Source organism: Providencia sp. 6390 (assembly GCF_058148425.1).
Genome location: NZ_JBYVYL010000012.1, coordinates 57672 through 115342 on the forward strand (window position 1 = coordinate 57672; position 57671 = coordinate 115342).

54 protein-coding genes, 4 tRNA genes and 1 other annotated feature (2 of these 59 cut by a window edge) are annotated in these 57671 nt (G+C 40.4%); of the genes, 43 read left to right on the forward strand and 15 right to left on the reverse strand.

Going from position 1 to position 57671, the window contains the following annotated elements:
- Window positions 1–334, reverse strand: the beginning of a protein-coding gene (locus tag AC3Z9T_RS20035; RefSeq protein WP_490127850.1) for an MBL fold metallo-hydrolase. It extends 539 nt beyond the left edge of the window; 334 of the gene's 873 nt are visible here — the first part of the coding sequence; it begins with the start codon at window positions 332–334; its stop codon lies off the left edge, out of view.
- 123 nt (window positions 335–457) lie between these two features.
- Between AC3Z9T_RS20035 and AC3Z9T_RS20040 the strand changes: the two genes are divergently transcribed.
- Window positions 458–1378 carry a LysR family transcriptional regulator gene (locus AC3Z9T_RS20040; protein ID WP_490127851.1) on the forward strand — a complete coding sequence of 307 codons (921 nt, stop codon included), beginning with the start codon at window positions 458–460 and terminating at the stop codon, window positions 1376–1378.
- On the opposite strand, the gene AC3Z9T_RS20045 is transcribed toward AC3Z9T_RS20040, so the two are convergent.
- Window positions 1352–2287, reverse strand: coding sequence for a LysR family transcriptional regulator (locus AC3Z9T_RS20045; protein WP_490127852.1), 936 nt, complete (start codon window positions 2285–2287; stop codon window positions 1352–1354). The two genes, AC3Z9T_RS20040 and AC3Z9T_RS20045, sit on opposite strands and share 27 nt — an antisense overlap.
- A 108-nt stretch (window positions 2288–2395) precedes the next feature.
- Here AC3Z9T_RS20045 and lysA point away from each other — a divergent pair, with 108 nt between their 5' ends.
- Window positions 2396–3655 carry a diaminopimelate decarboxylase gene (lysA, locus tag AC3Z9T_RS20050; RefSeq protein ID WP_490127853.1) on the forward strand — a complete coding sequence of 420 codons (1260 nt, stop codon included), beginning with the start codon at window positions 2396–2398 and terminating at the stop codon, window positions 3653–3655.
- A 271-nt stretch (window positions 3656–3926) separates the two neighbouring features.
- Here lysA and AC3Z9T_RS20055 read toward each other — a convergent pair whose 3' ends face one another.
- Together AC3Z9T_RS20055 and fadE are read right to left on the reverse strand one after the other, a co-directional pair.
- Window positions 3927–4280, reverse strand: coding sequence for a ribonuclease G (locus AC3Z9T_RS20055; protein ID WP_490127854.1), 354 nt, complete (start codon window positions 4278–4280; stop codon window positions 3927–3929).
- Between the two features lie 249 nt (window positions 4281–4529).
- Window positions 4530–6995 (reverse strand): acyl-CoA dehydrogenase FadE, encoded by a 2466-nt coding sequence (fadE, locus tag AC3Z9T_RS20060; RefSeq protein WP_490127855.1) that lies wholly within the window; start codon window positions 6993–6995, stop codon window positions 4530–4532.
- 330 nt (window positions 6996–7325) lie between these two features.
- Here fadE and lpcA point away from each other — a divergent pair, with 330 nt between their 5' ends.
- Window positions 7326–7904 (forward strand): D-sedoheptulose 7-phosphate isomerase, encoded by a 579-nt coding sequence (gene lpcA, locus AC3Z9T_RS20065; protein ID WP_490127856.1) that lies wholly within the window; start codon window positions 7326–7328, stop codon window positions 7902–7904.
- A gap of 26 nt (window positions 7905–7930) precedes the next feature.
- Window positions 7931–8698 carry a class II glutamine amidotransferase gene (locus AC3Z9T_RS20070; protein ID WP_490127857.1) on the forward strand — a complete coding sequence of 256 codons (768 nt, stop codon included), beginning with the start codon at window positions 7931–7933 and terminating at the stop codon, window positions 8696–8698.
- Here AC3Z9T_RS20070 and AC3Z9T_RS20075 read toward each other — a convergent pair.
- Window positions 8669–9406: a L,D-transpeptidase family protein gene (locus AC3Z9T_RS20075; RefSeq protein ID WP_490127858.1), complete on the reverse strand. Its 738-nt coding sequence runs from the start codon at window positions 9404–9406 to the stop codon at window positions 8669–8671. The genes AC3Z9T_RS20070 and AC3Z9T_RS20075 overlap by 30 nt on opposite strands.
- Before the next feature lie 415 nt (window positions 9407–9821).
- Here AC3Z9T_RS20075 and AC3Z9T_RS20080 point away from each other — a divergent pair, with 415 nt between their 5' ends.
- From AC3Z9T_RS20080 to nqrM (AC3Z9T_RS20115), 8 genes are all read left to right on the forward strand, one after another.
- Window positions 9822–11165 (forward strand): Na(+)-translocating NADH-quinone reductase subunit A, encoded by a 1344-nt coding sequence (locus AC3Z9T_RS20080; RefSeq protein WP_490127859.1) that lies wholly within the window; start codon window positions 9822–9824, stop codon window positions 11163–11165.
- Window positions 11166–11169: 4 nt separating this feature from the next.
- The gene (locus tag AC3Z9T_RS20085; RefSeq protein ID WP_490127860.1) at window positions 11170–12408 is read left to right on the forward strand and encodes an NADH:ubiquinone reductase (Na(+)-transporting) subunit B; all 1239 of its coding nucleotides are present in this window, start codon (window positions 11170–11172) and stop codon (window positions 12406–12408) included.
- The gene (locus AC3Z9T_RS20090) at window positions 12401–13195 is read left to right on the forward strand and encodes a Na(+)-translocating NADH-quinone reductase subunit C (RefSeq protein ID WP_490127861.1); all 795 of its coding nucleotides are present in this window, start codon (window positions 12401–12403) and stop codon (window positions 13193–13195) included. The genes AC3Z9T_RS20085 and AC3Z9T_RS20090 overlap by 8 nt, the downstream gene beginning before the upstream one ends.
- On the forward strand, window positions 13188–13817 hold the full coding sequence (locus AC3Z9T_RS20095) for an NADH:ubiquinone reductase (Na(+)-transporting) subunit D (protein WP_490127862.1): 630 nt from the start codon (window positions 13188–13190) through the stop codon (window positions 13815–13817). The genes AC3Z9T_RS20090 and AC3Z9T_RS20095 overlap by 8 nt, the downstream gene beginning before the upstream one ends.
- Window positions 13818–13821: 4 nt before the next feature.
- Entirely contained in the window at window positions 13822–14418 is a 597-nt protein-coding gene (nqrE, locus tag AC3Z9T_RS20100) for an NADH:ubiquinone reductase (Na(+)-transporting) subunit E (RefSeq protein ID WP_154623958.1), read from the forward strand.
- A gap of 15 nt (window positions 14419–14433) precedes the next feature.
- Entirely contained in the window at window positions 14434–15660 is a 1227-nt protein-coding gene (gene nqrF / locus AC3Z9T_RS20105) for an NADH:ubiquinone reductase (Na(+)-transporting) subunit F (RefSeq protein WP_490127863.1), read from the forward strand.
- 221 nt (window positions 15661–15881) lie between these two features.
- Entirely contained in the window at window positions 15882–16913 is a 1032-nt protein-coding gene (locus tag AC3Z9T_RS20110) for an FAD:protein FMN transferase (RefSeq protein ID WP_490127864.1), read from the forward strand.
- A gap of 15 nt (window positions 16914–16928) precedes the next feature.
- Window positions 16929–17156 (forward strand): (Na+)-NQR maturation NqrM, encoded by a 228-nt coding sequence (nqrM, locus tag AC3Z9T_RS20115; RefSeq protein ID WP_490127865.1) that lies wholly within the window; start codon window positions 16929–16931, stop codon window positions 17154–17156.
- 92 nt (window positions 17157–17248) lie between these two features.
- On the opposite strand, the gene AC3Z9T_RS20120 is transcribed toward nqrM (AC3Z9T_RS20115), so the two are convergent.
- A complete protein-coding gene (locus AC3Z9T_RS20120; protein ID WP_490127866.1) occupies window positions 17249–17656 on the reverse strand; it encodes a hypothetical protein in 408 nt (135 codons plus the stop codon).
- 781 nt (window positions 17657–18437) lie between these two features.
- Here AC3Z9T_RS20120 and nqrM (AC3Z9T_RS20125) point away from each other — a divergent pair.
- On the forward strand, window positions 18438–18683 hold the full coding sequence (gene nqrM, locus AC3Z9T_RS20125) for a (Na+)-NQR maturation NqrM (protein ID WP_490127867.1): 246 nt from the start codon (window positions 18438–18440) through the stop codon (window positions 18681–18683).
- A 53-nt stretch (window positions 18684–18736) separates the two neighbouring features.
- Here the strand turns inward: nqrM (AC3Z9T_RS20125) and AC3Z9T_RS20130 are convergent, their stop codons facing one another.
- From AC3Z9T_RS20130 to AC3Z9T_RS20140, 3 genes are all read right to left on the reverse strand, one after another.
- Window positions 18737–19117 carry a hypothetical protein gene (locus AC3Z9T_RS20130; protein WP_490127868.1) on the reverse strand — a complete coding sequence of 127 codons (381 nt, stop codon included), beginning with the start codon at window positions 19115–19117 and terminating at the stop codon, window positions 18737–18739.
- Between the two features lie 30 nt (window positions 19118–19147).
- On the reverse strand, window positions 19148–19510 hold the full coding sequence (locus tag AC3Z9T_RS20135; protein ID WP_490127869.1) for a hypothetical protein: 363 nt from the start codon (window positions 19508–19510) through the stop codon (window positions 19148–19150).
- A 293-nt stretch (window positions 19511–19803) separates the two neighbouring features.
- Window positions 19804–20703, reverse strand: coding sequence for a glycerophosphodiester phosphodiesterase family protein (locus tag AC3Z9T_RS20140; RefSeq protein WP_490127870.1), 900 nt, complete (start codon window positions 20701–20703; stop codon window positions 19804–19806).
- Window positions 20704–20984: 281 nt separating this feature from the next.
- Between AC3Z9T_RS20140 and dinB the strand changes: the two genes are divergently transcribed.
- Complete coding sequence (gene dinB / locus AC3Z9T_RS20145) at window positions 20985–22040, forward strand: DNA polymerase IV (protein WP_490127871.1); 1056 nt, start codon at window positions 20985–20987, stop codon at window positions 22038–22040.
- 45 nt (window positions 22041–22085) lie between these two features.
- On the opposite strand, the gene pepD is transcribed toward dinB, so the two are convergent.
- Window positions 22086–23546 carry a beta-Ala-His dipeptidase gene (gene pepD / locus AC3Z9T_RS20150; protein WP_490127872.1) on the reverse strand — a complete coding sequence of 487 codons (1461 nt, stop codon included), beginning with the start codon at window positions 23544–23546 and terminating at the stop codon, window positions 22086–22088.
- 515 nt (window positions 23547–24061) lie between these two features.
- On the opposite strand from pepD, the gene gpt reads away from it, so the two are divergent.
- The 18 genes from gpt to luxS all read left to right on the forward strand — a co-directional run bounded on the left by gpt (window position 24062) and on the right by luxS (window position 41602).
- Window positions 24062–24526, forward strand: a complete 465-nt coding sequence (gene gpt, locus AC3Z9T_RS20155; protein WP_283126797.1) for a xanthine phosphoribosyltransferase — start codon at window positions 24062–24064, stop codon at window positions 24524–24526.
- Window positions 24527–24693: 167 nt separating this feature from the next.
- Entirely contained in the window at window positions 24694–25944 is a 1251-nt protein-coding gene (frsA, locus tag AC3Z9T_RS20160; RefSeq protein WP_490127873.1) for an esterase FrsA, read from the forward strand.
- 69 nt (window positions 25945–26013) lie between these two features.
- The gene (crl, locus tag AC3Z9T_RS20165; protein WP_490127874.1) at window positions 26014–26415 is read left to right on the forward strand and encodes a sigma factor-binding protein Crl; all 402 of its coding nucleotides are present in this window, start codon (window positions 26014–26016) and stop codon (window positions 26413–26415) included.
- 115 nt (window positions 26416–26530) lie between these two features.
- A complete protein-coding gene (gene proB, locus AC3Z9T_RS20170; protein ID WP_490127896.1) occupies window positions 26531–27634 on the forward strand; it encodes a glutamate 5-kinase in 1104 nt (367 codons plus the stop codon).
- 2 nt (window positions 27635–27636) lie between these two features.
- Entirely contained in the window at window positions 27637–28890 is a 1254-nt protein-coding gene (gene proA, locus AC3Z9T_RS20175) for a glutamate-5-semialdehyde dehydrogenase (RefSeq protein WP_490127875.1), read from the forward strand.
- A gap of 142 nt (window positions 28891–29032) precedes the next feature.
- Window positions 29033–29530 (forward strand): shikimate kinase AroL, encoded by a 498-nt coding sequence (gene aroL / locus AC3Z9T_RS20180; protein WP_490127876.1) that lies wholly within the window; start codon window positions 29033–29035, stop codon window positions 29528–29530.
- A 111-nt stretch (window positions 29531–29641) separates the two neighbouring features.
- A complete protein-coding gene (gene aas / locus AC3Z9T_RS20185; protein ID WP_490127877.1) occupies window positions 29642–31786 on the forward strand; it encodes a bifunctional acyl-ACP--phospholipid O-acyltransferase/long-chain-fatty-acid--ACP ligase in 2145 nt (714 codons plus the stop codon).
- A 4-nt stretch (window positions 31787–31790) separates the two neighbouring features.
- Complete coding sequence (lplT, locus tag AC3Z9T_RS20190) at window positions 31791–32984, forward strand: lysophospholipid transporter LplT (RefSeq protein WP_490127878.1); 1194 nt, start codon at window positions 31791–31793, stop codon at window positions 32982–32984.
- Window positions 32985–33003: 19 nt separating this feature from the next.
- Complete coding sequence (gene pncC, locus AC3Z9T_RS20195; RefSeq protein WP_490127879.1) at window positions 33004–33507, forward strand: nicotinamide-nucleotide amidase; 504 nt, start codon at window positions 33004–33006, stop codon at window positions 33505–33507.
- A 106-nt stretch (window positions 33508–33613) separates the two neighbouring features.
- The gene (recA, locus tag AC3Z9T_RS20200; protein WP_490127880.1) at window positions 33614–34681 is read left to right on the forward strand and encodes a recombinase RecA; all 1068 of its coding nucleotides are present in this window, start codon (window positions 33614–33616) and stop codon (window positions 34679–34681) included.
- Between the two features lie 452 nt (window positions 34682–35133).
- Window positions 35134–37761, forward strand: a complete 2628-nt coding sequence (gene alaS, locus AC3Z9T_RS20205) for an alanine--tRNA ligase (RefSeq protein WP_490127881.1) — start codon at window positions 35134–35136, stop codon at window positions 37759–37761.
- A gap of 230 nt (window positions 37762–37991) precedes the next feature.
- Entirely contained in the window at window positions 37992–38177 is a 186-nt protein-coding gene (csrA, locus tag AC3Z9T_RS20210; protein WP_004264815.1) for a carbon storage regulator CsrA, read from the forward strand.
- Window positions 38178–38678: 501 nt separating this feature from the next.
- A tRNA-Ser gene (locus AC3Z9T_RS20215) sits at window positions 38679–38771 on the forward strand.
- Between the two features lie 12 nt (window positions 38772–38783).
- A tRNA-Arg gene (locus AC3Z9T_RS20220) sits at window positions 38784–38860 on the forward strand.
- Window positions 38861–38956: 96 nt separating this feature from the next.
- Window positions 38957–39033, forward strand: a tRNA-Arg gene (locus AC3Z9T_RS20225).
- Between the two features lie 88 nt (window positions 39034–39121).
- Window positions 39122–39198: transfer RNA gene (locus tag AC3Z9T_RS20230), tRNA-Arg, on the forward strand.
- A gap of 173 nt (window positions 39199–39371) precedes the next feature.
- Window positions 39372–40931: a glutamate--cysteine ligase gene (gene gshA / locus AC3Z9T_RS20235; protein WP_490127882.1), complete on the forward strand. Its 1560-nt coding sequence runs from the start codon at window positions 39372–39374 to the stop codon at window positions 40929–40931.
- 155 nt (window positions 40932–41086) lie between these two features.
- Window positions 41087–41602, forward strand: a complete 516-nt coding sequence (gene luxS / locus AC3Z9T_RS20240) for an S-ribosylhomocysteine lyase (protein WP_490127883.1) — start codon at window positions 41087–41089, stop codon at window positions 41600–41602.
- An 81-nt stretch (window positions 41603–41683) separates the two neighbouring features.
- On the opposite strand, the gene AC3Z9T_RS20245 is transcribed toward luxS, so the two are convergent.
- The gene (locus tag AC3Z9T_RS20245) at window positions 41684–42973 is read right to left on the reverse strand and encodes a CNNM domain-containing protein (RefSeq protein WP_490127884.1); all 1290 of its coding nucleotides are present in this window, start codon (window positions 42971–42973) and stop codon (window positions 41684–41686) included.
- A gap of 50 nt (window positions 42974–43023) precedes the next feature.
- Complete coding sequence (locus AC3Z9T_RS20250) at window positions 43024–43815, reverse strand: cytochrome C assembly family protein (RefSeq protein ID WP_490127885.1); 792 nt, start codon at window positions 43813–43815, stop codon at window positions 43024–43026.
- Window positions 43816–44225: 410 nt separating this feature from the next.
- Here AC3Z9T_RS20250 and ffh point away from each other — a divergent pair, with 410 nt between their 5' ends.
- The 8 genes from ffh (at window position 44226) to AC3Z9T_RS20290 (ending at window position 52517) form a co-directional block, all read left to right on the forward strand.
- Window positions 44226–45587: a signal recognition particle protein gene (gene ffh, locus AC3Z9T_RS20255; RefSeq protein ID WP_490127886.1), complete on the forward strand. Its 1362-nt coding sequence runs from the start codon at window positions 44226–44228 to the stop codon at window positions 45585–45587.
- Window positions 45588–45723: 136 nt separating this feature from the next.
- Window positions 45724–45972, forward strand: coding sequence for a 30S ribosomal protein S16 (gene rpsP / locus AC3Z9T_RS20260; RefSeq protein ID WP_140181997.1), 249 nt, complete (start codon window positions 45724–45726; stop codon window positions 45970–45972).
- 18 nt (window positions 45973–45990) lie between these two features.
- On the forward strand, window positions 45991–46539 hold the full coding sequence (gene rimM, locus AC3Z9T_RS20265; RefSeq protein WP_490127887.1) for a ribosome maturation factor RimM: 549 nt from the start codon (window positions 45991–45993) through the stop codon (window positions 46537–46539).
- A 38-nt stretch (window positions 46540–46577) separates the two neighbouring features.
- Window positions 46578–47324, forward strand: coding sequence for a tRNA (guanosine(37)-N1)-methyltransferase TrmD (trmD, locus tag AC3Z9T_RS20270; RefSeq protein WP_490127888.1), 747 nt, complete (start codon window positions 46578–46580; stop codon window positions 47322–47324).
- A gap of 65 nt (window positions 47325–47389) precedes the next feature.
- Window positions 47390–47743 carry a 50S ribosomal protein L19 gene (gene rplS / locus AC3Z9T_RS20275; protein ID WP_047757186.1) on the forward strand — a complete coding sequence of 118 codons (354 nt, stop codon included), beginning with the start codon at window positions 47390–47392 and terminating at the stop codon, window positions 47741–47743.
- Between the two features lie 574 nt (window positions 47744–48317).
- The gene (locus AC3Z9T_RS20280; RefSeq protein ID WP_490127889.1) at window positions 48318–49412 is read left to right on the forward strand and encodes a 3-deoxy-7-phosphoheptulonate synthase; all 1095 of its coding nucleotides are present in this window, start codon (window positions 48318–48320) and stop codon (window positions 49410–49412) included.
- A 14-nt stretch (window positions 49413–49426) separates the two neighbouring features.
- Window positions 49427–50548, forward strand: coding sequence for a bifunctional chorismate mutase/prephenate dehydrogenase (gene tyrA, locus AC3Z9T_RS20285; RefSeq protein ID WP_490127890.1), 1122 nt, complete (start codon window positions 49427–49429; stop codon window positions 50546–50548).
- Window positions 50549–50966: 418 nt separating this feature from the next.
- The gene (locus AC3Z9T_RS20290) at window positions 50967–52517 is read left to right on the forward strand and encodes a methyl-accepting chemotaxis protein (protein WP_490127891.1); all 1551 of its coding nucleotides are present in this window, start codon (window positions 50967–50969) and stop codon (window positions 52515–52517) included.
- A gap of 61 nt (window positions 52518–52578) precedes the next feature.
- Here the strand turns inward: AC3Z9T_RS20290 and pheA are convergent, their stop codons facing one another.
- From pheA to bamD, 3 genes are all read right to left on the reverse strand, one after another.
- Complete coding sequence (pheA, locus tag AC3Z9T_RS20295; protein WP_490127892.1) at window positions 52579–53751, reverse strand: bifunctional chorismate mutase/prephenate dehydratase; 1173 nt, start codon at window positions 53749–53751, stop codon at window positions 52579–52581.
- A gap of 25 nt (window positions 53752–53776) precedes the next feature.
- Window positions 53777–53898 (reverse strand) — a sequence feature (Phe leader region).
- Between the two features lie 141 nt (window positions 53899–54039).
- Window positions 54040–54369, reverse strand: coding sequence for a ribosome-associated translation inhibitor RaiA (gene raiA, locus AC3Z9T_RS20300; protein ID WP_070926476.1), 330 nt, complete (start codon window positions 54367–54369; stop codon window positions 54040–54042).
- Window positions 54370–54718: 349 nt separating this feature from the next.
- Window positions 54719–55450, reverse strand: a complete 732-nt coding sequence (gene bamD / locus AC3Z9T_RS20305) for an outer membrane protein assembly factor BamD (protein WP_490127897.1) — start codon at window positions 55448–55450, stop codon at window positions 54719–54721.
- Window positions 55451–55588: 138 nt separating this feature from the next.
- Here bamD and rluD point away from each other — a divergent pair, with 138 nt between their 5' ends.
- The 3 genes from rluD to clpB all read left to right on the forward strand — a co-directional run.
- Entirely contained in the window at window positions 55589–56566 is a 978-nt protein-coding gene (rluD, locus tag AC3Z9T_RS20310) for a 23S rRNA pseudouridine(1911/1915/1917) synthase RluD (RefSeq protein WP_490127893.1), read from the forward strand.
- Complete coding sequence (yfiH, locus tag AC3Z9T_RS20315; protein ID WP_490127894.1) at window positions 56566–57300, forward strand: purine nucleoside phosphorylase YfiH; 735 nt, start codon at window positions 56566–56568, stop codon at window positions 57298–57300. The genes rluD and yfiH overlap by 1 nt, the downstream gene beginning before the upstream one ends.
- Before the next feature lie 125 nt (window positions 57301–57425).
- Window positions 57426–57671: the 5' end (the start) of an ATP-dependent chaperone ClpB gene (gene clpB, locus AC3Z9T_RS20320; protein WP_490127895.1), read on the forward strand. It continues 2328 nt past the right edge of the window; 246 of the gene's 2574 nt are visible here — the first part of the coding sequence; its start codon is at window positions 57426–57428; its stop codon lies beyond the right edge, outside the window.

Sequence of the window (57671 nt, forward strand, 5' to 3'; positions counted from 1 at the left end):
CAACCGTTTCTTTTGTTGCGACCACTTTTGCATCCGGAAATGCTTTAGTGATGGTATCTAATCCAAAATAGTAGTCAGGATCTGAATGGCTAATATAAATGGTGGTTAATGTTTTATTCAGTGCCTTGATTTTATTAACCAGCGCCTGAGCATCATTTTTTTGAAATTGTGCATCGATTAAAACAACTTCTTTATCACCGCTGATGATTTCAGAAGAAACAGGGAACACGCTGTTATTTCCTGGATTATAAACATCGAGCTTTAGATCCGCGGCCTGAGCAAATGAGGTACCCATTAGTAAGATTGTAGTGGCGGCTGCTGTGTGTAGTTTCATAATTTATTTCCAATTGTTGGTGAGTCGTTATCATCTTTCTGAAGTAGGTGTATATTAAATTGCAATAATGATGAGAAAAACGCCATAATGAGCAAATATTTGTTGCATAAATCGGTCAGATAGATGGATAGATTAACGGCAGTTCAAGTTTTTATTAGTATTGTTGAACAGGGCAGCATGAGTGCGGCTGCGGATAAACTCGACATGTCACGTGCAATGGTTACGCGTTATCTTTCTGAGATGGAACAGTGGGCTGGTGTGCGTTTGTTAAACCGTACGACAAGGCGGTTGAGTTTAACCTCTGCTGGGGAAAATGTTTATCAACAGGCACTTAAACTGAATGCAATTTCTCTAACGCTACCAGTACAACAAAAACATGATGCAAATGAGCTAACTGGATTGGTGCGTATTAGTTGTGCGCAATCAATTGCTAGCCAAGTGCTTTCAGTTGCGATCACTGATTTCCTTAAACTGTACCCTAATATGGCGATTGATCTCAGTATCACCAATAAAGCAGTCAACTTAGTTGAAGAGCGAATAGATCTAGCGATCCGTATTACTAACCAATTAGAACCTAGCTTAATTGCAAAGCCGCTATCAACTTGCCATTCGGTGATTTGCGCCGCCCCTTCTTTTTTAAAAGATAAAAAAATACCAATCAAACCAGAAGATTTAGCGCCATTGGAATGTTTAACTTATAACTTCTTTGGGCGTAGTTTATGGCGATTTGAGAAGGATGGAGAGCCTTTTTCTGTGCTGGTGGGGGGGCGATTAAGTTCAGATGAATCGGTATTTTTGTCACAAGCAGCGCTAAATGGTGCGGGTATTGCCATGCAGCCTTATTTATCTGTAAAGAAACACCTTGAGTCAGGAGAGCTCATTCAATTACTTCCTGATTACACGCCGCAGCCACTTGGTATTTATGCGGTCTATACTAGCCGACAAAATATGCCAACAACGTTAAGAGCCGTATTGGATTTTCTCGGTAATTGGTTTGCAACCTCAGAGTATTGGCTATCAGTGATGCAGCAGCGCAATACTTAAATCATGCTTAGTTTGTGCAAATGCATTTTGTAGATATTGAGTGAAAATATCAGACAGCTGTGATGAAGGCCGATGAATAGGTTTTATGAGGCTTACCGTAAATGGAATTGAAAAACTTAATGGTCGAATGATCAATTTACCCGATGATTGCTGGTGAAAATCTAACGCAGTAATTGGATTAACAATTGAAATACCAATACCTTTTAATGCCATTGCACAAATCGATGAAGCTGAATGGGTTTCCATCACCATTTTTCGTTCAATCTGCTGTTGCGCAAAGAGGGTATCAATGATTTGTCGATAGCTATCGGTCAGTGAAAGGCTGATAAAATTCTGCTGTTGAAAATCAGAGGGAGTCAGGAGCGCTTTTTTTTCGAGCGGATGACCGCTCGGCAAGACACAAACTTCATTCAGGGAGCCTAATGTGAGCTGTTCAGTACCCGGTGGGGTTTGCAAGTGTTCTGTTAATCCAAAATCATAGCGTTGAGCTGATAGCCACTCTTCTAAAATAGGTGATTCCTGTGGAATAACCGTCAAACTCACTTCAGGGTAATCTGCCATAAATTTTTGGCAAACATGTGGCAACAATGATTGTGCAAAGGCTGGCAAACAAATCACAGAGAGTTGGGCATTATCAAAACGGCGGATTGTTTGTGCTGAATTTTTTATACGCTCTAATCCATAATATGAACGCTCCACCTCTTCGAAAAACCTCAGTCCTTGAGTGGTTGGTTTTAAACGTCCTTTAATACGATCAAACAATTTAAATTGTAATAAATACTCAAGTCTTGCCAGCTCACGACTGATTGTTGGCTGTGAGGTATTCAATAATAGTGCAGCTTCAGTCAAATTGGGGGTAGTCATTACCGCACGAAAAATTTCAATATGTCGCCAAGAAAGTGTGTTCATTGCCAATCCTATATCAAAAGTGAATAGATTCTAGCAAAATGGATATTTTTTTTCCCGACTATTCTCTGAATAATAGAACATATAATAAAAATTGTTAGAGAATCTAAAATGACATCATTTGCAACCACCACAAGCCAATATTTAACCTCTGAAAATCTGCGTACTCTACCAGAGCAGTTTGGAACACCATTATGGGTGTATGACAGCTCAGTGATTATTGAGCGTATACAGCAGCTCAAAGTATTCGATACCGTGCGTTTTGCACAAAAAGCATGCTCTAATATTCATATTTTACGCTTGATGCGTGAACATGGAGTCAAAGTTGACTCTGTTTCACTGGGCGAAATTGAACGTGCATTAGTGGCTGGTTTTCAAGCCGGTCGTGAAAAATCAGAAATTGTGTTTACTGCCGATGTGCTTGATAGAGCAACGTTAGCTCGAGTGACAGAGCTAGATATCCCTGTTAATGCAGGCTCTATCGATATGTTGAGTCAAATTGGCGAACAAAAATCAGGCCACCCGATTTGGTTGCGTATTAACCCAGGCTTTGGTCATGGTCATTCACAAAAAACCAATACTGGTGGTGAAAACAGCAAACACGGTATTTGGTATCAAGACTTACCTGAAGCTCTCGAGCAAATCCGTCGCTATAACTTATCATTAGTTGGATTACATATGCATATTGGTTCGGGTGTTGACTACCAACATCTCGCCAACGTCTGTGATGCTATGGTTGAGCAAGTGGTATCATCAGGTGTTGATATGCAAGCTATTTCGGCTGGTGGCGGGCTATCAACGCCTTATCGTGAGCAAGATGAAGTAATTGATATTCAACATTATTACAGCCTATGGAACAGCGCTCGCCAACGTATTGAGCAACATTTAGGTCATACCGTTGAGTTGGAAATAGAACCGGGGCGTTATTTAGTGGCGGAGTCTGGTGTGCTGTTAGCAGAAGTTAGGGCTGTTAAACATATGGGATACCGCCATTATGTGCTAGTTGATAGTGGCTTTAATGATTTAATGCGTCCAGCTATGTACGGAAGCTATCATCATATTTCTGTGATACCTGCTGATGGGCGCTCACTTGAAAATGCGGTACAAAGAGAAAGTATTATCGCTGGGCCGTTATGTGAATCAGGTGATGTGTTTACTCAACAGGAAGGGGGGATGGTGGAAACCCGCTTATTGCCAGAAGTACAGATTGGCGATTATTTAGTATTCCATGATACAGGCGCATACGGTGCTTCGATGTCATCAAACTACAATAGTCGTCCATTATTACCTGAAGTACTACTGGTTAATGGTGAGCCAAAGTTGATCCGCCGTCGCCAAACTATCGAAGAGTTATTAGCCCTAGAAATTTAATTCTTTTCTATAATGGTAATGGGCACCGCCTTAATTGGCAGTGTCCACTATCTATTTTATTTCGCGTAATGACATTGATAATACAAATAATAAGGGTAAATACTGTTTGGCGCTCTTCGATTAAGTATTTTAAAAAGCATCTTAAGAAGTGCATCAAATATGGTTTAGTATTATCTTAATTCATTAGTAGTTTTAAGACTATTGATTAAGGCTTAGAATCACTATGATAATAGTGTACTAGCTGTTAACTATAATCGTTTCGTTTTAATCATTAATATTGAGCTTGTGTCGCAATGCTTGCTATCATTGCCATCATTGCTGAAGAAAAGAATAAGAAAAATATCACAAAAAACACAATTGAAACAATAAAGTAAATTAAACCAGCTCTATTCCACGTTTCTTGAACTTTCATGAATGTTTCGACTGAATCATAGTTGCCATTTCTCCAAGCCCATTCATTTCCTTTGAATCCACAGACAAACATCCAAATTAGATTGAATATTGGAATGAACATTAATAAAGGTAAGTATGATTTATTACCAAATCCCCAAATAATGTTGAACATGAAAGCTCCCCAGTTCCAACGTTTGATCTCTTGAGGAACTTCTTTACCAATATAAGACATTTTATATCTCCAGTTCTAAATATGATAATAATTGATTTCACTAGTCCGTAGTGAAAATAGCTGAGCATCTTAATATAAGAAATGTTTAAGTTAAATTTATTTATATAATAATAATGTTACTAAAGATGTAATTACTCTTTATTAGGAATATTTCAGGCCGATAAATGATGATTGGAGGGATGTTTGATTAAAAATAAAAAAACTAGCTCAATTTTAAGAGCTAGTTTTTGTTTAATTTAAATCATGTAATCAGGCTGCTTGTTTCTTTTTAGACTGCTTTTCTTGCTCGCTTTCAGTTTGAGGCTTTTTTGTGCTGGCAGTCCCCAATGCTTCAAAATCAAACTCATCAACATTGATGGTGCGTAGACGGCTGGCCTCAGCCTTACACAGAATATCTGCTTCTTCCTGTGTGATGATATTTTCAGGTAACATTTGCTCTGCCAATTTATCTAAGCGAGTGAAGCTGAATTTACGTTCTTTCAAGCGACAAATCCGCTCAAAAATAGGCTCTGCGGCGATGATATCGTACAGTGCCTGATTCACCAAACCATGCGGGTTATGTTCAGTTGGTGTTAAGTACTGACCACGACCGATTCTATCGCGAGTTTCAGATGGCTCCATCATTAACTGTGCTAGTTTATGATCAAGGCGATCTGATGGTGCTGACATTGCACGACCTGTAGGGAACAGCGTGAAACGCATCACCCCCGCGACAAATCTATTTGGGAAGTTCTTCAGCAAATCATCCATCGCTTTTTCAGATTCATATAAGCAATCTTCAACTGCCCATTTAACTAATGGTAGATCTGCTTTTTGACGGCCTTCATCTTCATAGCGTTTCAGTGTTGCTGTCGCTAAATAAAGGTGGCTAAGGATATCACCTAGGCGCGCAGAGATGCGTTCACGACGTTTTAGGCTACCGCCTAGCACAGCCATTGAAACATCAGATAGCAAAGCCAAGTTAGCACTTTGGCGATTCAACATTTGATAATAACGACGAGTTTCATCTTTTGTTGGTGCGTGACTACCACGACCATTGGTTAAGCCCAACCAGAAACTACGGCATTTATTACTAAATACATGACCAATATGACCAAATACGGCTTTATCAAATTTATGCAGGTTGTTTTCTTGTGCAGCCGCCATTTCTTCAAGCACATATGGATGGCAACGAATCGCACCTTGACCAAAGATGATCATACTGCGGGTTAAAATATTTGCCCCTTCAACCGTGATTGCAATTGGTGCACCTTGATAAGAACGACCAACAAAGTTGGATGGACCAAGACAGATACCTTTACCACCAGTGATATCCATTGCATCAATCACTGAGCGCTGTCCGCGATGGGTACAGTGATATTTAACAATTGCAGACAGAACTGCGGGTTTTTCACCTAACATAATACCAGAGGTAATTAAGGTTGAGGCTGCATCCATTAGGTAAGCGTTACCTGCGATACGTGCTAGTGGCTCCTCAATACCCTCCATCTTACCGATGGATAATTTGAATTGGCGACGGATGTAAGCGTAGGCGCCTGTTGCCATCGCAATACTTTTTAGACTACCTGTTGAGTTTGATGGCAAGGTAATACCACGGCCAACAGATAAACACTCGACTAGCATGCGCCAACCTTGTCCCGCCATTTTTGGACCACCAATGATATAATCGATAGGAACGAAAATATCTTGCCCGCGAGTTGGCCCATTCATAAACGGAATGTTGAGTGGGAAGTGGCGATGACCAATTTCAACACCGGGGGTGTTAGTTGGTATTAAAGCACAAGTGATGCCGAGGTGTTTTTCACCACCTAATAAGCGATCAGGATCTGACAATTTAAATGCTAAGCCAAGTACCGTAGCGATAGGGGCCAGTGTGATATAGCGTTTGTTCCAGTTTAAACGCATCCCTAAAACTTGCTCACCTTGCCATTCACCCATACAAACGATACCTGTATCAGGGATAGCGCCCGCATCAGAACCTGCCTCTGGGCTGGTAAGTGCAAAACAAGGGATCTCTTCACCAGTCGCTAGACCGGGTAAGTAACGCTTTTTCTGCTCATCAGTACCATAATGTTGCAACAATTCTCCTGGGCCTAAAGAGTTAGGCACGCCGACGGTGATGGCTAAAATACCCGATACACCAGCAAGTTTTTGCAGTACCTGTGATTGTGCATAAGCAGAGAACTCTAGACCACCGTATTCTTTTTTGATGATCATGGCGAAGAAGCGATGGTCACGTAAGTATTGCCAAACTTCAGGGGTAAGATCTGCCAGCTCATGACTCACTTCAAAGTCATTAACCATTCCGCAAACTGTTTCAACGGGGCCATCAATAAATGCTTGTTCTTCTGCCGTCAATTGAGGTTTTGGGTAATTATGTAATTTGTTCCAATCAGGTGCTCCGCGGAAAAGATCACCTTCCCACCATGTTGTTCCTGCGTCGATAGCTTCTTTTTCTGTGCTAGACATAGGCGGCATGACTTTTTGGAACATTTTGAGCGCGCGGGCAGAGAATAGAGATTGACGTACTGGTGTAAAAACAAAGGGGAATAACACCAATGCGACAGGTAATAACATCCAGTAGCTCCAAATACTTAACAACCCCATTACTGCGGTATAGGCAAGTAATAGAACAGTACTGAGAACCAGAGATGTTTTGTGATAACAAAGAACACCAATTAATGCGAGAAAGAGAATAATGCTGAGTAGGGTCATAGGGAAACTCCTGTCTACTTGTAAGAGGTCTGACCTGTTGTTTCCTTTAATCTATATCCATTAATAAACAATTAGCAACACATTTACATCTTAATTACAACTTGGCTCACAAAATCGTCAAATACCCCCTTGCAACAGTTTCAAAAATAAATTTATGAGGTAGCGACAAAAAATTTAAAGTGGCTAAGGCGATAAAAAACACTGATTAGCTTTAAATGCCTAAATTTGCACTGAATCAAATGTAGAAAGAAAATTAACCCTGTGTAACAATCTGAACAGTTAAAGGGTAATTGTTTTTACTCTAAATTATTCAATCTAAGGGGTTATCTCATGTATCAAGACCTGATCCGTGGCGAACTTTCAGAAGCAGCCGATACGTTGGCGCAATTCCTAAACGACGAAGCAAATATTCAGGCAATTGAGCAAGCGGCAGTATTACTGGCTGACTCTTTCAAAGCTGGCGGGAAAGTACTGTCATGTGGTAATGGGGGTTCTCATTGTGATGCGATGCACTTTGCTGAAGAACTCACTGGGCGCTACCGTGAAAACCGCCCTGGCTACCCTGCAATAGCTATCTCTGATGTGAGCCATCTTTCTTGTGTGAGCAACGATTTTGGCTATGAATTTGTCTTCTCTCGTTTTATTGAAGCAGTCGGCAGAGAAGGTGATGTACTGCTGGGGATTTCTACTTCAGGTAACTCAGGTAACATTATTAAAGCTATCAGTGCTGCTCGAGAGAAAGGCATGAAAGTCATCACATTGACCGGCAAAGATGGCGGTAAAATGGCGGGTACGGCTGATATTGAAATTCGTGTACCACATTTTGGTTACGCTGACCGTATTCAGGAAATTCACATTAAAGTGATTCATATCCTGATCCAGCTAATTGAAAAAGAGATGGTTAAGTAATTCTCTGAATTATAGAGGGTCTTGAGATGTGCGAGTTACTTGGCATGAGCGCTAATGTGCCGACAGATATAAATTTTAGCCTGAGTGGTTTGATTTCTCGTGGTGGTCAAACAGGTCCCCATAAAGATGGTTGGGGGATCACTTTTTATGAAGGTTTAGGTTGTCGCACTTTTAAAGATCCTCAACCCAGCTTTTTATCCCCTGTTGCGCGTTTTGTTCAGGAGTATCCGATCAAATCGGAAACGGTGATTGCGCATATACGGCAAGCTAACAGAGGGGATGTAACTTTAGCCAACACTCACCCATTTATCCGCGAACTGTGGGGGCGTAATTGGACTTATGCACATAATGGGCAACTGAAAGGCTATCGCTCGCTGGAGACTGGTTACTATCGGCCAATTGGTGAAACAGACAGTGAAAAAGCTTTTTGTTGGATCTTAAGCCAACTTGCTGCTAAATATCCGAAAAAGCCTGCGAATTGGCCCGCGGTATTCCGTTTTATCGGCCAACTTGCAGAGCAATTGCGTGCTAAAGGCGTGTTCAATATGTTGTTATCGGATGGGCGCTACGTGATGGCCTTTTGTTCAACTAATCTGTATTGGATCACCCGTAAAGCGCCTTTCGGTAAAGCTAAATTGCTCGATCAAGATGTTGAAATTGATTTTCAGAGCTGTACTACACCAACCGATATTGTTTCTGTTATTGCCACGCAGCCACTCACAGGTAATGAAAGCTGGGAAAAGATAGAACCGGGTAGTTTTGTGCTATTTCACCTCGGCCAACGCATACTGTGATCTGAGTCGCAACAACTTATCGGACGTTTCTGGCAAGCTATTAACCGCATATTTCCCAGATGTAACAGAGATTTGCGCAGGCTTGCCTGTATCTTGAAAGTAATCATACGCAGGTTTTAATTGCTGCCAGAAAGCGTAATGGTTCGAATTGCGGTGAAGTAGCATATTTTCTTTGGTCATCTTAAACGGATAAATACTGACATCAATCGTGTTTTGTCCATTTCTAAAGGCGACTTCTACTGTTTGGTAGATCTCGCTCATATATTTATCTGTCATCGCATAACAACCAACAGAAACACAGTCACCGTGGATCATCAAGTAATTGCCTTGATAACCTTGGGCACGGTCGTACTCATTAGGGAACCCTAGATTAATAGATCGGTAATACCGACTATTAGGGTTCAGTTGGCTAGCGGTTATTTGATAAAATCCTTCTGGACTTTTTAGATCACCTTCAACTTTTTTAGGGCCAAGTCCACCTGAAAACTTACAAATAGGATAAGTTTTTGACAGGTTAAATTTTCCATTTGGCGCTTTTTGATAGAGCTCTAAAATGCCTTCTTGCTTAAAAATCTGAATATAAATTGCCGAGTTTGACGAGTTAATTGTCTTCATATTAAGCAAAAATGAAGGGCTATTCGTTTCAGCAACTGCTGATTGTAGGAATAATAACGAAAATCCAACACTAATAAGGATATTTTTGTTCATACCTAAACCAAATGAAATTGAGGGTTTTGCCTAAAAAAAAGACATTCTAGCGGTATTTTAAATGAGCGGATAGTTATTTGATATAGCCAATGAATAGTTTAGTGGTGTATTGGTATTGAATAAAAAATAGACAGCGTTCGATAAATGTGAGTGGATGACTCGGGTATTTCGAGTTATTGCGCAAAAATTTGAAAATTTATTGTGATTTGCTTGAGCTAAGTCACTTGAATATCCGGACATAAGTCGGGGGAACTGGTAAAATTACGAACGGCAGAATAAGAGAATAGCGTCACAATATTGAGAGAATTATTTGCTTGAGTTATGGAAGTAACTTGAGCTGTTTTTATTTACTGAGTCGCTATGGTCCATGCTGGATTATTAGCTTAGGGTTAACTGAGAAACTTGTGCAGATCTTATGATTAAAATTAAAAAAGGCCTCAACCTTCCTATCGCAGGTGAGCCAGCCCAAGTAATAGATGACGGCCCGAAAATTCAACACGTAGCATTGCTAGGTGAGGAATATGTCGGAATGCGTCCTTCTATGCTGGTTAAAGAAGGTGAGCACGTAAAAAAAGGGCAGGTACTTTTTGAAGACAAAAAGAACCCTGGTGTATTATTCACTAGCCCAGCCTGCGGCAAAATTGTTGCTATTCATCGCGGTGAGCGTCGTGTCCTGCAATCTGTTGTTATCGAAATCGATGGTGATGATCAGGAAACTTTCACGAGTTATAAGAGTGATGAACTTGCGAGTCTATCTCGTGAGCAAGTCGAGAAAAATTTAGTTCAATCGGGTTTGTGGACGTCGTTAAGAACACGACCATTTAGCCGTTCACCAGAGCTTGGATCCTCTCCAGCCGCAATTTTTGTGACAGCAATGGATACCAATCCACTGGCGGCCGATCCTCTGATTGTTATTCAATTACAACAGCAAGCCTTTAATGATGGGTTAACTGTTTTAAGTCGCTTAACTGATGGAAAAGTCTACGTTTGCCATGGTGCAGGGGCTTTGGTTAAATCCGAAATCAATGCACAAATTACTTATAGCGAGTTTGCGGGTCCACATCCAGCAGGTCTAGTAGGAACGCATATTCATTTTCTTGAACCTGTAAGTATTAAGAAAAAAGTATGGCATCTTAATTATCAAGATGTGATTGCGATCGGTAAGCTATTTACGACAGGCTACCTATATACTGACCGCGTGGTTGCATTGGCAGGGCCTCAAGTTGAGAAACCTCGTCTCTTGAAAACACGTCTTGGTGCTGATTTGTATGAATTGACAAAAGATCAGCTTAAAGACGGTGAAAACCGAATTATTTCAGGCTCTGTATTTTGGGGAGTGACTTGTGATGATGTTCATCACTACCTTGGTCGTTTCCATAATCAAGTCTCAGTATTACGTGAAGGGCGCGATAAAGAACTGTTTGGCTGGATCATGCCTGGTGTGAATAAATTCACCATCACGCGTACGACGATAGGTCATTTCCTGAAAAATAAACGTTTTAACTTCACTACCACAATGAATGGTGGTGAGCGTTCAATGGTTCCAATTGGTAACTATGAGCGTGTGATGCCTCTTGACATTATGGTCACTCATTTACTGCGTGATCTGCTTGCTGGGGATACCGATTCATCACAAGAACTGGGTTGTCTAGAGCTGGATGAAGAGGATCTGGGACTGTGCACATACGTCTGCCCGGCTAAGTATGAATATGGCCCAGTACTTCGTGATGTATTGGCCAAGATTGAGTTAGAAGGGTAATTCCATGGGTCTGAAGAATTTATTTGAAAAGAATGAGCACCATTTTGAACCCGGTGGAAAGTTAGAAAAACTCTATCCATTGTATGAAGCTGTTGCGACAGTATTCTATACACCGGGAACGGTGACAAAAGGTCGTTCTCACGTTCGTGATACTATCGATCTAAAACGCATGATGATCCTTGTTTGGCTAGCTGTCTTTCCTGCAATGTTTTGGGGAATGTACAACGTAGGTAACCAAGCGATCCCCGCTCTTTACCATTTATACAGCGGTGCTGAGTTACAGCAAGTACTAGCTGGTGATTGGCATTATCGCCTAGCGCAATTTTTAGGGGCGTCATTAACGCCTGACGCGGGGTGGGGCAGCAAAATGCTGCTAGGAGCCGTGTATTTCTTACCTATCTACTTAGTTGTATTCATTGTCGGCGGTTTTTGGGAAGTACTTTTTGCCATGATCCGTGGTCATGAAATCAACGAAGGCTTCTTTATTTCATCTATTTTATTTGCACTGATCGTACCGCCGACTATCCCATTATGGCAGGCTGCACTAGGGATCACATTCGGGGTTGTGATCGCAAAAGAAATTTTTGGTGGAACAGGCCGTAACTTCCTGAACCCTGCATTAGCAGGTCGTGCTTTCCTCTTCTTCGCTTATCCAGCACAAATTTCGGGTGACTTAGTTTGGACAGCTGCGGATGGTTTCTCAGGGGCAACACCACTTTCTCAGTGGGCAACGGGTGGTGAACACGCACTGATGAACACTGTATCAGGCGAGCCAATCACTTGGATGCAGGCATTTTTAGGTAACATGCCTGGTTCTATCGGTGAAGTATCAACACTGATGATTTTCATTGGTGGTGCATTTATCATCTTCTTCCGCATCGCTTCGTGGCGTATCGTCGCAGGTGTGATGGCCGGTATGATCGCGATGTCCTATCTGTTTAACTTTATTGGTTCAGATACTAATCCATTGTTTGCAATGCCTTGGTATTGGCACATGGTATTAGGTGGTTTTGCGTTTGGGATGATCTTCATGGCAACTGACCCTGTATCTGCATCATTTACTGATAAAGGCAAGTGGGCCTATGGTATCTTAATCGGTGTGATGTGTGTACTGATCCGTGTCGCAAACCCTGCGTACCCAGAAGGCATGATGTTAGCCATTCTGTTCGCCAACCTGTTTGCTCCTCTGTTTGACTATCTGGTCGTTCAAGCAAATATTAAACGGAGAAAAGCCCGTGGCTAGTGAAAAACCAACCAATAAAGATAGCGTCGGCAGGACATTCATAGTCGTATTTATTCTATGTCTAGTGTGTTCTATCGTCGTAGCGGGTTCTGCTGTCGGCTTAAAATCTCAGCAGCAAGAACAAATTATGTTAGATACGCAGCGTAATATCTTAAGCGTCGCAGGTCTATTACAACCTAAAATGACACCTGAAGAAGTTCAGAAAGTGTATGGTGAGCGAATCGAACCTAAACTTTTGAATTTCAAAACTAATGAACTTTCTGACAGTAAAAGTCGTTTTGACCTAAACAGTGAATTACGTAGCGAAGAAACCAGTATTGCGCTGTCTCCAGCGGAAGATATTGCCAAAATTCGCCGCCGAGCTAATAGCGCTGAAATTTATCTGGTCAAAGATGATGCAGGTAAAGTATCGCAAGTCATTTTACCTGTTTACGGTTCAGGTTTATGGTCAGTGATGTATGCTTTTGTTGCTGTTGATATCGATGGCGTAACCTCTCGTGGTATCACTTATTACTCACACGGTGAGACTCCTGGTCTTGGTGGTGAAGTCGATAATCCACAATGGAAAGCGCAATGGCCGGGTAAAAAGCTATTTAATGAGCAAGGCGTCCCAGCTATAAAAATTGTTCGTAGCGGTACAACGGATAGCCCTTACGGTATCGATGGTTTATCAGGTGCAACACTAACCTCAAATGGTATTCAACATATGTTTGATTTTTGGTTAGGTGATAACGGCTTTGGTCCGTTCCTGAAAAAAGTTCGTGAAGGAGCGCTGAATAATGGCTGATTCTAAAGAAGTAAAACGCGTTCTATTTGGACCCTTGTTTGATAACAACCCAATTGCGTTACAAATCCTTGGTGTCTGTTCTGCATTAGCAGTAACCACTAAGTTGGAAACAGCGGTCGTGATGACTATTGCGGTAACCTTAGTTACTGCGTTTTCTAACTTTTTTATCTCATTAATTCGTAACTATATTCCAAGCAGTGTGCGGATTATTGTGCAGATGGCAATCATTGCATCTTTGGTTATCGTTGTTGATCAAATATTACGTGCTTATGCGTATGAGATATCGAAACAGCTTTCGGTGTTTGTTGGCCTCATCATTACAAACTGTATTGTAATGGGACGTGCTGAAGCTTATGCGATGAAGGCACCACCCATTGAAAGCTTTATGGATGGTATCGGTAACGGGCTAGGTTATGGGGTGATCCTGATCTTAGTTGGTTTCTTACGTGAGCTGTTTGGGTCAGGTAAGCTATTTGGTATCACCGTTATGGAATCACTACAAAATGGTGGTTGGTACATGCCGAACGGTCTGTTTCTGTTAGCACCTAGTGCATTCTTTATCATCGGTATGCTGATTTGGGGATTACGTACTCTAAAACCAGCTCAGATAGAGAAGGATTAAGTCAATGGAACATTATATTAGCCTATTTGTAAAAGCGATATTTATTGAAAATATGGCGTTGGCATTCTTCCTTGGTATGTGTACGTTTTTGGCGGTATCAAAGAATGTTAAGACTGCGTTTGGTCTAGGTATTGCAGTTACTGTTGTGTTGGGGATCTCAGTACCTGCTAATAACCTTGTTTATAACCTTGTTTTACGCGATGGGGCATTAGTTGAAGGGGTTGATTTATCATTCCTTAACTTTATTACTTTCATCGGTGTTATCGCTGCTCTAGTACAAATTTTGGAAATGATTTTAGATCGTTATTTCCCGTCACTTTATAATGCATTAGGTATCTTCTTGCCGTTGATTACCGTTAACTGTGCAATCTTTGGTGGCGTCTCTTTCATGGCTCAGCGTGACTATAACTTTAGCGAATCTATCGTATATGGGTTTGGTTCAGGTATCGGCTGGATGTTAGCGATTGTGTTGTTAGCGTCAATCCGTGAAAAGATGAAATATTCCGATGTTCCGGCGGGTCTGAAAGGCTTAGGTATTACCTTTGTCACCACTGGATTGATGGCACTGGGCTTTATGTCCTTCTCCGGTGTTCAGCTATAAGGGCGAGAAGAATTCATGGATATTATTATTCTAGGTGTAGTGATGTTTACCTTGATAGTCTTGGCGCTAACAGGGTTGATCCTGTTTGCGAAATCCAAGCTAGTCAATACAGGGAACATTAAAGTTGAAATTAACGGTGATCCTGAAAAAAGCTTTGATGCTCCAGCAGGTGACAAACTGTTAGGGATGTTATCTAACCAAGGTATCTTTGTTTCATCAGCTTGTGGTGGCGGTGGGTCGTGTGGCCAATGCCGAGTAACGATTAAAGAAGGTGGCGGTGATATCCTGCCAACTGAACTTTCTCACATCAATAAACGTGAAGCAAAAGAAGGTTGTCGTTTAGCTTGTCAGGTGAATGTTAAGCAAGACCTAAAAATTGAGTTACCTGAGGAGATTTTTGGTGTTAAAAAGTGGGAATGTGAAGTTATCTCTAATGATAATAAAGCAACTTTCATTAAAGAACTGAAACTAAAAATTCCTGAAGGCGAAGTCGTTCCCTTCCGTGCTGGTGGTTTTATTCAAATAGAATGCCCAGAGCATATAGTAAAATATGCAGACTTCGATGTGCCAGAAGAATACCGTGAGGATTGGGATAAGTTTAATTTATTCCGTTATGTTTCTGAGGTCAAAGAACCTACAGTTCGTGCGTACTCAATGGCTAACTATCCGGAAGAGCATGGTATCATTTTACTCAACGTGCGTATTGCTACGCCACCACCTCGCAACCCAGATGTTCCACCGGGGATTATGTCTTCCTATATCTGGTCTCTGAAACCAGGGGATAAAGTGACAATTTCAGGCCCATTTGGTGAGTTCTTTGCTAAAGAAACTGATGCTGAGATGATCTTTATTGGTGGTGGAGCAGGTATGGCACCTATGCGTTCACATATTTTCGACCAGCTAAGACGTCTACATTCTAAACGTAAAATCAGTTTTTGGTATGGTGCTCGTTCTAAACGTGAGATGTTCTATACAGAAGATTTTGATCAGCTTGCGGCTGAAAACGAAAATTTCACTTGGAATGTTGCACTTTCCGATGCAATGCCGGAAGATAATTGGGATGGTTATACAGGATTCATTCATAATGTTCTGTATGAAAACTACCTGAAAGATCACCCTGCACCTGAAGATTGTGAGTTTTACATGTGCGGGCCTCCAGTGATGAACGCCGCTGTTATCAAGATGCTTAAAGATCTTGGTGTAGAGGATGAAAACATCCTACTGGATGATTTTGGTGGTTGATTCACTGTATATGCTTGAAGTATAAAGAGTATAGTTTGAATTAGTATCAATAAAAGGGGGGAGCAAAATAAAGTTTCCCCTTTGTATTTTTAGTTAAATGCTAATAAATTGGCTTACTCGTTAATTTTTTACAACCTCGACCGGCTGCTGACAAACAGAACTAGTTTGTCAATAGTCTAAGTTCCATAGCTATGGTACTTATGATTGAAGCAGAGAAAAATATGCTGAACAAAAAAGTCATCACACCAGTACTGTTATTTGCCGCGACACTATTCTTGACCGCGTGCGGTGGGCCTGAACAGGCCAATCTACAAGGTCAGACAATGGGAACCTACTATTCCATTAAGTATGTTACTGATTCTTCATCTCCAAGTAGTGAATCGATCCAAGCAGAGATAGATAAGCGGTTGGAAGAAGTGAACGACCAGATGTCGACTTATCGCCCCGATTCTGAATTAAGCCGCTTCAATCAATCAAAAGAGGTTAATGTTCCTTTCCCTGTTTCGGCTGCAACCGCAAAAGTGGTTAAAGAAGCGATACGTATTAATGAATTAACTAATGGTGCATTAGATGTGACAGTAGGGCCTTTAGTTAATTTATGGGGCTTTGGCCCTGAAGGCCGTGTCACGAAAGCACCTTCAGCTGATGAGTTGGAAAAACGCCGTGCTTGGGTTGGAATCGAAAAATTATCTGTACAAGGTAACAATTTGATTAAAACAATTCCTGAGCTATATGTTGATCTATCATCGATCGCTAAGGGATATGGTGTTGATGTGGTTGCCGAATACCTTGAGTCCGTTAAGATTAATGATTATATGGTTGATATTGGCGGTGAAGTGCGTACAAAAGGGAACAATGGTAAAGGTGCTCCGTGGCGTATTGCGATTGAAAAACCAACCACTGATGGTGTAAATCAAACTGCTCAAGAAGTGATTGAACCGGGTGATATGTCAATTGCCACTTCAGGCGATTATCGTAACTACTTTGAGCAAGATGGCGTACGTTTTTCTCATACTATTGATCCAAAAACAGGTATGCCAATTAAACATAATTTAGTGTCTATTACAGTATTGGCACCAACATGCATGAGTGCTGATGGCTTATCGACAGGGCTAAATGTTCTAGGGCCTGAAGAAGGTTTTGCTGTAGCTGAAAAAATGAATGTTCCAGTATTTATGATAGTGAAGACAGAAAAAGGGTTTGAAGAGCGTTATACTAAGGCATTCGAGCCATTTTTGCAGAAGAAGCAGTAACACTAGGAGGATAGGATGCTAAATGTTTTTATTGCAGCGTTTGTCTTGTTCCTTCTGGCATTTCTCGGTATGTCACTAGGGTACATTATTAAACGTAAAAGTATTCAAGGTAGCTGTGGTGGGTTAAGCAGCATTGGTGTTGAAAAAGTTTGTGATTGCCCTGAGCCCTGCGATGCACGTAAAAAGCGTATGGCTCGTGAACAAGCTCGCCAAAAGATGCTGGGAAAAAACCGCATCATCTAATATGTCCAATTACTTTACTATTACCTTAACTGTGATTTATCGCAGTTAAGGTGTTATAAATAAAAAATAATTTATATTCTAGTTTTTTCTTTCTAAATTGAATTTTCTATATTGTTTTTAAAGTCTTCAAGTTTTAATAATTGCATTGAGCATGATTTGTATTTTGAATTAGGAAAGGTAATATACATACGTTTATCATTGCTATTAATCGTAAGAGTTACTCTATTCTTATCCTCTTTAGTTAATGGACAATTAATCCAATTAGCTGGATACCAAATTTCACCGGATGTAGTAAGAATAATTAAACGCCATAATAAAATATCATCTGGGTAACAATAAGTAGACACAACATCATTAAGGATCTCACTCTGTTTAATATTCTCTATAATAATTCCTTGCGGATATTCATCATAATCTCTAGGAGTTATAAGTATTTGAATGTTTTTTAAATCTGTATTCCAAAGGTTTTCAAATGTTAATAGCATTTTTTCTAAATTCATATTACCTCCCTTTATTTAATGTTTTTTATTGTCTTTCAGATTTAAAAAGAATTGCTTATAATTTTTGTTTTTTAATAATTGTTTTTATTTGATTTTTATGGGTTTTTATCCATGCTAATGATCGGGGTAAATGATGATAATTAATTAATGTATATTTTAAAAGAATAAAAATTATTGGTAATTATGAAATAATATCATTAAGGATTAAGGATTAAGGATTAAGGATTAAGGATTAAGGATTAAGGTATATATACTGACTGATAAATGAAAAATATTAAATTTTAATTAGGTAGTAATAATAACTTCTTTATTTCAAGGTTGTGTGTAGGTAAATAAGTTTAAATAATCATTTGTTTTTCAAATTCTTTTATTTTCCTGTGTAATCCAAATTTGTATCAACGGTTTTAGACATCGCTTCAACAGGAGTTGAACATTGGTGATCCCCTGTGTTGTTTACTAACAGAGTGCGAGTTTCATCACTGTTCTCAAAGGTATTAATTTTACCCGAGAGCTTAGCTAAAGCCTTTATAAATTCATCATTGATTGAATAAAAATAGTATGTTTAAAGATGTTGTTTTTTCTAGAGTATAAATAGTATTTGTTTGAATATCTGAATTAGCATTTGGCGATTTATTTCAGAAACTGAAGACGGTTTTTCGGTAGCTGAAAAAATAAATGTTCCAGTATTTATAATGGTGAAAACAGATAAAAGGTTTGAAGAGCATTATACTAAGGCATTCGAGCCATTTTGCAGAAAAAACAGTAATATTAGGGGAATAGGATGCTAAATGTTTTTATTGCAGCGTTTGTCTTGTTCCTTCCTGCATTTCTCGATATGTCACTAGGATACATTATTAAATGTAAAAGTATTCCAGGCAGTTGTGGTGAGTTAAGTGGCATTGGTGTTGAAAAAGTCTGTGATTGCCCTGGGCCTTGTGATGCACGTAAAAAGTGTATGACACGCGAACAGACTCGCCAAAAGATGTTGGAGAAAACCGCATCATATAGAATGGTAATAATCTTCTAATGACCTTAACTGTTACCTATTATAGTTAAGGTTTTTATCATTTTAGTTAAATACTATTTTATTCTGTACATTCTTTTAGAGCATGATTTTGAAGGTGAAGAAGCAGGTGCAACATACATAGTTTGTTCTCTTCCATTGACGCCTATAGTTACTTTCCAGTTGTCACTTTCATCAATCTCACATAACATCATTTCACCACTATCCCATATTTCACTATACTTAGTTACAATTGTTATTCCCCAATAGAATTTATCTGTTGGACCTATAATAAATGATTCAGCATCGAGTAAAACCTGTTCACTCTCTATATTATAAAATGTTTTGACACCTCTAATATCTTCTGAGCCGTGGCTACCTCGTCTTATTGTTAATTCCTTTAATCTCATGGGCCAAAAGTTCTCTATCGTTATACGACCTAGAGATGATTGAGTCATAATTAATTCTCCTATTTTAGACTGATGAAATTATGTTTTAATTAGTTTTATAGAACACGATTTTGATGATGGAAATGCGACATACATAGTTTGTGCATCCCCATTAATACCGATAGTGACCTGGCCATTGTTATCTTTAAAGTCATCGCATTGTAAATGGTTAGACGTAACCCAATGACTTCCTGATTGTGTAATAAAATCAACTGACCAAGAAGTGGCTACCTTATTGTTAAGAGTAAAAAGGTCGGCATCAATAATAATTTGTTTTTGTTGAACGTTATAAAAAGTTTTATGTGAAACTATGAAGAAATTCGCATAACATACATATGTTATTTGTTTAACATCCTCCGTCCAAAAATTTTCAATCGTTAATGATGCTAATGGTTTTACCATATATGTCTCCTTTATTTAATCCAAGAGTAATATGGTGCATCGGCATCGAAATGTAATGTATTTTTTCTATTATTGTCTCATAGATAATGGATAAGGTTTAATTTAGTTATACTTGTCATCCTGCAAGTTGCAGTGCTTTGTGTTGAGGTATGGTGACTACGCTTACTCGCACCAGTCGCATAGTTATCTATATGACTGGTGATTTATTTATTTATCGCCTAATTGCCCTTCGAATTATTTATATAATAGATATTTAAATAATTAAAACTAACTTAGTTAGGCTAGAAGTTGATTTATTTTTTAAATGCTTTTGGTGAATCAACCATCACTGCATCAGCACCAATTTCTTTAGCAAATTGATAGTCTTTCATATTATTGACTCCAAATAAAACGATATGAGCTTCACCGTTTTTTCTAAAGCAATCAATGGCTTCTTTATCCCACGAAAGGGTTGCTGGTGAGCGTGCTTCACCAAGTGTATATTTTTCAATTACTTCAACTTTTCTATGTAATTCAAAACCATACCAGCGTTTTTTCGATGTTCCTTCCGTTGATGTTGAACATTGGTGACTCATTGTATTATTTGCTAACAGTGTGCGGGTTTCATCACGGCTCTCAAAGACATTAATTTTATCGGAGCGCTTTGATAATGCGCTTATAAACTCATCATTGGTTGAATAAAAACGGGTATGTTTAAAAGCATTATTTTTTTCTAATAAGGCATAAATCGCTTCTGCTTGAATGTCTGGATTGGCATCTGGTGATTTTAAATCAATATAAAATTCAGTATCGGGGTACTTTTTAAGAATAGACTCAAGTGTTGAAATATTCGTTTCTTGTAATGGTAATTGTAGATTATTTTTTTTGTTGAATTGATATGCTGCATTGATTTTACTGAGTTGTTCAGCAGGGTAATTGGATATAGCACCTTTTTCATTGGTTAATGCTTCTAATTCGCTTGGTCTATATAAAACAATCTGCTTATCTTTAGATAACTGAACTGTCAGCCAAATAATATCGGCTTGGTTTGTTTTGGCTAATTCAATTGCATAAAGCGTATTTTCTGGAGCATCGGCAGTGCCAGCCCGATGGGCTACGATTTGAGGTGAGTGGGCAAACACAGTGTGGCTAGTAAGAAGAAACAAGCTCAAAACTATTCCTTTTTTCAATGTTGGCATCAATATTTTGATCATATTAGTTACCTATAACAATAATTATCTCAATAAGTTAAATGACTTTCGGTGAACTCTTTTTGTAATACTTTTCTTACCCTTTGTAAGTAGTATTTGAGCTAATTAGGACTAACTTTTCGAAATAGCTGAGTTTGCCAATGATATGTTTCAATTGAATGAACAAAAGCACTTTGTGTGATTATTGACACTGTATCGATAGATTGAATTTTTGTTGAATAATTGCACATTACAATAAAGTACTGTATATTTATTCAGTTGTTCATTTTTTTCGGTGAATTACTGTGCGGAAAATAATTCATATTGATATGGACTGCTTTTATGCAGCAATAGAAATGCGTGATGACCCTAGTTTGCGTAATATCCCTATTGCGGTTGGCGGTAGTGCTGATCGCCGTGGAGTGATCAGTACCGCTAATTATGAGGCGAGGCGCTATGGGGTGCACAGTGCGATGTCTACGGCAGTTGCATTACGGTTATGCCCCCATCTAAAAGTGGTGCCGGGCAGAATGGCTCTCTATAAAGAAACCTCTTTGCATATTCATAAAATTTTTTCTCGCTATACAGACCTCATCGAACCACTCTCATGGGATGAAGCTTATTTAGATGTTAGCGATAGTGAGTATCACCATGGTTCAGCAACATTAATTGCTAAAGCAATTCGACAGCAAATATTTGATGAATTACAGCTCACAGCTTCAGCGGGGATCGCCCCGATTAAGTTTCTCGCCAAAATAGCTTCTGATCTGAATAAACCGAATGGGCAATATGTCATTACACCGCAGAATATGTCTGAATTCGTTCTTTCATTACCACTGAGGAAGATCCCCGGTGTTGGCAAAGTTACGGCACAAAAATTATTAGATATGGGGTTAGAAACCTGTGCAGATGTACAACAGTATGATGTGGTTAGCTTAATAAAGTCGATGGGTAAATTTGGGCAGATATTGTGGGAACGTTGTCACGGTATTGATGAGCGAGCCGTTAATCCTGAAAGATTGCGTAAATCTGTTGGGGTTGAACGTACATTGGCTGAAGATATTCATCACTGGGAAGACTGTCTGCCATTGATTGATAAATTGTATGAAGAGTTGGAGTTGAGATTAATAAAAGTGAAGCCTGATTGTCGTATTGCAAGCCAAGGGGTAAAAATTAAATTTAATGATTTTCAGCAAACCACTCAAGAACATGTTTATCCTATATTAGATAAGCAAGATTTAGTTTTATTAGCTAAGCAAGTTTGGGAGCATCGTCGTGAAAATCGTGGTGTTAGGCTGGTTGGTTTGCACGTTACTTTGCAAAACCCACAGCTAGAAAGGCAATTGTTATTAGCGCTTTAAGTAAGCAAAACACCCGCCTTGTGACGAGTGTTTTGCTGTCTCAGATTATCCTTTAACTGGGATTGCTTTTAAAACAGCAGTTAATAATTTCCAGTATTCACCAACACTTGCGATATGCACACGCTCATCAGGTGAGTGCGCGCCACGTATAGTTGGGCCGATTGAAACCATATCCATATCTGGATAAGGTTTTTTGAATAAACCACACTCTAACCCTGCGTGGATCACCATTACATTCGGTGTTTTACCAAACAGTTTTTGATAGGTTTCACTGACTAAGTGCATGACTGGTGAGTCTGCATCGGGCTGCCAACCTGGGTAGCTACCTTCTGCTTTATAATGAGCTTGTGCAAGTTTACTAATTGATGTCAGCATATTAACTACATAGTTTTTGCCGCTGTCAATTAATGAACGCACTAAGAAGATTATTTCTGCTTGGTTTTCCGTCATCGTTACAACACCTTCATTCAGTGAAGTTTCAACAACACCTTTTGCGACATCACTCATGCGGATCACGCCATTTGGCGCTGCATTTAAGAAAAATACAAAACGTTTTTGACATTCTTCAGTAAGTGCTTTCAGATTTGTTTGAGTTTCTTCTAATAGCAGAACTAAGTTCGGTTCAACTACGGCTAACTCATTTTTTAATATCCCTTCATAGCGCGCTCTGAGTGCCGTTAATTCAGCCACTTTATCTGCTGGAACAGCAATAATGGCATGACCTTCACGAGGGATCGCATTACGAACAGTACCACCAGTAAATTCTAAAAGTTTTAAACCAAGATCTTCTTGGTGCCCTGCAAGGAAACGCGCCAGTAATTTGTTAGCATTACCTAAGCCTAAATGCACATCGCCACCTGAGTGACCACCTTTTAGACCTTTCAACGTCATGATAAAGGTTTTGTAACCTTGTGGGATGGCTTCACGAGTTAAGTCAAAGGTGACCGTGAAATCGACGCCACCAGCACAACCCATGTAGATTTCACCTTCTTCTTCTGAGTCTGTGTTGATCAGGATATCTGCCTGCAACCAACCTGCTTGTAAGCCAAATGCGCCATCCATACCAGTTTCTTCTGTCATGGTTAACAACACTTCAAGTGGACCGTGCTCTACACTGTCATCAGCCAAAACAGCAAGTGCAGATGCCATACCGACACCATTATCAGCACCAAGCGTAGTGCCTTCAGCTGTTACCCATTCACCATTGATATAAGGACGGATTGGATCTTTAGTAAAATCATGAACAGTGTCATTATTTTTTTGCGGAACCATGTCTAAGTGAGCTTGTAAAACAACGGCTTTACGGTTTTCATAACCTTTGGTTGCTGCTTTACGGATCAAAATATTACCAACTTGGTCGCGTTCTACGTGAAAACCTTTTTGTTTTGACCATTCGATAATATGTGTTGCTAGCGCTTCTTCATGATGTGAAGGATGGGGAATTGAGCAAATTTTGGCAAAAATATCCCATAATGGCTGTGGTGACAGTTTAGCGAGTTCAGACACTTTGGATCTCCTAATACGACTTTGGTCATACTCGTCATACTTCAAGTTGCAGCGTTGTTGACTACATTCATTCGCGCTAGTCACCTACTTATGTAGGCTCCCAGCGACTCATTCACTTGTCGCCTAGCTGCATCTTGAATTCTTTAGAGTATACATGTTACGAAATATTGTAAATTGCTGTACTAATTTGAAAAATAATGATTCTGCTTACTGTAATCACCATCATGTTTTTTACAACTTACAATGATTTGTTTTCTTGCAGCTTAGCTGTATCTCAAACCAGACAGAGTATAGTAATTTATTCTGTGAAATTGGTACGGTACAGTTATTCAAGCTATACGGTTGATTATCTCAGCATACACCTTAATGCGATAAATAGTCAGTGTAAATGATATTAATTGATCTCAATTATCCGTTTTTGCTGGTTTTTAGCGAGCCAAATCACTATAATCTCGCGCAACGTTTTTTCCGCAAGACACATTTCAGTTTTACTCAGCTGTCGGGACCCAAATTTTATGAGCGAAAAATATGTCGTAACGTGGGATATGTTGCAAATACATGCCCGTAAACTCGCACAACGTTTATTACCTGTCGAACAATGGACGGGTATCATCGCTGTTAGCCGTGGTGGCCTTGTTCCTGGTGCACTTCTTGCACGTGAACTGGGTATTCGCCATGTTGATACCGTATGCATTTCTAGCTATGACCATGATAACCAACGTGATCTTAACGTGATTAAGCGTGCACCAGGCGATGGTGAAGGCTTTATTGTTATTGATGACCTCGTGGATACTGGCGGTACAGCGAAAGCCATCCGCGATATGTATCCGAAAGCTCACTTTGTGACTATCTTTGCAAAACCAGCAGGCCGCCCATTAGTTGATGACTATGTAGTCGATATTCCTCAAAATACATGGATCGAGCAACCATGGGATATGGGGGTTGTATTTGTTAAACCTCTATGTGAGCAAGAGAAGTAACCATTATTGTTTTGCGTCAGATCTAAATAAAAGGTAACAATTTGCGTTAGGATAGGAATAATCCCCTCTTAAAACATTATTACCTAATAAATTAAAACACAAAACAGTATGATAGGGGAATGCGATGGCATTCCCTTTTTATTTAGCTCAACCAACAGGTTATCTGAATGACTCAACAAAATCTTTCCGAAAAGCTGTTCAAGCCAAAAGTTAGGCAGACCGAAACATCAACTCTCGTTTCATACTCTGCTTATAGTCCGCCGATTGTCAAAAGTCACTCTGCACTAAGTGGTTCGCAACATGCAGGTTGGTACAGAATGATCAACCGTTTAATGTGGATCTGGCGTGGTATTGATGCTTTAGAAATTGAAGAGGTTTTGAGCCGTATTGCCGTTACTGACGCAGAGCGCAGTGATAATAATTTACTTGATACTGTTATTGGTAACAGACGTGGTAACTGGTGCTTTGAATGGTCACATCAAGCAATGCACTGGCAACAGAATGCATTACAGTTTGAAGGGGGGGAACAAGCAAGTCATGCATGGCTCCGCGCAGCGAATTTATACAGTATTGCCGCGTACCCTTTTATTAAAGGCGATGAATTGGCGGATCAAGCGATTGTGCTTGCTTGTAAGGCTTATGACAGTGCAGCTCAATTTTCACGCTATAAGTTAAAGAAAATATCATTTAAAGTTGATGGTAATAAAGAAGTCTGTGGTTTTTTACATATACCATCAACAGGGCAAGGCCCATATCCGACAGTGATGATTTGTGGCACTCTTGATAGTTTACAGACGGATTATTGCCGTTATTTCCGCGAATATTTAGAGCCTCTTGGTATTGCCATGCTGACGTTGGATATGCCATCTATTGGCTATTCAGTCAAATATAAGCTTTCACAGGAAACTAGCGCATTACATGAGCAAGTTGTTAGACAATTAGACACTATCCCTTGGATTGATCATACAAGATTTGGTCTCATTGGATTGCGCTTCGGAGCCAATATAGCCTTAAGATTAGCTTATATGTGCCCTGATAAAATTAAAGCTGTAGCTGTACTGGGGCCTATAGTTCATAGTTTATTACATGAAGACAAATATCAGCGTGATATTCCACGAATGGAGCTCGATGTTTTTGCTAGCCGCTTAGGAATTTATTATGTAGATGGCGCGGCACTCCGTCATGAACTAAGTTGTTATTCATTAAAAAATCAAGGGCTTTTAGGGCGTCGCAGCCAAGTGCCTATGATGTCAGTGCATTGGAAACATGATATTTATAGTCCAAAAGCAGAGTCAGATTTAATTATTCGCTCATCAATGGATAGTCATTTATTGACCCTTCCAGCGAGTCCTGTTTTCGAAAATTATCAACGAGCCCTCAGCGAAACAACGGCCTGGTTAAAAAGTAAAATAGTTTAATTTTATTTAATGACTTGATTATTTTTTAACTTTTGTTAAAAAGGGATCTCTCAACAAGGAGATCCTTACATGGCTTTACCTACAGATTACTCTAACGGGAAGTATTTAAAAAAGTTTGCTGCTTTAGGACCTTATTTACGAGAAAAGCAATGCTTAGAGGGTTGCTATTTTTTCGATAGCCTTGCTGTTTGTGTCAACCCCAATATTGCTCCAGAGAAAAGAGAATTCTGGGGCTGGTGGATGATGTTATCACCAAGTAAAGAGGGATTTGAATACTCATACCACCTTGGGGTATATAATAGTCATGGTAGTTGGCAAGCTAAGCCACTGAAAGACCATGCAGTTACTGACTCTATAGAGCAAAACCTTTTATCCTTTCATCAATCCCTCTCCAAACAACTTTCTGAGCTTGAGCTAACTTTGTTTCCTTCTGCGCAAATGACAGAATTTAAACTGGAATTAAGCGCATAAATTTGTTTTAGACCAACTTTTGTTGAATTTTGCGTTATGCCTGTTGGCATAACGCTCTTCAACTGATAAAAATGATATCTACTTTGTATTTGTTAATCCTAATGGCAGAAAAATGATGAAAAATAGCCAGACACTGGTTGTTAAATTAGGAACCAGTGTGTTGACCGGGGGCTCACGCCGTTTGAATCAGGCTCATATTGTTGAACTAGTTAGGCAATGTGCACAGCAATATGCAAAAGGGCATCGTATTATTATTGTTACCTCTGGCGCGATTGCGGCTGGTCGTGAACACCTTAATTACCCCGAACTCCCCGCAACTATAGCCTCTAAACAGCTGCTGGCAGCGGTAGGGCAAAGTCGTCTTATTCAGTTGTGGGAACGGTTATTCTCTATTTATGGTATTCATATTGGGCAAATGTTACTCACTCGCGCAGATTTGGAAGATAGAGAGCGCTTTTTAAATGCGCGTGACACATTACAAGCACTGTTAGATAACGGCATTGTACCGGTGATCAATGAAAACGATGCTGTAGCAACGGCTGAAATAAAAGTCGGTGACAATGATAATTTATCAGCACTTGCTGCTATTCTTGGCGATGCGGACAAGCTGTTATTGTTAACGGATATTGAGGGGTTATATGACGCAGATCCTCGTAGCAATCCCAATGCAAAATTGATCCCTGAAGTTTATGGCATCAATGATGAGTTACGTGAAATGGCTGGTGGTAGTGTAACAGGATTGGGCACAGGCGGTATGGCGACTAAGTTGCAAGCTGCGGATGTTGCAGGAAGAGCAGGGATTGATGTGGTGATTGCCGCGGGCAATAAACCCGATGTTATTCGTGCTGTTATCGATGATATTCCTGTGGGAACACGTTTCTATGGCCACAAAAATCCGATGGAGAACCGTAAACGTTGGATCTTTGGAGCGCCCGCTGCTGGTGATATTTATATCGATGATGGCGCACAGCTTGCTATTATGGAAAAAGGTAGTTCACTGCTCCCGAAAGGCATTAAGAAGATTGAAGGTGATTTTTCTCGTGGAGCAGTGGTACGTATACGAAATATGGCAGGTAAAGACCTTGCTCATGGTGTAAGTCACTATAACAGTGATGCATTAAGAATGATTGCGGGCCATCATTCACAAGAAATAGGTCGAATACTGGGGTATGAGCATGGGGCTGTGGCAGTCCATCGCGATGATATGATAGTGAGCTAATTATGTTAGAACAAATGGGAAAAGCGGCTCGAGAAGCCTCATGGCAACTTGCTCAATTAAGCACAAAACAAAAAAATGCAGCCTTGGAGCAAATTGCTGATTTACTGGAACAAGAAAGCACGACTATTCTTGAAGCCAACGCGAAAGATATCGAACAGGCGCGTGAAAATGGTATGACGCCTGCACTGCAAGATAGACTGTTACTGACGCAAGAGCGCCTGAAAGGCATTGCCGATGATGTACGTAAAGTATGCCAGTTGGCCGATCCAGTAGGACAAGTTATTGATGGTAGTCAACTGGATAATGGACTAAATTTACAGCGGCGTCGTGTACCTCTTGGGGTGGTTGGTGTTATTTACGAAGCTCGTCCAAATGTTACCGTCGATGTTGCTGCTCTTTGTTTAAAAACAGGCAACGCGGCAATTCTTCGTGGTGGTAAAGAAACTCATAGCACCAATTTGGCAATAACATCCGTCATTCAAAAGGCACTTAAAAACTGCGGTATTTCAGCAGACGCTATCCAAGCGATTAATAACCCAGATCGTGAACTCGTGGCTCAGTTATTAAAATTAGACCGCTATGTAGATATGTTAATTCCCCGCGGTGGTGCTGGGCTACACAAGCTGTGCCGTGAACAATCAACTATTCCAGTGATCACTGGCGGTATTGGTGTTTGTCATACTTTTGTTGATCAATCTGTGGATTTTGATAAAGCAATTAGTGTGTTAATTAATGCTAAAGTTCAAAGGCCAAGCGCATGCAACTCACTTGAAACCGTTTTAGTGCATGAAAAAATTGCCTCAGAGTTCCTGCCTGTACTAAGCAAAAAAATGGCAGAACAAAAGGTGACTTTGCATGCCAGTGTACAAGCGATGCCATATTTAAAAAATGGCTCAGCTAAAGTGGTTGAAGTCTTACCTGAAAATTTAGTAGATGAATGGTTATCTCTTGATCTGAATGTTGAAGTGGTTTCAGATATCGATGCTGCTATCGACCATATTCGTACTTATGGTACTGCTCATTCAGATGCCATTTTAACTGAGTCTATCAGTCAGGCGGACTACTTTGTTCAACGTGTTGATTCAGCTGCTGTTTATGTCAATGCTAGCACAAGGTTTACTGATGGTGGGCAGTTTGGGCTTGGTGCTGAAGTTGCGGTCAGTACACAGAAATTACATTCACGAGGCCCAATGGGGTTAGACGCACTTACAACTTATAAGTGGATTGGTTATGGTGATTTTCTTAGTCGTACATAATACTTAAAATAATAATGATTGAGCCACACAGCAAGTGTGGCTTTGTTTTTTATAATTCTTTGTCGTTTTTTAACACTGAGCAATAGAATTTATAATAAGTGGCGCAAATACCATAATAATCATGACGATGGGATGAATACTAATGTTTTACATTATCGGTCCAAGAGGTTCAGGGAAAACAACAATCGGCAAACAACTAGCTGAACAAAAATCGTATCAATTTATCGATACTGATAAATTAATTGTTGAACGTGCAGGTACTAGCATTGCACAAATTGTAGAGCAACATGGTTGGGATTATTTCCGTCGCTTAGAAAGCGAAGTACTAAAATCAATTTCTCTGCCTAATGCAATAGTTTCGACTGGCGGAGGGATCATTTTGTCAGAAGAAAACCAACGTGTGATGCGTGATAACGGTACAGTCGTTTATTTGAGCGCTAAACCTGAGATCCTCGCAGCTCGATTAGCCGCAGAGCCACAGGCAGATCAGCGGCCAAGTCTAACGGGTAAATCGATGTTAGAAGAAATTGCAGAGGTAATGTCACAACGAGAACCTCTTTATCGGGCAACGGCACATCATGTTGTTGATGCGGGGTTACCTATTGCGACAATAATTAGTCAATTAACTCATTTGGCGTAAGTATTGCCGTATTTTGGCTATTTTAGGAATAAACTACTTAGCAGGTTTTTGATTTTCACGACATAATTATCGATTGGAATGATAAAAGAAACGACAATATAGGGATCTATTATGCTGGCAAATGTGCTTAAAGCAGTACTTCGGTTTTTATTTCGAGTTCGTTTGGTTGGAGATGAAAAAGAGCTCTATCAAGAAAAATGTTTGATCACACCTAATCATGTTTCATTTATGGATGGGGTATTAATCGCGCTTTTTTTACCAATTAAACCTGTGGTTGCCGTTTATTCTACATTCGCGACACCAAGAATGATTAAACTGCTTAAGCCATATGTTGACATTGTTGCCTTAGATCCTGCTAATCCATTAGGGATCCGCCAGTTGGTCAAAGAGGTTGAGAAAGGCCGTCCAATCGTCATTTTTCCTGAAGGTCGAATTTCTGTACATGGCTCTTTGATGAAGATTTATGATGGTGCTGCATTTGTGGCAGCAAAATCAGGGGCTAAAGTCGTTCCTATCCGCATTGAAGGGGCTGAGCGTAGCCACTTTAGTCGTCTAAAAGGGATCATTCCATTGAAATGGTTCCCAACCATCACACTGCATATTTTACCGGCTGAAACGATCCCTATGCCAGAAGCACCTAAAGCGGTGGAACGTCGTCGTTTAGCAGGTATACATCTATACAATATTATGAAATCTGCGCGTATGGCTTGCCGCCCTCAAGTGACATTGGTTGAAGAATTTCTCAACAGTGTAAAAAGGTTTGGTAGACGCGCACCCTGCATTGAAGATATCAATTTTAAAGAAGATAACTATCAAGGATTACTAAAGAAATCATTGGGTGTTGGGCGGATCATTGAGCGCTATACCCATGAAAATGAGCGCATTGGTTTATTACTCCCTAATACGACCGTAACTGCCGCTGCTATTTTTGGTGCATTAATGCGTGGACGTGTGCCCGCAATGTTAAACTACACTGCTGGTAGTCATGGTATCAGTAATGCATTGAAAGCTTCTCAAGCTAAAGTGGTTTTTACATCCCGTCAATTCCTTGAAAAAGGTAATTTGACACACATTCCAGAGCAGGTCACAGAAGCAAATTGGATTTATCTTGAGGATCTAAAAGACACTGTTACCCTAAAAGATAAGCTCTGGATCGTAAAACATCTTTTCATGCCAACTAAAGCAGTTTTACCACGCAAAGCAGAAGATGAAGCTATCGTCTTATTTACATCTGGCTCTGAAGGAACACCAAAAGGTGTTGTGCACAGTCACGCTAGCTTGATGGCTAACGTGGAACAAATCAAAACAATTGCTGATTTTACACCTCGCGATCGTTTTATGTCATCATTACCGTTATTCCATGCATTTGGGTTAACTGTAGGTTTATTAATCCCTGTATTTTCAGGTAGCCGGGTCTTCTTATACCCAAGTCCACTTCATTACCGAATCATTCCAGAACTGGTTTATGACAAAAACTGTACTGTACTATTTGGTACATCAACCTTTTTAGCTAATTATGCACGCTTTGCTCATCAGTACGATTTTGCAAGGTTACGTTATGTCGTTGCTGGCGCAGAAAAATTATCAGACAGCACTAAAAAGATCTGGTTTGATAAATTCGGGATCCGTATTTTAGAAGGTTATGGTGTAACTGAATGCGCCCCAATTGTTTCAATCAATGTCCCTATGGCATCGAAAGAAGGCACTGTAGGGCAAATACTGCCTCAAATGGAATCACGAATTATCCCTATTTCAGGAATTGATAATGGGGGCAAGCTGCAATTAAAAGGCCCTAATATAATGAAGGGTTATTTACGTGTAGAAGCGCCAGGTATGCTGGAACTACCTTCAGCTGAAAACCTACAGGGTGAAAAAGAAGAAGGTTGGTATGATACTGGTGATATCGTTGCTCTTGATGAACTGAATTATTGTACGATCAAAGGCCGTGTGAAACGGTTTGCTAAACTTGCAGGTGAAATGGTTTCTCTTGAAAGTATCGAGCAAATGGTCTTTAGCTTATCCCCTAGTGCACACCATGCCGTGGTCACTAAGCCTGACAGTAGCAAAGGTGAAGCTCTGGTGTTGTTTACGACTGATAAAGATCTTGATAGAAGCGCACTTTCCGCGGCAGCAAAAGGAAAAGGCTTAACTGAATTGGCAGTGCCAAGAGATATTCGTATTGTTAAAGAATTACCGGTGCTGGGTTCAGGTAAAACAGACTTTGTGACACTAAAACAAATGGCGTTAGAGGGTTAATAATATGCAAAATGCCAACGCGCCATTAATGAGTCGAGGAATGAAGGCAGTATTGGCCTCCCAATTCCTTTCTGCTTTTGCTGATAATGCCTTATTGTTTGCCATTTTAGCTCAGTTAAAAGCAGAGTTTTACCCTGAATGGAGTCATCCAGTACTGCAAATGGTATTCGTGTTTACGTATATCGTATTGGCTCCTTTTGTTGGGCAAGTTGCTGACCGTTTTTCGAAAGGGCGGGTGATGCTATTTTCAAACTTATTTAAGTTTGTAGGGGCACTTGGTATTTGCTTAGGGCTTAATCCATTCTTATGCTATGGGCTTGTTGGTATTGGCGCGGCTGCATATTCACCGGCTAAATATGGTATTCTGGGTGAGCTCACCAGTGGTGATAATCTGGTTAAAGCCAATGGCGTGATGGAAGCTTCAACAATTGCTGCGATCCTAATTGGTTCTGTGGTGGGGGGGATCCTTTCTGATATCCATTTAATGTTAGCGCTTGGCACATGTGCGGTACTCTATGGATTAGCAGTGATCGCTAACATTTATATTCCCCACTTAGTGGCCGCGCGTCCTGGTAAAGGCTGGCATTTTAAAAAGCTATTTGTCGATTTTTGGGATGCTTGCCGTACATTATGGTCAAACCAAGAAAGCCGTTTTTCATTAGTTGGCACCAGTATGTTCTGGGGCGCAGGTGTGACACTGCGTTTTTTACTGGTTGCATGGGTGCCTGTAGCGTTAGGGTTGCAGGATAATGCAACGCCGACTTACTTGAATGCTGCGGTTGCAGTTGGGATTGTGGTAGGTGCTGGGTTAGCCGCGAAATTTATTACATTAAAAACGGTATCTCGCTGTATTCCTGCAGGGATTGTGATAGGCGTTATGGTGGTATTACTTGCACTGCAAACAAACATTTTTCCATCCTATGTGATTTTAGCCATTTTAGGTATTTTCGGTGGTCTGTTTGTTGTCCCCCTAAATGCATTATTGCAAGAAAAAGGCAAAGAAACTGTCGGTGCAGGTAACGCAATAGCAGTACAAAACCTAGGTGAAAATAGCGCTATGCTAATTATGCTAGGGCTTTATTCCTTGGCGATGAAAGTAGGGCTGTCGGTAGTCAGTGTAGGAGTTGGTTTTGGTACTGTTTTTGCTGTGGCGATTGCAGGGTTGTGGATTTGGGATCGCACTCGCAAAAAGTCATAATACAAAGGTAAACAACCCAATGAAAAATGAAAGTGACCTCGAAATTTTAAGCATCCAGCTTGGACAGTTGCTAAAAAAACAAGGTAAAACCATAACCTGTGCTGAATCATGTACGGGTGGATGGATTGCAAAAGTGCTGACCGATATTGCAGGGAGCTCAGACTACTTCCACCGTGGTTTTGTGACTTATAGTAATGAAGCCAAGCAGCAAATGATCGGTGTCACCAATCGTTCATTGCAAAGATTTGGTGCTGTGAGCGAGCAAGTTGTAGCAGAAATGGCTCAAGGGGCACTAAAAGAAGCTAGGGCGGATTATGCTGTTTCTGTGAGTGGTATTGCAGGTCCTGGTGGTGGAAGCGATGAAAAACCTGTCGGCACAGTTTGGTTTGGGTTTGCCAAAAAACAGTCTACAGGAACAGTTGAACTCATCACTAAGCATTGTGTCTTTCTAGGCGATAGATATTCAGTTCGTTTACAATCAACAGGTTATGCATTAGAGACTCTTTTAGAAATCATTAAGTAAAAATTTTCTTGATACTGTATGATTATACAGTATACTTAGCATCAACAAACCGAATTAAATCGTTCTATTTGCAGTGGGGCAGTCCATTGCACCAAAGGGAGTGAACATGGCTATCGATGAAAACAAACAAAAAGCACTAGCTGCGGCGTTAGGTCAAATTGAAAAGCAATTTGGTAAAGGTTCTATTATGCGTCTAGGTGAAGACCGCACAATGGATGTTGAAACTATTTCAACAGGTTCTTTATCTCTTGATGTCGCTTTAGGTGCTGGTGGCTTGCCGTTAGGGCGTATCGTCGAAATTTACGGGCCAGAGTCTTCCGGTAAAACAACATTGACTCTACAAGTGATTGCCGCAGCGCAGCGCAGCGGTAAAACATGTGCATTTATTGATGCTGAGCACGCACTAGACCCAATCTACGCCAAAAAATTGGGTGTTGATATCGATAACTTATTATGTTCCCAGCCAGATACTGGTGAGCAAGCACTTGAGATTTGTGATGCGTTGACTCGTTCTGGTGCTGTTGATGTCATCATTGTTGACTCCGTTGCTGCATTAACACCAAAAGCTGAGATTGAAGGTGAGATTGGTGATTCACATATGGGGCTAGCTGCTCGTATGATGAGCCAAGCAATGCGTAAATTAGCGGGTAACTTAAAAACCTCAAATACGCTGTTGATTTTTATCAACCAAATTCGTATGAAAATTGGTGTGATGTTTGGTAACCCTGAAACGACAACTGGCGGTAACGCGTTAAAATTCTATGCATCAGTGCGTTTAGACATTCGCCGCATCGGTGCAGTGAAAAATGGTGAAGAGATCGTTGGTAGCGAAACGCGTGTTAAAGTTGTTAAAAACAAAGTCGCGGCACCATTCAAACAAGCTGAATTCCAAATCCTTTATGGGGAAGGGATTAACACTTTTGGTGAGTTAATTGACTTAGGTGTTAAACATAAGCTGATCGAAAAAGCAGGTGCTTGGTATAGCTATAACGGTGACAAAATCGGGCAAGGTAAAGCAAATTCGACAACTTATCTGAAAGAGCACCCTGAAGTTGCGAACGAAATTGATAAAAAATTGCGTGAAATGTTATTAACTCATACAGGTGAATTTAATAGCGCTGCTTCTGACTATATCAGTGACGCTGACGAAGAAGAAGCACCTGAAGAATTTTAATGCTTAGTTATTGGCCTGATAAATAAGTAAATTAAAAACGCCACTCAAAAACGAGTGGCGTTTTTTTGTATCTCGTTTGAGCTATAATAAAGTGTGGGATTGATTTTCAGTGGAAAAATAGCCAACTGAAAGGTATAAACATACTTTCAGAAAATATTTAGACGCTTTACAATGAAAGCCACGAATGGATGTAGCTATTACTTTCAATAATTCAAAATGCAGTAAAGTGGTAAGTGAATAGATTATCTGAGTCATTATGTATAGTGTGACCAGTAAGAATATAAAGTAGCCACCAGCACTGTGATTTTGGTGATGACGAGTATAAATTTTACTTCTACGCAAAGAGACTTTATCTTATCAGTCACTTATTAATCGGAGAGTTGATTAGAGGTGATGTTACATTCCATCTCAACAATTCGTAATTCAGTTTCCAGCTTGAAATCGGGATAAATATGAGTAAAAGCACCGCTGAGATCCGTCAAGCGTTTCTCGACTTTTTTCATACGAAAGGTCACCAAGTGGTAAGTAGCAGTTCGCTAGTACCTAATAATGACCCAACATTATTGTTCACAAACGCAGGGATGAACCAGTTCAAAGATGTATTTCTTGGTCTGGATAAAAGAGCATATTCCCGAGCGACAACCGCACAAAGATGTGTGCGAGCAGGTGGCAAACATAACGATTTAGAAAACGTCGGCTATACAGCCCGTCACCACACTTTTTTTGAAATGCTTGGTAACTTCAGCTTCGGCGATTACTTTAAGCATGATGCAATCAATTTTGCATGGGAATTATTAACAGGGAAAGAATGGTTTAACCTACCAAAAGAAAAGTTATGGGTTACCGTTTATGCAACTGATGATGAAGCTTATGAAATCTGGAACAAAGAAGTCGGTATCCCAGTAGAACGCATCATTCGTATCGGTGATAATAAAGGTGCACCATATGCATCTGACAATTTCTGGCAGATGGGTGATACAGGCCCTTGTGGACCATGTACAGAGATTTTCTATGATCATGGAGATCATATTTGGGGTGGCCCTCCAGGGAGTCCTGAAGAAGATGGCGATCGCTATATTGAAATCTGGAACATTGTTTTCATGCAATTCAATCGCCAGTCAGACGGAACAATGGAACCATTACCAAAGCCTTCTGTAGATACAGGTATGGGCCTAGAGCGTATTGCAGCAGTATTGCAGCACGTTAATTCAAACTATGATATTGATATTTTCCGTGATTTAATCGCTGCAGCAGCAAGTGCAACGGGGTCTCAGGATCTATCAAACAAATCACTGCGTGTTATAGCTGACCATATTCGTTCTTGTGCATTCCTCATTAGTGATGGGGTTATTCCATCTAATGAAGGCCGCGGTTATGTGCTGCGTCGTATCATTCGTCGTGCGGTACGCCATGGTTATATGTTGGGAGCAAAAGATACGTTCTTCTACAAACTTGTTGCGCCATTGATTAAAGTGATGGGAGCCGCTGCTGATGAGTTGGCACGTCAACAAGCTATGGTTGAAAAAGTGCTTAAAACTGAAGAAGAACAATTCGCTCGTACACTAGAACGTGGCCTTCAGTTACTGGATGAAGAGCTTGCTGCACTTAAAGGTGATACTTTAGACGGTGAGACGGCATTCCGTTTATATGATACCTATGGCTTCCCAATTGATTTAACTGCGGATGTATGCCGTGAGCGTAACCTTAAGGTCGATGAAGAAGGCTTTGAGCGCGCAATGGAAGATCAACGTCGCCGTGCTAGGGAGTCGAGTGGTTTCGGTACAGATTATAATTCATTAATCAAAGTTGAGAAGCACAGTGAATTCTCCGGTTATGCTTATAATGAACAATTAGCTACCATTACTGCGATTTATAAAGATGGTCAACCAGTTGACTCATTGAATGCAGGTGATGAAGGGTTAGTGATCTTAGATAAAACTGCATTTTATGCTGAATCAGGTGGTCAGGTTGGTGACACTGGTTCATTACATAATGAGAGCGGTAGTTTTATCGTCACTGACACACAAAAGTATGGTCAAGCGATTGGTCATATAGGTAAAGTTGAGTCTGGTACATTAGTTATTAACCATCGTATTGATGCTAAAATTGATGTGAAAAGACGCGATGCTATCCGTCTTAATCACTCTGCAACTCACTTACTGCATGCTGCACTGCGTCAAGTGCTTGGTGATCATGTTTCGCAGAAGGGTTCATTAGTTAATGATAAATATCTTCGTTTCGATTTTTCACATTTCGAAGCTATGACTGCCCAGCAACTACGTCAGGTAGAAGATATCGTTAATGCTCAAATTCGTAAGAATACGCCAATTGATACGGAACTTATGGATTTAGAAAGCGCTAAGGCTAAAGGCGCGATGGCTCTGTTTGGTGAGAAATATGAAGAGCGCGTTCGTGTTTTAAGTATGGGCGATTTCTCTATCGAGCTTTGCGGTGGTACTCATGCTAGTCGTACTGGTGATATTGGTTTATTCCGTATATTAAGTGAATCAGGTACTGCAGCTGGTGTTCGTCGTATTGAGGCAACAACCGGTGAGTGCGCACTTGAAAGTGTTCATAGTCAATCCGAGCAATTGAATGCCATTGCCCATCTTTTGAAAGGCGATATGAGTAGCTTAGTTGAAAAAGTAAAATCTGCATTGGATAAATCACGCCAATTAGAAAAAGAGATTTTGCAATTAAAAGATCAACAAGCATCTCAAGAAAGTGCTTCACTAAGTAGTCAAGCAAAAGATATCAAAGGCGCTAAATTACTTGTAAGCCAACTTAATAGCACAGAACCTAAGCTTTTGAGAACAATGGTTGATGATCTCAAAAACCAGTTGAAATCTGCGATTATCGTGCTTTCAACAACAAGTGGTGATAAAGTCAGTGTAATTGTTGGTGTAACAAATGATTTGACTGCTAAAATAAAAGCTGGTGATTTGATATCGTATGTTGCACAACAAGTTGGTGGTAAAGGTGGTGGCCGCCCAGATATGGCTCAAGCTGGAGGTACTGATGTTAGTGCGTTACCAGCTGCTATGGCAAGTGTAGAAGAGTGGGTGAGTTCACGGCTCTAGGCGCATATTAAAGTTGCCTCATGCACCGTGAGGTAACTTTGTTTGTTGCAACATTGTTAATGTGTTGTGGGTAGTGTTATATTTTGTATGTATATAATTAAAATGATTGCCTTGATGGCATCAATGCTTTAGGTGTATATCATTGCTTTACGTTTTCACGGTGTGTGATGGACAATAGCGGGGGGGAAACCTAGAGACCCGACTCTTTATAATATTTCAAGGAGCAAAGAATGCTTATTCTGACTCGTCGAGTTGGTGAAACACTCATGATAGGCGATGAGGTAACAGTTACTGTACTGGGAGTAAAAGGCAATCAAGTTCGTATTGGTGTCAATGCCCCAAAAGAAGTTTCTGTTCACCGTGAAGAAATTTATCAACGGATCCAGGCCGAAAAGACTCAACCAGATAATCAATAATAATGAATAAGCGTCCAAATTTTGACCCACACAGCGAAAATGGACGCTTGTCTTTCATTTGAGATCTTGTCATGTAGTGAGCTTATAGTGTGATTATGTTTATCCATTGAAGCTCGTATATTTATATTCATATCCATTTTCTTACTCATTATTTGGGTTTTAGCTAATTCTCACATGTCTTTTGTTTTTCTAGAGCAGCTTACGCTGTTCTATTTTTGAACTGGTATAGCGGAAGAAATCGTTTCTTGATATTTTTAATACTGTGTTTAGTTTTCTTTTTTGAGGTAGGTAACTTTTTTAGTTCCCTTAGAAAATAATGAAATTAAGCTGTGATGAATGTCATTTTCGATGCTAAACTAATCATCTTGCTTGTGAAATGTGCAAACAGTCATTAGAAACCAAAAAGTTTGGAAAAATTGTTTGACTTCTAAGGTCAGGAAAGTAATATGTGCGCCACACAGAGACGAGATGTTGAAAAACAAATCGTGTGTGACTAAAAACGGTGAGGTGGCCGAGAGGCTGAAGGCGCTCCCCTGCTAAGGGAGTATGCGGTCAAAAGCTGCATCGAGGGTTCGAATCCCTCCCTCACCGCCATTTTAGATTGCTGCATCCGTAGCTCAGCTGGATAGAGTACTCGGCTACGAACCGAGCGGTCGGAGGTTCGAATCCTCCCGGATGCACCATATTTAACCCTATGAGTAATGCTGATGGGGTTTTGTTTTGGTTTTTAGCAACCAAAACGTAGCAGTAACTGATAAAGTAGAATTTGATATTGTAATGCATCCGTAGCTCAGCTGGATAGAGTACTCGGCTACGAACCGAGCGGTCGGAGGTTCGAATCCTCCCGGATGCACCATCGATTAGTGAATATCTTCACGTATCAATTATTCCATTATTAACAGTGTTGCTGATTGCCGATAAATTAATATCGGCAAAAGAATTATGCATCCGTAGCTCAGCTGGATAGAGTACTCGGCTACGAACCGAGCGGTCGGAGGTTCGAATCCTCCCGGATGCACCAGAATAAGAAGCTCCTCACTGAGGGGCTTTTTTTTCATCCTTCAGATGACTATTCTTTATTATTTCAATACCTACTCAAGACAAACCACACATCTAGACAGCGACAATTTCCTTCATTTAAGCTAAAGTAAGCACCTTACTAAAATAAAATTACATCACAGGCGGGAGGTCGATTTGATCCCGGACGTATCAAAAGCGCTCTCATGGTTAGAGGCGCACCCAGAAGCACTAAATGGCATTCAGCGTGGTATTGAGCGTGAAACATTACGTGTCACTCCGAAAGGTTCTATTGCTGAAACCTTGCATTCGGAAGAATTGGGGAAAGCTTTAACACATAAATGGATCACGACAGACTTTGCTGAGCCTTTACTCGAATTCATTACTCCAGTGGATAAAAGTATCGGGCACAGTTTGGCTTTTCTTAGGGATTTACATCGGTATACGGCACGCCATCTTCATAATGAAAGAATGTGGCCACTAAGTATGCCTTGCTTCATTGAAAATGAAGAGAAGATCACACTTGCTCAATATGGGACATCTAATGTTGGTCGCTTCAAAAATTTATATCGTGAAGGGCTAAAACACCGTTATGGTGCGTTGATGCAGACTATTGCTGGTGTTCATTACAATTTCTCGTTGCCAATTGAATTTTGGCAAGCGTGGGCAGGTGTTAAAGATGCCGAAAGTGGTAAAGTACAAATCTCTGATGGTTATTTACGCCTGATCAGAAACTATTATCGTTTTGGTTGGGTTATTCCTTACTTATTTGGCGCTTCCCCTGCGATTTGTGGTTCATTCCTTAAAGATAGGGATACTAAGCTCACTTTTGATAAAACTGACAGAGGAACCTATTACTTACCGTATGCGACTTCGTTGCGGATGAGTGATTTAGGCTACACAAACAAGTCTCAGAGCGATTTAAACATCACGTTTAATGATTTAGATAGCTACGTAGCAGGTTTAAAGAAAGCGATTTATAAGCCGTCTGAGGAGTTTGCTGCACTAGGCACTAAAAAAGATGGCAAATATATTCAATTGAATACTAATGTGCTGCAAATTGAAAATGAATTGTATGCACCAATCCGTCCAAAACGTGTACCTAAAGGTGATGAATCACCATCAGATGCATTACTGCGTGGTGGTATTGAATACATTGAAGTGCGAGCTTTAGACATCAACCCATTTAGTGCAATTGGTGTTGATGAAACACAAACTCGTTTCCTTGACCTATTTTTGATTTGGTGTGTGTTAGCGGATGCGCCAGAAATGGATGCTCAGGAGTTAGACTGTAGCCGCAAAAACTGGAGCCGAGTGATCCTCGAAGGGCGTAAACCAGGCCAAGTGATTGGTATTGGCTGTGGCAGCGAAATGAAACCACTTGTTGAGGTTGGTCAGCAATTATTTAAGGATTTGATCCGTGTTGCTGAGGTGCTCGATACTTGTTGTGATGCTAAATATCAAGATGTTTGCCACCAATTTGTTTCAATGTTTGAAGATCCGACATTAACCTATTCTGCGTTAGTGATGGATAAGATGCTTGAGCAAGGGATCGGTGGTTATGGTTTGGATCTAGCAGAAAAATACTATCAAGAGCTGATTAGTGAGCCTTATGAAGTGATTACTGAAGAGCAGTTCGAGGCCGCAAGGTTAGCTTCCATTGAAAAACAAGCTATGATTGAAAAAGAAGAGACTGAGAGTTTTGAAGATTACTTGCATAAGCATGCTGGTCGTTAAAAGAAAATGGCCACTCTAGGTGGCCAAATAAAAATCTCTTAGAGAATTAGGGATGATAACAAATTTGCGCGTCTTTCATTAAGTAAGACTCGGCAATTTCAAAATAGTTTCATTTTTTTCGTAAATAAAAAATAATTTTTTCAGGAGGTCAATAAATGCCGTTATTAGACAGTTTTACTGTAGATCACACGCGTATGGCTGCGCCTGCCGTCCGAATTGCAAAAACCATGAAAACCCCAAGTGGGGACACGATCACAGTGTTCGATTTGCGCTTCACAGTACCTAACAAAGAAGCTATGACGGAAAAAGGCACTCACACTCTTGAACATCTATTTGCAGGGTTCATGCGTGATCACCTTAATGGTAATGGTGTAGAAATCATCGATATTTCACCAATGGGTTGCCGTACAGGTTTTTATATGAGCTTGATTGGTCAGCCTGATGAACAGCGCGTTGCGAATGCATGGAAAGGTGCAATGCAAGATGTGCTGAAAGTGCAAGATCAAAACAAGATCCCTGAGCTCAACGTTTATCAGTGCGGAACATTTAAAATGCATTCATTGGAAGAAGCACAGCAAATTGCTCGTAATGTATTAGCATCTGAGATCCTCATTAATAAGAATGATGACCTAGCATTACCAGCTGAAAAGTTGACTGAACTGCATATCTAGTTAAGTGATCCTAAATAAACTGCACCTAATTTTTATTTAGCTGTTTATAAAATAAAGGGGTGCAGTTTTTTATATCTATACTTATTGTAGTGTTACAGCGGAAGGGGCTGTTGCGAGAGGGGTGATCTTAACTTGTTTGATAATGTTGTCGCTGATCAGCAATACTTCAACTAAATAATTGGCAATCACAATTTGTTCCTGTAATTCAGGAATGTCACCAATAACTTCTAACACCATACCATTAATGGTTCTAGGGCCATCAACTGGAAGGTGCCAATCAAACGCCTTATTTAGGTCACGAATATTTGCAGTACCATCAACTAAAACACTACCGTCACTTTGCGGCAAAACTTCCTCCGCTAACGATGGTGACATTGAAGTGGTAAAATCACCGACAATCTCTTCTAATATATCCTCAACTGTGATCAGTCCTTGGATTTCACCGTACTCATCAACAATAATGCCAATTTTTTCTTTATTGTGTTGAAAATTAATCAGCTGGATACTTAATGGCGTACTGTTAGGAATAAAATAAATATTATCAGCTGCTTTAATTAGGTTTTGTTTATTGAATTCACGTTTTTCCATCATCATGCGATAGGCTTCACGTACACGTAAAATACCAATGGCATCGTCAAGAGAATCGCGGTATAGAACAATGCGGCCATGCGGTGAATGAGTTAATTGGCGAATAATTGATTTCCAGTCATCATTGACGTCAATGCCAACTATTTCATTTCTTGGCAACATGATGTCACCGACGGTAACTTTTTCGAGGTCCAATATCGAAATCAACATGTCTTGGTTACGGCGGCTGAGCTTAGTTTTTGATTCATTTACAATAGTTCTAAGCTCATCTTTACTCACCGCATCACTGCGGATGACTGGCGGTTTTATGCCACATATCCACATAAATAACAGGGTGATTTTGTTGAAGGTCCAAACTACTGGCAGCATAATTTTTTGTAGTGGTTTTAAAATATAGCTACTCGGAAACGCGACTTTTTCAGGATATAACGCAGCGATTGTCTTAGGCATCACTTCAGCGAAAACTAGTATTACAAAGGTTAAAATACCCGTGGCAATAGCGACACCGGCATTGCCATATAAGCGCATACCTATAATTGTAGCGAGTGATGAGGCAACAATGTTAATCAAATTATTGCCGATAAGAATCAAACTGATTAGCTTGTCAGGGTGCCTAAGTAACTTTTCAACACGTTTTGCTGAACGGTTACCTTGCTTTGCAAGGTGTTTCAAACGATAGCGGTTTAGCGTCATCATGCCTGTTTCTGAGGCTGAAAAATACGCAGACATCACGATCAAAACCACTAAAATTATGATAAGCGTACCAGTAGATACGTGATCCAAAACTAGTTTCCTTGTGCTGTGTCTATAAGATTATTTTATTAGTTTTTGCGTCAGGGTACCATAACTTGCTGTATCAAACGGTTACCGAAAAAAGCCATCGTAAGGATTAGTGCCCCCACGACATGGAAAGACAGGACGCGTTTACCTCTCCAGCCACCATGGAAATGCCCCCACAGTAAAATAATATAAACGAACCAAGCGATAACAGATAACACAGACTTATGGATATTTTCTTTATCAAAGATATTATCCATATAAATAAAGCCAGTGCATAAGGTTAAGGTTAGCAGAATGACCCCAACTTGGGTGATATGAAACATTTTGCGTTCAACCACCATCATGGGAGGCATATCAGGGCTGAATTTTAGTGTCTTATTTTTTAATTGATAATCAATTAAAGCAACTTGGAAGGCATAAAGTGCAGCGATCAATAGCGTAGCGTAGCTGAGTAAGGCTAAACCAATATGAATAAATAGAGGAACACTGGCTTCTAAATGGGTAATAAATTCACCAGGCATAATTGTCGATAGCATTAAATTAATGATCGCAAAGCTATAGACAATAGGGGTGAGATACCAAGCCCTACCTTTGTATGCCACGACAGTCATAATAATACACATGAGTAAACTGACTGCGGAGCCTAAATTCAATAATGTGAGGTTTTGCCCCCCATCTCCACGAAAAATAAGTAACTTTAGCGTTATTGCATGTGTAATGAGCGCAATAACGGCTAATAAAAGGGCGAGTTGGCGGTACATTGGCTGCTTACGAACCTGACCTGGAACAATCAGCGACAGGCTGAGCAGGTATGTACAAACTGCTATGACTGCAAATACGGGCATAGTATAGTGTCGTTATTCATTTTAAGTGGGTAATGTTAAGTAGTATAACTCGTGCTGCTGTACGCTCCAACCATTGGTCGCGTTAATAAGCTACTTCTTAATTGTTAAGCGCACTGAAAAGTACTTTTCTTTGATTTTATTTATCTTAATTTAGGCAGATAGACAACTTGAAACTCTGTCTGATTAAATCAACCATAAACAGGGTGAAGCGAAACCGCGTCAGGTATGGTAGACTAAGGCGAAAACTCTTGATGTTGGTTTTAGGTGTGAGTACTAGCACTTATTTGCCTCTTAAAAGATAAATAATAAAAACGTTACCTAAATTAGCCACTATGTACTTGCATTTTGCAGTATGAACAACCAAATCTAGCTTTGACAGTAGGCCCTTAAACAGAATTGAGCTAAGACATATGTTTGATAATTTAACTGACAGACTATCGCGCACTTTGCGCAACATCAGCGGGCGTGGTCGTCTGACTGACGATAATATTAAAGATACACTGCGTGAAGTTCGCATGGCTTTGCTGGAAGCAGACGTTGCATTACCTGTTGTCCGTGAGTTTATTCAAAAAGTAAAAGATAGTGCCGTTGGCCAAGATGTTAATAAAAGCTTAACACCAGGCCAAGAGTTCATCAAAATTGTTCAAAATGAGCTCACAAGCGCGATGGGCGAAGAAAACCATCAGTTAAATCTTTCTGCTCAGCCGCCTGCAGTTGTGCTTATGGCCGGTTTGCAAGGTGCAGGTAAAACAACTAGCGTTGCTAAACTGGGTAAGCATTTAAAAGAGAAACAAAAGAAAAAAGTTTTAGTTGTTTCGGCTGACGTCTATCGTCCTGCTGCGATCAAACAGTTAGAGACATTAGCGCAGTCGGTTGGGATTGATTTCTTCCCATCAGATGCGCAAGAAAAGCCTGCTGCTATCGTACAAAAAGCGTTAAAACATGCACAACTGCAGTTTTATGATGTACTGTTAGTGGATACCGCAGGCCGCTTACACGTTGATGAAGCAATGATGGATGAAATTAAAGAGGTCCATCGTATTATTAATCCTGTAGAAACCTTGTTCGTTGTTGACGCAATGACGGGTCAGGATGCGGCAAATACAGCTAAAGCATTTAATGAAGCGTTGCCTCTAACTGGGGTTGTATTGACCAAAGTGGATGGTGATGCTCGTGGTGGTGCCGCTTTATCCATTCGTGCAATTACAGGCAAACCTATCAAGTTCTTAGGGGTAGGGGAAAAAACCGATGCTCTGGAGCCATTCCACCCAGAACGCGTAGCTTCACGTATTTTAGGCATGGGCGACGTATTGTCTCTTATCGAAGAGATTGAACATAAAGTTGACCGTGACGAAGCAGAAAAACTCGCGAAAAAACTCAAAACTGGCGATAGTTTTGATTTAAATGATTTCTTAAATCAGTTAAAGCAGATGCGCAATATGGGCGGCATGGCCAGTATGATGAGCAAGATCCCTGGTATGTCGCAAGTTCCTGATGCAGTTAAGTCTCAGATGGATGATAAAATTACCATCCGTATGGAGGCGATTATCAACTCAATGACGCGTAAAGAGCGAGAAAAGCCTGAGATTATCAAAGGGTCTCGCAAGCGTCGTATCGCAGCAGGTTCAGGGACTAATGTGCAAGAGGTTAACCGTCTTTTGAAGCAATTTGATGACATGCAACGCATGATGAAAAAGATGAAAAAAGGCGGTCTTGCTAAGATGATGCGCGGTATGAAAGGAATGATGCCACCGGGTTTTCCGGGGCGTTAAGCAATGAAGCCAGAAAGAAAATGCACTTTTGATTGATTTTTGCGTCAAAGTGAGTAAAATTTTCGGGCTTTTTATATGACAGCCGGACTCTATCCCTCGATGGAGTCTGGTTGTTTTATTAACTAATGAGGATGTTATGGTAACAATTCGTTTATCTCGTGGCGGCGCAAAAAAGCGTCCGTTCTACCAAATCGTTGTAACCGATAGCCGCAATGCGCGTGACGGTCGTTTCATCGAGCGTATCGGTTTCTTCAACCCAATCGCTTCAGGTCAAGCAGAAGAACTGCGTTTAGACTTAGATCGTATCGAGCATTGGGTTGGCCTGGGTGCAACTGTTTCTGACCGTGTTGCACAATTGGTCAAACAAGCTAAAAAAGCAGCTTAATCTGTCACGGTGGTAACAATGAGCAAGCAAGCAAATCTAGCGACACCTACTAATCCCATTGTTTTGGGGAAGTTAGGCGCAGCATATGGAATTCGTGGTTGGCTCAAAGTTTTTTCGTCCACCGAACATGCTGAAAGTATTTTTGATTATCAGCCTTGGTTTATTCAACGTTCAGGTCAGTGGCAGCACGTCGAGCTGGAAGATTGGAAAAACCACAACAAAGACATCATTGTTAAGCTCAAAGGGGTCGATGACCGCGATGAAGCTGCACTCTTGACTAATTTTGAGATTGTTGTTGATTCAACACAACTCCCTGAATTAGATAACAACGAGTACTACTGGAAAGACCTTATGGGCTGCCATGTAGTTACGTTGCAAGGGTACGACCTTGGTACCATCACTGATATGATGGAAACTGGGTCGAATGATGTAATTGTCATTAAGGCAAATTTAAAAGATGCATTTGGCATCAAGGAGCGGCTGGTTCCGTTTCTTGATGGGCAGGTTATCAAGAAAGTCGATCTCAAATCTAAACTGATTGAAGTTGATTGGGATCCTGGTTTTTAAATCTCCGGTTGAACGGTTTTTATGAGTGGGACTAAATCATGTGGATTGGTGTAATTAGCCTGTTTCCCGAAATGTTCCGCGCAATAACCGAGTACGGGGTAACTAGTCGGGCAGTGAAAAATGGCCTGATGTCTGTTGAGTGCTGGAATCCGCGGGACTTTACTCACGATAGGCACAAAACAGTGGATGATCGCCCATATGGCGGTGGTCCGGGCATGCTGATGATGGTGCAACCTTTAAAGGATGCTATCAACGCAGCAAAAGCTGAGGCGGGTGAAGGCGCAAAAGTGATTTATCTGTCACCTCAGGGGCGCAAACTCAGTCAAGATGGTGTTTGTGAGTTGGCAACCAATGAGAAATTAATTCTTGTTTGTGGCCGATATGAAGGTATTGATGAACGGATCATTCAAACCGAAATTGATGAAGAATGGTCAATCGGTGATTACGTTCTCAGTGGTGGGGAACTCCCTGCTATGGTGTTGATAGACTCAGTGTCTCGGTTTATACCGGGGGTACTAGGTCATCAAGCTTCTGCACAAGAAGACTCTTTTGCAGATGGTTTGTTAGATTGTCCACATTATACTCGCCCTGAAGTATTAGACGGCATGCAAGTACCTGATGTTTTACTGTCAGGCAATCATGCAAAGATAGATAGCTGGCGCATGAAGCAATCACTTGGCCGTACCTGGCTTAGAAGACCTGAGCTTCTGGAAAGCCTAGCTCTGACTGACGAGCAGAGGATGTTGCTGGCTGAGTTCCAACGTGAACATCAGCTTGAGCAATGAGTGAATCCAGACAATTAAATTAATTGTCTAACATATATCAGTTTACCTAGGGTAAGAGAATTATTATGAGCAACATTATTAAACAAATTGAACAAGAGCAGATGAAGCAGGACGTACCTTCATTCCGTCAGGGTGATACTGTGGAAGTTAAGGTATGGGTCGTAGAAGGCTCTAAAAAACGTCTGCAGGCATTTGAGGGCGTGGTTATCGCTATTCGTAACCGCGGTCTGCACTCTGCATTCACTGTTCGTAAAATTTCTAACGGCGAAGGTGTTGAGCGTGTATTCCAAACTCACTCACCAGTCGTAGATAGCATCGCTGTTAAACGTCGTGGTGCCGTTCGCAGAGCTAAACTGTACTACCTGCGTGAGCGTTCTGGTAAGGCAGCTCGTATTAAAGAGCGTCTGAACGCCAAATAATACGCTTTCGCACATCCGAAAGTTATATACAAGGCTCGTGCTTATTAGCACGGGCCTTTATATTTTTCCCATATACTCGTCATATTTCGAGCCGTAGCGTTGTTGGCTGTGTTCACTCACGACTTATCACATACTTACATACTCGTCATATTTCAAGCCGTAGCGTTGTTAGCTAAGTTCACTCGCACTAGTCACATACTTATGTATGCTCCTAGCGTCTCGCTCGCTTGCCGCCTAGCTACAACTTGAACTATTTAGAGTATGTCGCTTGCATTTCTTTGGTAATTCTTTTCTTTTGTTCATTAAAATATTATTAATTTTATCGTTAAAATTGATTTTTACTGTCTTTTTGTAAATAAAAAATTACATCAATTTATTTTTTGTATGTTTTTTGAGCGTCACTGAAAGGTTGTTTTATTTATAATTTTTTAATTATCAGTACATTAAATTGATGTTCATTTTTATTTACGATTCTGTATTTATTTTACATTAATGGATTGTAATCTTTACGTCTCATGGTATGTTAATAGCTAACGCACAAAACAATATATAAACAGTTAAGTAGGTAATAAAAATGATCATGCAAAAAGATGTACTCAATAATGTGAATATTCGTGATGAACAGGTTTTAATTACACCTGAAGCTCTGAAACAGAAGTTTCCTCTGAGTAACAACAACCTGCATGCCATCGCGGCTTCACGTAAAACGATTGCTGATATCATTCATCAACGTGACCCGCGTTTACTTGTGGTATGTGGTCCTTGTTCTATTCATGATGTTGATGCGGCGATTGAATACGGCCAGCGTTTACAAAAACTTGCTGCTGAACTGAACGACAGTTTATATATTGTGATGCGTGTTTATTTTGAAAAGCCTCGTACAACGGTGGGTTGGAAAGGTTTAATCAGTGATCCATCAATGGATGGTTCATTTGATATGGAAACCGGGTTGCATATTGCGCGTGATCTCTTAACCAATTTAGTCGATATGGGATTGCCTCTGGCTACTGAGGCTTTAGATCCAAACAATCCTCAGTACTTAGGCGATCTGTTCAGCTGGTCTGCAATTGGTGCTAGAACTACGGAATCACAAACTCACCGTGAAATGGCTTCGGGTTTATCAATGCCAGTAGGGTTTAAAAATGGTACGGATGGTAGCTTATCGACTGCAATCAATGCGATGAAGGCTGCATCAATGCCACACAGATTTATGGGTATCAATCAGTCTGGTCAGGTCAGTTTATTACATACAAAAGGTAATGATAACGGACATGTTATTTTACGTGGTGGCAAAACGCCAAACTACAGTGCTGAAGATATTGCTGCTTGTGAAGCCGAAATGAAAAAGGCAGGGCTTGAGCCATCATTGATGGTGGATTGCAGCCATGGCAATTCAAATAAAGACTATCGTCGTCAGCCATTAGTTGTTGATTCAATAATTGAACAAATTACTAATGGAAATCAATCAATAACCGGTATTATGTTAGAAAGCCATTTACATGAAGGTAACCAAACATCAGAGCAACCACGTGATGCGATGAAATATGGTGTGTCAGTAACAGATGCCTGCATTGATTGGGAAACAACAGAAGCGGTGCTGCGTAAGCTTCATCAAGCGTTATTACCGGTGCTTGAAGAGCGCGCAGAGAAATTTGAGATTGCGAGTTAATACAAGGTATAGGTATGTCTGCTGAATTATCTCATCTTAGAGAACAAATTGATGAGGTTGATAAATCTTTATTAGATTTGTTGGCTAAACGCTTACAGCTGGTGGCTGAAGTTGGTGAAGTCAAAAGTCAGCATGGTTTACCCATTTACGTGCCTGAGCGGGAGTCAAGTATGTTGGCTGCCCGCCGCCAAGAGGCTGAGCGTATGGGGATCCCCGCTGATTTAATTGAAGATATCCTTCGTCGTATTATGCGTGAATCCTACGCGCGCGAAAATGACAAAGGTTTTAAAACATTGAAGCCTGATGCCGGCCCAATCGTTATTGTAGGCGGTGATGGTAAAATGGGGCGGTTATTTAACCGTCTGCTCAGTTTGTCGGGTTATCAAGTAAAAACCCTTGATGAGCAAGACTGGCCTCAAGCTGAATCTATTGTATTAGGTGCCAGTGCCATTATTGTTAGTGTGCCAATACATTCTACGGTAGATGTTATTCATAAGCTGCCTAAACTGGATAAAGAAACGATCCTCATCGATATTGCATCAGTAAAACGCCAGCCATTAGAGGCGATGCTTACTGTACATGAAGGCCCCGTTCTTGGTTTGCATCCTATGTTTGGCCCTGATGTTGGCAGTGTTGCGAAACAAGTTTTTGCTTTTTGCGACGGAAGAGAAAGTGAGTCTTATCAGTGGTTCCTTGAACAATTGCAAGTTTGGGGTGCTCGTTTGAAAAAAATCTCAGCAGATGACCATGATCGCAATATGAGTTTTATTCAGGCGTTACGTCATTTTACTACTTTTACCTATGGCCAAAATTTAGCAAAAGAGCATGTTGATCTCCAACAGTTGCTTGATCTGTCGTCTCCGATCTATCGTTTAGAGCTTGCGATGGTTGGACGTTTGTTTGCTCAAGATCCTCAGCTGTATGCGGACATTATTATGGCATCAGATGAAAATATTGAATTGATCCGTCGTTACTATCAATTATTTGGCGAATCGATTGAGATGTTGGAACGTAAGGATAAAGCCGAGTTTATACAGCAGTTCAATAAAGTGAGCGATTGGTTCGGTGAAGATGCTCACCACTTTATGAAAGAAAGCCAATCTTTGTTGCAAAGAGCTAACGATAATCGTAAATAGTTCTTCCTTTATAGCCCCAAATTGGGGCTATATTTCCTTTCAAAAGCATGTGACTGTCATACTTCAAGTTGCAGCATTGTTGACTATGTCCACTCGTGTTAGTCATATACTTACTTTATGCGCCCCGCGACTCATTCTCTTATCGGCTAGTTGTACTATGAATTATTTAAAGTATATAAACAAAATTATTAAGTAATAATTCTCTTTTTACTATATACAGATTGTTTTACTTATTATTGCATTTATTGAATCAATATATTGATTGTTATAATGAATTTAGTGATTAATTCTATCTTTGTTTTTTTTAATCTATTAGCAAGTTGAATATTTATAAATTGATCGATTTTGATAATAAAGTTAGTTGATTATTTACCGATATTAATGCTCATAAAATGATTTATTGATCGGTGAGGAATCTATGTCTCTGAAAGATATGAAAATTGGTCTGAAGCTATCCAGTGCATTTGCTTTTTTTATTTTACTTATGTTGTTGAGTTCAGCATTTTCTCTAATTAGTCTAAATAGAGCGAATGAAGGTATCCAGACTATTATTTATAAAGATTATCCAATGACGGTTAAAGCCAATCAGTTAATGGATAATTTTTATTCTTACATTGGTATACAAGAACTGATTTTGCTGGATGATAGAGATAGCGGAAGACGTCGAGGTGAGTTAAGTAAAATTAGTGCTGATGTTGTACAACTACTGCAAGAGCTTGATGACCACGCAACAGATCCCCAGTCAATTGCTGTGTTAGAACAGATCCATGATGTTCGAGATCGCTTTCTTCGATCGCAATCTCGGTTGAATGAATTTTTGGTTAATAGTGATCGCAGTGCCGCTATTGATGAAATGATGAACAAAACATCTGCGATCCAACGTGAATATCGCGAAAAAATACAAAACTTCATTGCGGTACAAAATCAAAAAATGCAGGAAGCGGGTATTGTTGTTGATGATGATTACAATGTTAATAAATTTCTCCTAATGATATTAGCGCTGATTAGCATTGCTATTGGTGGTGTGATGGGATGGTTTATTGCTCAATCAATTACTCGGCCATTGGGTAAAGCTGTCTGTTTTGCTCAATCTATTGCTGCAGGTGATTTAACACAACATGTAGAAATCAAATACCATGATGAAACTGGGGCGTTACTACAAGCCTTGCAGGAAATGAAAAAGCGCTTATTAGAGATTGTACAAGAAGTCCAAAATGGCTCTGAAAGCATTTCAGCGGCCGCTGGGCAAATTGTTGCAGGCAATCAAAATCTAGCGGCAAGAACAGAGGAACAAGCCACTTCTGTCGAAGAGACTGCAAGTTCGATGGAGCAAATTACATCAACAGTACAAAACACGGCTGAACATACTCATCAAGCGACTCAGCTTGCTGCTGATACCGCTGTCGTTGTGGCGAATAATGGCAAAATGATGAATAGAGTGACGGACAAAATGAGAGCAATCAATGCATCATCGAGTCAAATGACAGATATTATTAATTTAATCGATTCTATTGCTTTTCAAACGAATATCCTTGCATTGAATGCATCTGTTGAAGCGGCCAGGGCGGGTGAACATGGTCGTGGTTTCGCTGTTGTTGCAGGGGAAGTGCGGCTCTTAGCTCAAAAGAGTGCTAATTCAGCCAATGATATTCGAGTGTTAATTGAAAACTCACTAACAGAAACGAAAGAGGGGATGGAGTTAGTTGAGAATGTAGAGAAACAAATACATGGTATGGTCAAAAATGTTGAAGAGATGGATAAGCGTTTGCAAGAGATAGGACAAGCAAGCCATGAACAAAGCGCGGGGATCCTACAAATTAATAGCGCTGTTGGTCAATTGGATGCAACAACACAGCAAAATGCTAGCTTGGTTGAGGAATCTGTTGCCGCCGCCGCATCATTGAATGAGCAAGCATTGCATCTTAAACAATTAGCTAATTATTTTCGTGTTGATTTTTCAATGCGCTAATTGAAAATTTGATATCAATAAAAGCCAGTTCGTTGAGTAACTGGCTTTTATATATTAGTCATTAAGGGGTAATCTTCTCAGGTTCAACAGGCACAATATTTTCTGATGGGTAACAACCTAATATTTTAAAAGAGCGAGTGATAGCAGATAGCTCTTTAAGAGCTTGTTGCATATTGTCAGCACGAAGGTTGGAATGTACATCAATATAAAACATCTCTTCCCAAGGTTTACCATTAATTGGGCGCGATTCTAGCTTGCTCATGATGATCTGATTATTTTTTAAGATAACCAATGCATCCACCAGAGCCCCTGCTTGTTGACCCGTAGTGATAAGTAGTGTTGTTTTAGCTGGAACCTGCTCTGTGACTTCAATTGCTTGTGGTGCGACAACAATAAACCGTGTCATATTGATCTGTTGGTTAGCTAGGCTATGCTCTAGCACCTGTAGATTGTATAGCGCTCCACCTGCTTCGCTGCCAAGAGCCGCAACATTAGGTGAATTTTGTTGAGCCACTTTTTGCATTGCTGTTGAGGTACTGTCGCAATACTCAATTTTCCAGTGAGGGTACTGAGATAAATATTGGCTACACTGTTGGAAAGGTTGAGGGTGGCTATAAACGGTATCTATTTTACTGAGATCCGTCGTACAGGATGTGAGTAAGCAATGGTTGATAGGTAGGCGGATCTCACCAACGATCGATAATGTCGTATTTTGTAATAGGTCATAAACATCATTGATAGCCCCTGAACTGGTATTTTCAATCGGTAAAATACCATAGTCAGCTTGACCACTTTCAACAAGAGAAAAAATGTCTTGGAACTTATGGCAACTGCACTCAACGAGTTGGTCAAAATGACGAGCAGAATACTGGCGGGCTGCGATGTGTGAATAGGAGCCTTTTGGACCCAAAAAGGCAAACCGTGCTGAATCACTTGGTGTTAAATTGAGATGCTGTTGTAGGATAGCTTGCTGTGTAAGGACAGAGTCCTCAATGATCATTTGAAATAGTCTAGTGACATAAAAACCATCTAAGCCCAATGGTTTTGCTTTGTCGATCAAAACATCCAGTAGCTGGCGTTCACGTTCTTTATCTCGGATTGGGCGGCTATCTTCAAGTTTTGTTTGTGCAACTTCGACGGCATAGCCGCGCCTCTTAGCCAGTAGGCCAAGAAGTTCACTGTCCAATTGGCTGATTTTTTCACGTACTTTCAGTAAATTAGTGCTGTTATCCATCCTACCTACCCTTAAAACATCAGTGAATAAAAAAGCCCCTATTTAGAGGGGCTTTAAATCTTGTCTTCTTTTATTTCTCGAACGACAAAAGCCCCTTAGTAGGAGTAGCTAAAGAAAGAAAAGAAACCAAAATTCATATTCATAATCAATACCACAATTGCTTAGTGTTCTCTTAAATAGAACTGATAGTAAGCTCGATGTCAACAAAAAAGACGTTGAACCATTAAAAACGCGCCCATGATGGGCGCGTTGGCAAGGTTTCAAGATAAGTTTGTAGATAATATAAAATTATAACGTAACAAGGTTCGCTTCTTTTACACTATTGCTGGCCCTTCTTGATTCTCCTTTGTGTTGTGCTTTATTAAGTTGTCTTTCGAGTTTGTTAATTAATTCATTGATTGCGACATACATATCTTCATGTTTGGCGCTTGCAACCAGTTTACCTGTAGCAGTTTTAATATTGGCATCCACCATAAAGCCTTGTGGTTCTTTTGATAATACAACATGTGTATTAATCAAAGAGACTTGCCATTTGTCGAGTTTGGTCAGACGGCTCTCAATGTGATCTCGGATAGCGGGGGTAATATCCATTTGTTTGCTAGTTATGTTCACTATCATATAGTTACCTCTCATTGTTTCCGTCTTTGATGTATTCAGAATACCGACTATTCGGTTAAAAAAATTGACCCAGATCACACTTGATGAATGCAGTGCTTCCACACAATCTGAACTGTGATTTGGAATAAAAAAGAGGGGGAAAGAGATTGCCAAGTTGAACTTCTTGGGCCAAACTGAAAAAGTTGACTATCAATACGGTTAATAGTCGGTACTGTCTTTGGGCTAAAATTTGATGTATGAGTAAATAATAGAAAATAGCCTGAAAAATCAATGTGGTGATATTTAATCTATCTTGAATTTCCATAAAAAACAGCAGCCGGAGCTGCCGTTTCTCAATTCGACTTCTTGATTAATTGCTATTAGCGGTAATCAAGTTAGCAACTTTATTTGCTTCTGCATTAAGCCCCATTTGATTGTAAGCTATCTCCATGTATTTTAATGCATTTCGTGTGGCTTCTGTATCTGGGTAATCCCTTAACATCTGTTGAACTCGATTGACAACCGCGACATAAGCACCGCGTTTGTTGTAATATTCAACCACAGAAAGATCAAAGCGTGCTAAACGATCTTTTAAATAGATAAGACGTTTGCTGGAATCGTTAGCATAGAGGCTGTTAGGATAGTAACGTACCAACTGGCTAAAGTCTTTAAAGGCCACTCGAGCGTGTTGAGGATCTCTATCTGAGCGGTCGATGCCAAAGAAGCCTTGCAGCGCACTGTCATCAAGTGCCATTGCAGTCAAGCCACGCATATAAAGTACATAGTCAATATTTGGGTGGGTTGGGTTTAGACGCATAAAACGGTCAATTGCTGCTATCGCCATTGGTAGCTCGGCTGATTTATAATAAGCATAAATCAGATCTAATTGTACTTGTTGGGCGTATGGGCCAAATGGATAGCGGTTATCTAACGCTTCCAATTGCTTGATGGCTGCTTTGTAGTTACCATCCTGCAACTTTTGCTGGCCAACACTGTACATTTCAGCCGGGGTGCTATCAGGGCTGATTTCATTATTGCTGGAGCATCCGGTGAGTACCAGGCTCAACGTGGCAGCAGCCACCAGATATTTCATACGTATTATCACGTGTTGGTTATCCTCTGAGTGTTTCGAGGGAGACTATCCGTAAGGCTCCCAGCAGAATTCGAGTTACAATAGCATATATTTTAAATAAAACGGCCTCGCCGTCAAAATACAAACACTAAAAAAGTAGATTAATTTATGGCTCAACAAGTACAACTTAATGCAACTGTTGCTGAATCACAGCTCGGTCAACGTTTAGATCAGGCTTTAGCGGAATTGTTCCCCGATTATTCGCGTTCTCGTATAAAAGAGTGGATTTTAGATGATAGAGTGCAGGTTAATGGGAAAGTTATCAATAAGCCAAAGGAAAAAGTTTTAGGTGGCGAACAAATTTTAGTCGATGCGCTGATTGAAGAAGACAATCGTTGGGAGCCACAAGATATTCCATTGGACGTTGTTTATGAAGATGACGACATCTTAGTTATCAACAAGCCGCGTGGTTTAGTTGTTCACCCAGGTGCTGGTAACCCCGATGGAACTATCCTAAATGCATTATTGTATCGCTATCCTGAAATTATGGATGTACCACGAGCAGGGATTGTCCACCGTCTTGATAAAGACACAACAGGTTTGATGGTGGTTGCGAAAACCGTTCCAGCGCAAACTCGCTTAGTTGAATCATTACAGTTACGTGAAATCACGCGTGAATATGAAGCGGTTGCCGTGGGTAGAATGACGGCTGGTGGTATGGTTGAAGAGCCTATTTCTAGGCATCCAACAAAACGTACTCATATGGCAGTGCACCCTATGGGGAAACCTGCTATAACCCATTACCGTATTATGGAACATTTCAGAGCACATACTCGTTTGCGCTTGCGTTTAGAAACGGGAAGAACCCACCAAATACGTGTGCATATGGCACATATTAATCATCCTCTTATTGGGGACCCATTATACGGTGGCCGTCCTCGTCCATTGAAAGGTGCGAGTGAAGAGTTTTTAGAAGTGATGCGTAAGTTTGATCGTCAAGCGCTACATGCCACTATGTTGCGTTTATATCACCCAATTTCAGGGATCCAAATGGAGTGGCATGCGCCTTTACCTGATGATATGGTCGAACTTATCGAAGCCTTAAAGGCAGACTATCAACTACATAAAGATAATATGGACTGGTAATGAAATCACTGATTTTTCCTGACTGGCCACAACCAAAAAATGTATCTAGCTGTAGCACGACACGTCTTGGTGGTGTGAGCTTAGCGCCGTTTGATAGCTTAAATTTAGGTGATCATGTTGATGATGACCCTGTGTTAGTCAGTAAAAATCGTCATTTATTACAGAAATTTGCTGGCTTGCCACAACAACCTGTGTGGCTGCAACAAGTTCATGGCACACAGGTTTTGTGTTTAAACAACGGAAGTTGGGAAAATAATCAAGCTGATGCAGTCTATACTAATCAGGTGGGACAAGTTTGTGCCATCATGACTGCAGATTGTTTGCCTGTACTTTTTTGTAGTAAAAACGGCCAAGAGGTTGCTGCTGCACATGCAGGTTGGCGTGGCTTATGTGATGGTGTACTTGAGAACACGGTTGCCCAATTTTCATGCCCAGAAAGTGAAATCATAGCTTGGTTAGGCCCTGCAATTGGTCCTGAAAAGTTTGAGGTCGGCGCAGAGGTAAGAGAAGCCTTTATTAAACAATCGGCTGATTTGGCATCTGGGTTCGTGCGTTATGGCGAAAAATTTTTAGCTGATATTTATTTGTTGGCGCGAAAAAAATTACAAGCAGCGGGAATTTCATCCATTTACGGCGGTTCATTTTGCACCGTAAGTGATAAAAACAGATTTTTTTCCTATCGTCGTGAGGGTAAAACGGGGCGTATGGCCTCATTGATATGGATAAATAACTAATGGTTAGTGAATTATTCCAAATTAACTGATATCACTAAAATAATTGAGATGTAAACTTGAATAAGTAAAAATAGACCTCATCTATTTACCAGAAGCAATTTTAATTCCATTTTATTGGAGGTGTTATGCGTCTGGATCGTTTAACTAATAAATTCCAGCAAGCTCTCGCTGACGCCCAGTCATTAGCCCTTGGGCGCGAAAACCAGTTTATTGAACCTATTCATTTATTAAGCGCACTGTTTAATCAAGAGAGCGGCTCTGTTCGTCCTCTTTTGACCACGATTGGTGTGAATGCAGTACAGTTTAAGCAGAAAATTGAAGAGGCTCTTGCCCGTTTACCTCAGGTACAGGGTACTGCTGGCGATGTGCAG

Bases quoted from the DNA above. Each gene is read 5' to 3' on its own strand.
- AC3Z9T_RS20040 (WP_490127851.1), top strand. From the start codon at position 458: ATGGATAGATTAACGGCAGTTCAAGTTTTTATTAGTATTGTTGAACAG.
- AC3Z9T_RS20045 (WP_490127852.1), bottom strand. From the start codon at position 2,287: ATGAACACACTTTCTTGGCGACATATTGAAATTTTTCGTGCGGTAATG.
- lysA (WP_490127853.1), top strand. From the start codon at position 2,396: ATGACATCATTTGCAACCACCACAAGCCAATATTTAACCTCTGAAAAT.
- AC3Z9T_RS20055 (WP_490127854.1), bottom strand. From the start codon at position 4,280: ATGTCTTATATTGGTAAAGAAGTTCCTCAAGAGATCAAACGTTGGAAC.
- fadE (WP_490127855.1), bottom strand. From the start codon at position 6,995: ATGACCCTACTCAGCATTATTCTCTTTCTCGCATTAATTGGTGTTCTT.
- lpcA (WP_490127856.1), top strand. From the start codon at position 7,326: ATGTATCAAGACCTGATCCGTGGCGAACTTTCAGAAGCAGCCGATACG.
- AC3Z9T_RS20070 (WP_490127857.1), top strand. From the start codon at position 7,931: ATGTGCGAGTTACTTGGCATGAGCGCTAATGTGCCGACAGATATAAAT.
- AC3Z9T_RS20075 (WP_490127858.1), bottom strand. From the start codon at position 9,406: ATGAACAAAAATATCCTTATTAGTGTTGGATTTTCGTTATTATTCCTA.
- AC3Z9T_RS20080 (WP_490127859.1), top strand. From the start codon at position 9,822: ATGATTAAAATTAAAAAAGGCCTCAACCTTCCTATCGCAGGTGAGCCA.
- AC3Z9T_RS20085 (WP_490127860.1), top strand. From the start codon at position 11,170: ATGGGTCTGAAGAATTTATTTGAAAAGAATGAGCACCATTTTGAACCC.
- AC3Z9T_RS20095 (WP_490127862.1), top strand. From the start codon at position 13,188: ATGGCTGATTCTAAAGAAGTAAAACGCGTTCTATTTGGACCCTTGTTT.
- nqrE (WP_154623958.1), top strand. From the start codon at position 13,822: ATGGAACATTATATTAGCCTATTTGTAAAAGCGATATTTATTGAAAAT.
- nqrF (WP_490127863.1), top strand. From the start codon at position 14,434: ATGGATATTATTATTCTAGGTGTAGTGATGTTTACCTTGATAGTCTTG.
- AC3Z9T_RS20110 (WP_490127864.1), top strand. From the start codon at position 15,882: ATGCTGAACAAAAAAGTCATCACACCAGTACTGTTATTTGCCGCGACA.
- nqrM (WP_490127865.1), top strand. From the start codon at position 16,929: ATGCTAAATGTTTTTATTGCAGCGTTTGTCTTGTTCCTTCTGGCATTT.
- AC3Z9T_RS20120 (WP_490127866.1), bottom strand. From the start codon at position 17,656: ATGAATTTAGAAAAAATGCTATTAACATTTGAAAACCTTTGGAATACA.
- nqrM (WP_490127867.1), top strand. From the start codon at position 18,438: ATGCTAAATGTTTTTATTGCAGCGTTTGTCTTGTTCCTTCCTGCATTT.
- AC3Z9T_RS20130 (WP_490127868.1), bottom strand. From the start codon at position 19,117: ATGACTCAATCATCTCTAGGTCGTATAACGATAGAGAACTTTTGGCCC.
- AC3Z9T_RS20135 (WP_490127869.1), bottom strand. From the start codon at position 19,510: ATGGTAAAACCATTAGCATCATTAACGATTGAAAATTTTTGGACGGAG.
- AC3Z9T_RS20140 (WP_490127870.1), bottom strand. From the start codon at position 20,703: ATGATCAAAATATTGATGCCAACATTGAAAAAAGGAATAGTTTTGAGC.
- gpt (WP_283126797.1), top strand. From the start codon at position 24,062: ATGAGCGAAAAATATGTCGTAACGTGGGATATGTTGCAAATACATGCC.
- frsA (WP_490127873.1), top strand. From the start codon at position 24,694: ATGACTCAACAAAATCTTTCCGAAAAGCTGTTCAAGCCAAAAGTTAGG.
- crl (WP_490127874.1), top strand. From the start codon at position 26,014: ATGGCTTTACCTACAGATTACTCTAACGGGAAGTATTTAAAAAAGTTT.
- proB (WP_490127896.1), top strand. From the start codon at position 26,531: ATGAAAAATAGCCAGACACTGGTTGTTAAATTAGGAACCAGTGTGTTG.
- proA (WP_490127875.1), top strand. From the start codon at position 27,637: ATGTTAGAACAAATGGGAAAAGCGGCTCGAGAAGCCTCATGGCAACTT.
- aroL (WP_490127876.1), top strand. From the start codon at position 29,033: ATGTTTTACATTATCGGTCCAAGAGGTTCAGGGAAAACAACAATCGGC.
- aas (WP_490127877.1), top strand. From the start codon at position 29,642: ATGCTGGCAAATGTGCTTAAAGCAGTACTTCGGTTTTTATTTCGAGTT.
- lplT (WP_490127878.1), top strand. From the start codon at position 31,791: ATGCAAAATGCCAACGCGCCATTAATGAGTCGAGGAATGAAGGCAGTA.
- pncC (WP_490127879.1), top strand. From the start codon at position 33,004: ATGAAAAATGAAAGTGACCTCGAAATTTTAAGCATCCAGCTTGGACAG.
- recA (WP_490127880.1), top strand. From the start codon at position 33,614: ATGGCTATCGATGAAAACAAACAAAAAGCACTAGCTGCGGCGTTAGGT.
- alaS (WP_490127881.1), top strand. From the start codon at position 35,134: ATGAGTAAAAGCACCGCTGAGATCCGTCAAGCGTTTCTCGACTTTTTT.
- csrA (WP_004264815.1), top strand. From the start codon at position 37,992: ATGCTTATTCTGACTCGTCGAGTTGGTGAAACACTCATGATAGGCGAT.
- luxS (WP_490127883.1), top strand. From the start codon at position 41,087: ATGCCGTTATTAGACAGTTTTACTGTAGATCACACGCGTATGGCTGCG.
- AC3Z9T_RS20250 (WP_490127885.1), bottom strand. From the start codon at position 43,815: ATGCCCGTATTTGCAGTCATAGCAGTTTGTACATACCTGCTCAGCCTG.
- ffh (WP_490127886.1), top strand. From the start codon at position 44,226: ATGTTTGATAATTTAACTGACAGACTATCGCGCACTTTGCGCAACATC.
- rpsP (WP_140181997.1), top strand. From the start codon at position 45,724: ATGGTAACAATTCGTTTATCTCGTGGCGGCGCAAAAAAGCGTCCGTTC.
- rimM (WP_490127887.1), top strand. From the start codon at position 45,991: ATGAGCAAGCAAGCAAATCTAGCGACACCTACTAATCCCATTGTTTTG.
- trmD (WP_490127888.1), top strand. From the start codon at position 46,578: ATGTGGATTGGTGTAATTAGCCTGTTTCCCGAAATGTTCCGCGCAATA.
- rplS (WP_047757186.1), top strand. From the start codon at position 47,390: ATGAGCAACATTATTAAACAAATTGAACAAGAGCAGATGAAGCAGGAC.
- AC3Z9T_RS20280 (WP_490127889.1), top strand. From the start codon at position 48,318: ATGATCATGCAAAAAGATGTACTCAATAATGTGAATATTCGTGATGAA.
- tyrA (WP_490127890.1), top strand. From the start codon at position 49,427: ATGTCTGCTGAATTATCTCATCTTAGAGAACAAATTGATGAGGTTGAT.
- AC3Z9T_RS20290 (WP_490127891.1), top strand. From the start codon at position 50,967: ATGTCTCTGAAAGATATGAAAATTGGTCTGAAGCTATCCAGTGCATTT.
- pheA (WP_490127892.1), bottom strand. From the start codon at position 53,751: ATGGATAACAGCACTAATTTACTGAAAGTACGTGAAAAAATCAGCCAA.
- raiA (WP_070926476.1), bottom strand. From the start codon at position 54,369: ATGATAGTGAACATAACTAGCAAACAAATGGATATTACCCCCGCTATC.
- rluD (WP_490127893.1), top strand. From the start codon at position 55,589: ATGGCTCAACAAGTACAACTTAATGCAACTGTTGCTGAATCACAGCTC.
- yfiH (WP_490127894.1), top strand. From the start codon at position 56,566: ATGAAATCACTGATTTTTCCTGACTGGCCACAACCAAAAAATGTATCT.